Here is a 56,422-nt window from a genome sequence, read left to right as displayed (position 1 = left end):
GAACGTGACGGTCACCTCCGGGTAGAACGTCTCCCGGCCGCGAGCGGCGAAGTAGTCGCCCGTGGCGAAGACCAGCGAATAGGTGGCCGCGGTCAGGCCGTCGGGCGCGAACTCGGCGACGCGGCCGTCCGAATCGGTGGTCGCGCTGGCGAGGACGTCGCCGTCCGGGGACAACAGTCGCACGTGCACCCCGGCGGCGGGTGTGCCGTCGGTGGCGTCGAGTACGTGGGTGCTGAGGATCTTGGACATCAGTGGGCTCCGTCTCCGATCTCGCCGAGAAGGCGGTCCAGGCGCAACCGGTTGATGGCGGCCAGTTCGGTCCGCAGGATCCCGCGTTCCGTCGCGGCGTCGTTGCCGAGGCGCGCGTGCAGCACGTCGAGCAGTTCCTGCGCCGACCGACCCGACGCGCACACCAGGTAGACGTGCCCGAACTTCTGCTCGTACTCCTCGTTACCCGACCGCAGGCGCGCGCGGACGTCGTCGTCGGCGGACGCGACCCCCGACTGTTCGCGCGCGGACGACGGGTTGTCCGCGCGGTCGCCGATTCGCGGATGCCCGGCCAGGGCCGCGTCGACCTCGGACTCGCTCAGGTCGGCCAGCACGGTGTCGGCGGCGGTGTGCAGCGCGTCGGCGGACGGGAACGGCCGGCCGGCGACCATCCGCTGCGCCCACACCGTCGACGCGCAGCACTGCACCAGCAGGTCGACGGCCCGCGCGTTGCTCAGCGCGTTGAACGCGATCAGGCCGGGCGGTTCGGTCATGACGGCTCCTCGCTCGTGCGCCTTTTCGGTACCTCTGGCTACCACAATGGCGCACGGGGCGCAGCGGTTCCGGTCAGCGACCGAAACCCTCGAGCAGTCCGGTGTACTTCTTGGGCAGGGGAGCAGCGAACTCGCCGCGCGCGCCGGTTCGCAGACCGAGCGTCACGAGGGACTGCACCATGAGGGTCGCCGCCGCCACGCCGTCGACCACCGGCACCCCGAGTTCCGCCGAGATGACCGCGCACAGGTCCGCCATGCCCGCGCAGCCCAGCACGATCGCGTCCGAACCGTCCCGGTCGAGGGCGGCGCGGCAGGCCTCGGTGATCACCTTCACCGCGTCGGGGTCGCGGTCGAGGTCGAGGACGGCGATCTCGCACGCGTGCACCCCGAGGCAGAAGCGTTGCATGCCATACCGTTCGGCGAGTTCCCACGCCCGGCCCCGGGTGCGTCCCAGTGTGGTGACGACGCTGAACCCGCGGCCGAGGAAGCTCGCGGTGTGCATGGCCGCCTCGGCGATGCCCAGCACGGGCCCGGATGCCAGTTCCCGGGCCGCGTCGAGGCCCGGATCGCCGAAGCACGCGATCACGTACCCGTCCACGCCGGCCTCCTCGCCGCGCGCGATCTCCTCGAGAAGCCCGGGGACACTGAGTGCTTCGTCGTAGTGACTCTCGATCGAGGCGGGGCCCATCTGCGGGCTCACCGCCTCGACGAGCGTCCCGGGCCCGGCGACGGAGCGGGCGCAGTCGCCGATCTTGTCGGTCATCGCCCGGGTGGTGTTGGGATTGACGATCTTGATGTGCACGTTCCTCGACCTACGCCTCGACCGTTGCGGTGCGGTGCGCGCGACGCGCGCCGGTGGACAGTGCGAAATAGCAGAGGAATCCGATGCCCATGCCCAGGAACCACGAGTACTGGGCGGCACCGGCCATGCCCCACACGTCGAGTCCGAACGGCTGGGCCTTGAGGATCACGGGAACCACCGCGACGAGCGCGCCGACGACGGTGGAGATGATGGCGGCCGGGTTGTAACCCTTTTTGTACCAGTATGTTCCGTCGTGCGACATGGTGAACATGTCGTCGAGGATGATCCGCTGCCTGCGCACCAGGTAGTAGTCCGCGATGAGGATTCCGAACAGCGGCCCGATGAAGGCGCCGAGCGTCTCGAGCGTGTAGTGGATGACCTCCGGGTTGTTGTACAGGTTCCACGGGGTGATCAGGACGGATCCGACGGCGGCGATCATTCCGCCCGTCCGCCAGCTGATGCGCTGCGGGCTGACGTGCGAGAAGTCGAATGCCGGGGACACGAAGTTGGCGACGATGTTGATACCGATGGTGGCGACGATGAAGGTGAGCAGACCGAGAACGACGGCGAACAGGTTGTCCATCTGCGCGACCGTCTCGACCGGATCGGTGATCAGCCGCCCGTACACGGGCAGGGTCGCCGACGCGGTGACGACGGTGAGGATCGAGAAGAACAGGAAGTTCACCGGGAGGCCGAGGAAGTTGCCGCGCTTGACCGCGGCGAACGTCTTTCCGTACCGGGAGAAGTCGCCGAAGTTGAGCATCGGGCCCGAGAAGTACGACACGACAAGGGCGATCGCGCCCAGCACCACGGGGACGGCCGACCAGCCGGTGTAGTTCACCTCGCCGAGGTTCAGGCTGATGTTCGACCACCCGGCCTCGCTGATCAGGTAGATGGCGAGCATCAACATCACGATGTAGACGGCGGGGCCGCAGAAGTCGATGAACTTGCGGATACTTTCCATGCCGCGCCAGAACACCAGCGCCTGCAGCACCCACATCGTCATGAACCCGGCCCAGCCGAGCGCCGACAGTCCGAGGAATCCGTGCTCGTGCACGTCCGCCCAGGGCGCCAGGCCCGGCCAGATCTTCAGTCCGAGGATCACGAACGCGTGCGACGCCAGGTAGGTCTGGATTCCGTACCAGGCCACCGCGATGAGGCCGCGGATGACGGCAGGGACGTTCGCCCCCAGGACGCCGAAGGCGCTGCGGCACATGACCGGGTAGGGGACACCGGTGACCTGGCTGGGCTTGGCCACCAGGTTCGCGAACACGTTGACGATCGCGATGCCGACCACCAGGGCGACGAGGACCTGCCAGCTGGTCAGCCCGAGCGCGAACAGGCTGCCCGCGGTGACGTACCCGCCGACGCTGTGCACGTCGGACATCCAGAACGCGAAGATGTTGTACGACGACCACGACTGGGTCTTCAGCGGCGCGAGATCGTCGTTGGTCAGTCGCGGGTGATAGCCGGGTTTGATCAGCCCGGCGCCGGCCAGGTGTGCACCGGGGACGGTTTCCCCTTCGGAGGAGGAGGGCGCTGTCTGAGTCATCGTTTTGCTCCCTGGTGCAGTCCGGAGACGACTGCTTCGACGTGAGGGTGCCTCGGTGAAAAGCACACCACCGAAGCGCTGGGAGCAAAAGTAGTTTTCGGATATTTCCTGACTGTGACGGCGAAGATATATTCTCGCGGGCGCCGATCGGGCCCAGAATATATCTTGCCGAACGGCCTACCCGGGCGTGTCCCGGAAGATTCCGGTGTCCGTGGGCAGGGCCGCGATCACCGTGTCGAGTTGTTCGTTGTGCCGATCGGTGGCCGCCTTCAGCGCCGCGGCGTCCCGGGCGAGGAATGCCGCGAGCATGTCGCGGTGCCCGAGGTGCAGCCGCAGCCGCTCCGGGGTGTCGACCTGCGACATCGGCTGCACGGGCTCGGTGATGTTCCACGCCGCCTCGAACATGTGCAGCAGCCGCTGCATCCGGCACGGCGACGCCAGGGCGAGGTGGAAGTTGCGACTTTCCCGGTGGTACGCGGTCAGGTCGTCCTCGAGAACGGAGCGGTCGAGCGCCGCGTACGTCTCGCGGGCCCTCGTGTCGTCGGCCTCGTCGGCGAGGGTGATGGCCACCGAGTGCGCCGCCGACTCGAGGACGCCCCGCACCAGGTAGAGCTCTTCGAGTTCGTCGACGGTCAGCCGGGCGACGGTGTACCCGGCGTTGGCCCGGTGATCGACGAGACCCTCACCGATCAGCGTCTTCAGCGACTCCCGGATCGGGATGCGGCTGACACCGAAGTGCTCGGCCACCTCGTCCACCGGGATCGGGGTGCCCGGCGGGGCGCCGCCGCTGAGGATCACCCGGCGCAGTTCCTCCAGGATCACCGTCTGCGAGCTGCCGGGATCCCGGTTGGCCAGGTTCGTGACCAGCAGAGACGGTCTTCGCGGGGGCATCGGACCGTCCTCAGGCGGGGTGGACGGCGCGCCAGTGGCGGGCGATCTCGATGCGCCGGGCGACCCAGACGTCGTCGTGGGACTGCACGTGGTCGAGGAACCGCTCCAGCGCCGCGGTGCGGGCGGGCCTGCCGACGATGCGGCAGTGCAGGCCTACGGACAGCATCTTCGGCGCCCCGGCCGTGCCCTCCGCGTACAGGACGTCGAACGCGTCCCGCAGGTGCGCGAAGAACTGCTCGCCGCTCGGGAAACCGCCGGGGGACGCGAACCGCATGTCGTTGGTGTCGAGGGTGTACGGCACCACCAGGTGATCGACGAGACCCTTGCCGGGGGCGTCGACCTTCACCCAGTACGGCAGGTCGTCGGCGTACGAATCGGAGTCGTACTCGAAGCCGCCGTGCTCGACCACCAGTTGCCGGGTGACCGGGGAGTCGCGGCCGGTATACCAGCCCAGCGGCGCCTCGCCGGTGAGGTCCCGCAGGATGTCCACGGCCTCGGCCAGGTCCCGGCGTTCGGCGTCCTCGTCGGACAGCTGGTACGACTTCCACCACAGACCGTGGCAGGCGATCTCGTGACCGAGTTCGCGAAAGGCACTGACGGCCTCCGGGTTCCGCTGCATGGCCTTGGCCACCGCGAAGATGGTGAGCGGCAGCCCGCGCCGCTCGAACGCCCGGAGCACCCGCCACAGTCCGGCGCGGGAACCGTACTCGTAGATCGATTCCATGCTCATGTGCCGGTTCGGGAACGGCTGCGCACCGACCATCTCGGACAGGAACGTCTCCGACGCCTCATCGCCGTGGAGGACGTTGTTCTCGGCGCCCTCCTCGTAGTTGAGGACGAACTGGACGGCGATCTTCGCCCCGCCCGGCCACTGCGGATCGGGCGGGTGCGGCCCGTATCCGACCAGGTCACGGGGGTAGCTGGAGTCGAAACCGTGAGTCATGCCGTCAACCCTGCCCGACCCGCGCCGGTCAGGGAACCCCACAACCGCAACCGCGCCATGCCGCCGTCCGGGAAGATGTCGAGCCGGGCCTCCGTGACGGGCCGGTCGCTGTCGATGACGAAGCGGTGCCTCGTGTCGGGTTGCAGGCGCGTCCGCGGGAGCAGTTCCGTCCACTCGCCGTCGCCGTCCCGGCCGAGGAGGCTCGCCTCACCGGGGGCATTGCCGAGGAAGTAGGAGGTGTCGAGTTCGGCCAGCGACACCGTGCCCTGGGCGGCGAGCCGGATCTCGACCCAGTCGTTGCCGTCGTCGCGGCGGCGGGACGTCTCCCAGCCGTCGCCCATCACCCGGGCCAGACCGGGAAGCAGCATGTTCTGCGGCGATCCGTAGAACATGTTGGAACAGGACGTGACTCGGGCGCCGTTCTCGAGGGCCGCGAGATCGACGGGGCCCGCGTCGAGGAAACGGGGGTCGGGACGGCCCTCGCCGTGCACCCGGAGCCGGGCGACACCGCCGTCCGGGTGCATCGTGAGCTTCACGTGCGTCCACCGTTCGCCGGAGTCGACCGCGAACGGATTCTCGGTGTCCCCCTGAACGGGGCTGCGCTCGACGATCGTGGTCCAGTCGGCGCCGACCAGTTCCTCGGCGGACGGGTAGCCGTCGACGGACGCAGCCTGCACGGAGATTTCCGGCGGGTAGTTTCCCTTGAACCAGGCGGTGTCGACCACGACGCCGCGCACCACGCCGGGAACTCCGAGCCGGACGATCGCCTCGTCCGTGCCCGTCACGCGTCGCCGCCGGGTCTCCCAGCCGTCGTACACCTGACCCTTGTGCCCGAACGTCGCCGGCTGGTACTCGGCGGCCGTCGGGCGGATGAGATTCTCCCGCTCGGCGAACAGCTCGTCGTTGGCCCACACGACGGCGCCGCCGAGTGTGCGTACGGCCAGGTCCGGCAGACTCCGGAAGCTGGGCGGGGTCAAAGCGTTCGGGGTCACGGGTGCTGCTACCTCCTGATCGGGCGTGGGCCAAGTGTAGGACCTCGGCGGGGGTGGTGCGGGTGGTCCTCGTGGCCGGGGAGGCGGTCAGATCTCCGGAACCACCGCCCGGGTGAGGAGGTCGCGGAGCGTTTCCACCGTGCATCCCGGGGCCTGCGCGCGGACCGCATCCTCGTCGAACGCGCCGCACGCCAGCCCCCGCAGCACCACCGTCGCGAGGGCCTGCGCGGTGGCCGGTTCGTCCATCACCCCGCCGCCCTGGCGGTCGAGGTAGGCCTGCAGGCGGGTGGCCGCGGCGGGCAGCGCGTCGCGGTAGAAGTCGAACGTCGCGAGCCAGCGGGTGATCAGATGCCCGGGATGCATGTCCCATCCCTGGTAGTACCCGCGTTCGAGCGACCGGGTGACGAGCCGGTAGTGCCGGGCCAGCGCCGCGCGGATCTCCTCGTCGCTGCCCTGCGGGACCACCTGGGTGGACCCGTCACACACCCACACCCCGGTCTGGGCCGCCGCCACCAGCATCACGGACTTGGCGTGGTCGGCCACCGGGTGCTCGAGCGACTGGAACCGGGAGGCGATTCCGCAGGCCGCGCTGTAGTCGTAAGTGCCGTAGTGCAATCCGGTGCAGCGTCCCTCGGCGAGCTGGATCGCCTTCGCGACGGTCACGGTGCCGTCCGGCCCGAGGACGGCCTGCGGGCTCTCGATCTGCAACTCGAAGCGCAGCGACCCGTCGGGGAGCCCGTACGCGCTCTCCAGTTCCTCACACAACGCGACGACGGAGGTGACCTGCTGGGCCGCACGCAGTTTCGGCACGGTGAACACGAAGCCGTCGGGAACCCCACCCGCGCCTTCGAGGACGAGTTCGAGCGTGCGGATGCCGCGACGGCGTTCGTGCGGCGCCAGGCCCTTCGCGCGGATCCCCAGCGACCGCGGCCCGGACAGGTCGGACGAGAGCTGTCGCAGCGTGCGACCCGTCTCCAGTGCGGCGGCGTCCTCGACGTCGTCGCTCCGCCAGCCGTAGCCGTCCTCGAAGTCGATCCGCAGATCCTGGATCGGACTGCGCTCCAGCGTCGCGCGCACGTCGGGAAGTGCACCGGTCGTGCCGATTTCGGACAGCGCCTCGGTGAACCTGTCCAGCAGTTCGACAGCCTGATCACCCCACACCCTCGGGGTGTCCGGGCCGGCGTCCGCCGCGCTCACGTAGACGGTGTGGATGGGCTGCGGTTGCTGCCGATCACCCGGATACGCCGCCGCGAGGTCGTCGTCGACGGGCGCGAGGAGTGCGTCGACGCGATCGAAACCGCTGTCGGGGAGACGGCTGAGGTACTGGGGGTTCACGTCACGATCTTCCCAGAAATGCGGGGTTCTCGTCGCCTGGTCTGCCGCGTTCGCGCCGTCGCGTCGCACAGTCTCCCTGCTCACATCCGCTTGTCGCCCGAGACCCTCCGTTCGTAGTGTCTCCTTCCGTGGATGTAGAGGTTCTGCTGGACGACGCGCAGCGCTCGGCGGCGGCCGTCCTGGACGAGACCGCCGACGGCCTGGTGCAGGGGAGACCCGGGGTTCGCGGCGTGTACCTGTGGGGGCCCGTCGGACGTGGCAAGACCTGGCTGATGGACCGCTTCCACGGTGCCGCCGAGGTCCCGAAACGGCGGGTGCACTTTCACTCGTTCTTCCGAAGCCTCCACGCCGACGCGCACACGCTGGGGTCCATCGACCTCGCGATCGACGCGGCGCTGGGCGACGTCCGGTTGCTGTGCTTCGACGAGTTCCACCTCCACGACGTCGGGGACGCGATGCTGGTGGCGCGCCTGCTGAAGGCACTGTTCGCCCGCAGTATCACGCTGGTGGTGACGTCGAATTATCCGCCCGAAGGCCTGCTGCCCAACCCGCTGTTCCACCACCTGTTCGAGCCGGCGATCACCGTGCTGGAGCAGAATCTGACCGTCGTGCGGGTGGCCGGTCCCGTCGACTACCGCACCGTGGGAGCGCCGGACGCCGGATTCGCTGCGGGCCGGTTCGTCCACGCGACCGCAATCGAGGGTCCGTCCGAGCGGGTCGCCCTGACCGTCGGCACGCGCACCGTGACGGCAGCGGCGGTACGCGACCGAACGGTCTGGTTCGAGTTCGCGGCGCTGTGCGGCACCCCGACCGCGCCCGCCGACTACCTCGACCTGTCCGAGCGGTTCGGCTGCTGGGTGATCACCGGTGTGCCCCGACTGCGTGAGGCCGGCACGGACACCGTGCGGCGGTTCGCGAACGTCGTCGACGTGCTGTACGACCGCGGCACCGCGCTGACCGTCGTGGCGGACGCGCCGTGGGAGGACATGTTCACCGGACTCGCGGGCACCCTCGACGTCGACCGCCTGGTGAGCCGGTTGTCAACACTGAGCCGGTGACCGCCGAGGCAGACCCGAAGATCTGCCCCGGCGGTGGATCGATCAGACGTACCGGCTGTACGCGGGCAGGTCCAGCTGGCCGTTGCCGGACAGTCCGATGACCACGACCTCCGGTTCGGTGACCGTGCGGGCGTGCGCGATGGCCGCGGCCACACCGTGCGTGGATTCCGGCGCGGGGATGATGCCCTCGGCGCGGGCGAACAGCAGGCCCGCGGTGAGTGCGTCGTCCTGTTCGATCGCGGTCGCCTCCATCAGTCCGAGCGCGACGGCGTGCGAAACCATCGGCGACATGCCGTGGTACCGCAGACCACCCGCGTGAATTGCAGGCGGAACGAAGTCGTTGCCCAGCGTGTACATCTTCAACAGCGGCGTCAGGCCCGCGACGTCGCCGAAGTCGTAGCGGTACTCGCCCTGCGTGAGCGACGGGCAGGCCGCCGGCTCGCATGCGACGAGGCGGGTGCTGGTGCCCTCGCGCAGGTTGCGGCCGAGGAACGGGAAGGTCAGGCCCGCGAGGTTGGAACCGCCTCCAGCGCAACCGAACACCGTGTGCGCGACCGGCTCGCCCGCCTCCTCCAGTTGGGTCATCGCCTCCTGGCCGATCACGGTCTGGTGGAGCATGACGTGGTTGAGGACACTGCCCAGTGAGTAGTGCGCCCGCGGATCCTTGGCGGCCACCTCGACGGCCTCGCTGATCGCCATCCCCAGCGAACCCGTCGTGTCGGGGTGCTCGGCGAGAATCGCCCGGCCGGCCTCGGTGAGGTCGGACGGCGACGGATGACAGATGCCGCCATAGGCCTCCATCTGGAGTCGGCGGTACGGCTTCGCGTCGTAGGACGCGCGAACCTGCCACACCTCGACGTCGAGACCGAGCAGCGCGCCGGCGAACGACAGCGACGCGCCCCACTGGCCGGCGCCGGTCTCGGTGGTGAGCTTGGTGGTGCCCTCGAGGGCGTTGTAGTAGGCCTGCGCCACAGCCGTATTCGGCTTGTGCGAGCCGACCGGGCTCACACCCTCGTACTTGTAATAGATCCGCGCCGGCGTGCCGAGCACCCGCTCCAGCCGGTGCGCCCGCACCAGCGGCGACGGACGCCACATGCCGTAGATCTCCCGAACCGTCTCGGGGATCTCGATGTAGCGGTCGGTCGCGACCTCCTGCTCGATCAGGCTCGCCGGAAACAGCGGCGCCAGGTCCTCCGGTCCCAGCGGCTCCCGCGTACCCGGATGCAGATGCGGCGGAACGGGTTCCGGAAGATCCGCCGCCAGGTTGTACCAATGCGTGGGGACGGCCGAGGGAACCGCAACCCCCAGAGGTTCCAGTGAACGAGCCAGTTCGGCTCCGGTTACCGGGGACATGGTCAAGTAACTCTCCTTCGTCGATGGATGCGTCCGGAACATGCTGCGCCGTCCGCCGCCGTGAACGAGTGATTTTCACGGTCTCCGCGTGTCACGATGGAGGGGCAACTCGGGAGTGAGGATGCCGGACCGTCGCGTGATGAGCAGGGTCGTCCACACGGTCGCCCTGCTGGCGGCCGTCGTGACGGTCACCCTTGTGGTCAGGGCGGTCCCCGCGCCCGACACCCCGGCCACGACGGCGGAGCCGGGTGCGGGAGCGACTCGCGCGTTGGTCGTCCTCTCGGCGATCGCTGTCGTCGTCGCGGCCGTGGCGCTCGCGTCAGCCGTGCGCGGCGGACGGCCCCGGGTCGCCCCCGACCCGCCGACGGTCGGGCCGACCGGGAACACCGGGTCCTCGGTCTCGCGCCGGCACGTGGTCGGGTGGGCGGTGTTCGCCTGCCTTCTCGTCGCGGCGGCGTTTCTCCTCGGATCCGTCCGCGGCGACGAACCCCTCGACCGTCAGCGGTCGACGACGACCCAGGCCGCCGACGAGAGGGCCGACCGCACCGACGGGGTGGCGCCCGGCGAGACCGTCCCGCCGCCCGACACGGTCGCCGAGGCACGCGAGGACCTCGCGGAATTATGGACCGCGGCAGCGATTGTCGGACCGATCCTGGTGACGGTGCTGATCCTCGGTGGCGTCGCGCGGCGTCCCCTCCGGTCCCGGGTCGGCGCCTGGACCGCGGCGAGTTCCCCCGACGCTCCGGCAGGCGCGCAGTCGTTGGCCCGGGCCGCGGAGGAAGGTCTCGCCGTGGTCGTGGCCCCCAATCTGCCGCCGCGCGAAGCCATCATCGCCAGTTACGCCGCGATGGAGGACGCTTTGCGGACGGCGCCGGGCGCCGAGCCGCGGGATTCGGACACGCCGTCCGAAGTGCTGGCTCGCGCAGTGCAACTCGGGGCGCTGCGCTTCGAGGCGGCGGCACCGCTGGTGCGGCTGTTCTCCGAGGCGCGGTTCAGCCTGCATCCGATGGGCGAACACCACCGTGACGAGGCCGCGGACCTGCTCCGGCGCGTGCTCGACGACCTGGGGAGCGACGCATGCTCGCCGTCGCCGTAATCGGTGTCGCAGCGGTACTGGCCGTGGAGGTCCCGCTGGTGGCCGCGGGCCGGTACGGCACCGCCGTGCTGATCGCCGGAGCGGTGACCGCACTGGTACTCTTCGAGATTCGGCGACGGATGGCACCCGCAGACGTCGACGACGAGACGTCGGGCCTGGAAGCGGAACGGGCCGAGGCGACGGCCCGCTGGATGGCGCGGACGGAATCGTTGATCAGCTGGGCCGACGGTACGCGCGGCGACTGGGACCACCATCTGCGTCCGCTGCTGGCGCGCGAATTCCAGCAGTCCACCGGACAGCGGCAGGGACTCGATCCCGCCGACACCGCCGCGGCGGGTGAAGTGTTTTTCGGCGACCTGTGGCGGTGGGTCGACCCGGACGGCGTCCAACGCGTCGACAGGACGGAGCCCGGTCCGGGCCGGGACGTCCTCGACCGGATCCTGCAACGACTGGAGCAACTGTGACGATGCCCGCCGAGGTCACCACCGCGCGCGCCCACGCCGTGCTGGCAGAGGTCGAACGCGCGGTGGTCGGCAAGCACGACGAACTCACGTCGATCCTGCTCGCCGTGCTCGCGGGCGGGCACGTGCTCATCGAGGATCTGCCCGGACTCGGAAAGACGTTGGTGGCACGCTCTTTCGCCGCGGCTCTCGGGCTCGACTTCACACGCGTCCAGTTCACCCCCGACCTGCTGCCCGCCGACCTGCTCGGCGCCACCATCTACGACATGCCGTCGGGACGGTTCGAGTTCCGTCCGGGCCCGATCTTCACCAACCTGCTCCTCGCCGACGAGATCAACCGCACCCCGCCCAAGACCCAGGCGGCGCTGCTCGAGGCCATGGCCGAGGGGCAGGTCAGCGTCGACGGCACCACCCGGATCCTGCCGCGTCCCTTCGTCGTGCTCGCCACCGACAACCCCATCGAATACGAGGGCACCTACCCGCTGCCCGAGGCGCAGCTGGACCGGTTCACGCTTCGGCTGAGACTGGGGTACCTCACCGAGACCGACGAGCACGAGATGCTGCGCCGACGGCTGGACAGGGGATCCGCCGCCGTCGTCGTCCACCAGGTGGTCGATGCCGCCGACCTCCTGGCGATGCGGGAATCGCTCGAGCAGGTGAGTGTTCATCACGACGTCCTCGGGTACGTCGTCGCACTCGCGAACGCCACCCGGCATCACCCGCAGGTCGAGGTCGGGGCCAGCCCCCGCGCGGAACTCGACCTCGTCCAGCTGGCGCGGGCACGCGCCCTGCTCGCGGGCAGGGACTTCGTCATTCCCGAGGACATCAAGGCGCTGGCCGTACCGGCTGTCGCGCATCGCATCAGCCTGCGGCCGGAGATGTGGGTGCGCCGCATCCGCAGCGACGACGTCCTCGCCGAACTGCTGCGCCGACTCCCCGCGCCGAGGGCACGATGACGCGGGGGCACGATGACGCCGAGGGAACGATGACGGAGCACCCGCTCGCGTGGCGGGCGTCTCCGGCGGCCCTCGCCCTGGCGACCTGCGCGGCCGTGGCACTGACCGCGGGTGTCGTGGGGCGGTGGTGGGAACTGATGGTGTTCGCCGCCCCGATGCTGGGCGCGCTCGGTGCGCTGACGTGGTTGCCGCGACCTGCCACCGGTGTCCGCATCGACAGTTCGGGCGGAACGCTGCGGTGTTTCGAATCCGAGTCCGTGCGGTTCGCGACGGACGTGACGACGTGCGGCGGTGCGGCGGAACTGGCGGTGACACCGGCGTCGTCCGACAGCTACCGGGTCGAGCAGACCGGCGACGGCGAGTACCTGGTTTCGGCGGACCGGTGGGGTCGATATGAACCCGCGCTGATCGTCACGGCGCGCGCGGGCGGCGGCCTGCTGACCGCGACGGCGCGGGTTCCCGTCGCGGAACTGCGGATATTTCCACTCGCACCGCCGATGCCGACGCCACTCCCGCACGCCCCGCTTCCGGACCGCATCGGCGCGCACCGCACCCGCCGTTTCGGTTCGGGTGTCGAGTTCGGCGACATCCGGCCGCACGCCCCGGGAGATCCGCTGCGCAGCGTCAACTGGCCCGTCAGTGCCCGCCGCGGCAGGCTGCACGTGACCGAACGGATCATGGACCGCGCCGCCGACGTCGTCGCCGTCCTCGACACCACCCCGCAGGCGCCCGGACCGGCGTCGGAGAGTCTGGACCGCACCGTCCGCGGGGCGACGCAGGTGGTGCAGACGGCCCTGCAGCGCGGCGATCGGGCCGGGGTCGTCGCCCACGGTCTCCGGCTGCGGTGGCTGGGCGCCGACATCGGGCGCAGGCAGTTCTACCGGATCCTCGACACGGTCCTCGACGCCGGCGGTGCCGCCATCAAGACGGTCGGCGGCGCGGCTGAGGGCACGCTGGTTCCGCGGGTCGCGTTGCCGCCGCGGGCGGTGGTCATCGCGTTCTCCACCATGCTGGACACCGGGTTCGCGCTGTCTTTGCTGGAGTTACGGCGGCGCGGTCACGTGGTCGTGGCCGTCGACGTCCTCCGCGGTCCGCCGTTCGAACACGAACTCGATCCGATGACCGGCCGGATGTGGCGGCTCGAGCGGCGGAACATGTACCGGAACATGGGTGTACTCGGCGTTCCGGTGGTGGCGTGGGAAGACGATTCGGCACTGGATCTGGCGCTGGCCCTCGCCGATCGGGCCCGCAGGCCGTCGGGAGCGCACCGATGAGATGGGTTGCGGTGCTCGCGGTACAGGGGGCGCTGGTCGCGCTCGTCCTGGGCGACGCGTCCGCGCCCGCGGCGGCCGCTGCCGGGGTCGCGGCGACGGCACTGCTGCTCGTCGCCTACGTCGGCCCCGCCCGGGGAATCCCGACGCTACTGCTGGGGGCGGTCGCCGCCGGCGCCGTGGCCGTTCTCGCGGCGGCTCTGCCGGACGTGCCCACGTGGGCGGCCCTGCTCGGACCGGTCGCGGTGGTGGTGCTGTTCGTCGTCGCGGTGTGGCCGTACTTCGCCGGCCATACCGTCACGGGCGACCGTCAGAACCGGCGGATGCCGTAGATATGGAACTGCGACAGCGGCGCCAGACCCACCGGAACGCCGCGTCCGTACGCATTGAAGACCTGACCGAAGCCCGCGTAGATCCCGATGTGCGACGCGTCGTCGTTGAGCACCACGATGTCGCCGGGAGCCAGCGCCCACAGCGGAATGGGCGCACCGACCTCGGCCTGCTCCCAGGTGGTGCGCGGCAGGTTCACCCCCGCCTGCCGGAATGCCCATTGCACCAGGCCCGAGCAGTCCCACGCGTCCGGACCCGTCCCGCCCCACAGATACGGCTTGCCGGTCTGGGTCGTCGCGGCCGCGAGCGCGGCCAGCCCCGTCGGAGTGGGGATGGGCGTCGGGAGAACGGAAGAACCCATCGAACTGCCGCCGGTGCTGCCGCTGTCGGAACTGCCCGCCACCGGTGCGGCGTTCGCGGGAAGAGCGACGAGAGCGGTCGCACAGAACGCGAGAGCACCGGCAACGGCGGCACGGCGCACAGGACGGAGAGGACTGCGCTGGGACACGAGGTCCCCCCTTTGTTCGCTACTGCTCGTGAAGAGCCGTGGAACCGCCCCGACCATCGGTTGACACGTCTCGATGAGGTCACGGAAAGCGTACAAAGTGTTGCGGCGTCGTGCCTGACAATTGCGAATATCCGCCCGAACTGGGCGAATTCGGTCAAATTTCGGTAACTGTCACCCCGCCGGACAGGGTCAGGACCACGTCGGCCAGGGCCGGGGCGTGATCGCGCTCGGGGACCGTCGCCGAGATGAGGAGCCGGCCCTGTTCCTTCCAGATCCGCGTGTGCAGTGTCTCGCCGGGGAACACGACGCCGGCGAAGCGGACCCGGAACCCCGCGACCCGCGCTGCGTCCGAGTCGAGGACCGCGTCCACGGCCGCCTTGCACACCATCCCGTACGTGCACAGGCCGTGCAGGATGGGGGCGGGAAACCCTGCGGCGGCAGCGAACTTCGGGTCGGAGTGCAGGGGGTTGCGGTCACCGCACATCCGGTACAGCAGTGCCTGCTGCGGAAGGACGGGGGTGTCGACCTCGACGTCGGCGGGCCGGTCGGGCAGCGCGACGGACTGGGACGGTCCGCGCTCACCACCGAAACCGCCTTCGCCGCGGGCGAAGATGGACGACCGCCCGGTCCACAGGGGGGTGCCGTCGAGGTCGGTGGTCGCCGATTCCTGCACGATGACGGCGGCCTTGCCCTTGTCCCACACCTCGGCGATGCGGGTGGTGGTGCGGGCCTTGCCCTCCGGGGGAATCGGCCGGTGCACCGTCACTTCCTGGGTGCCGTGGACCACCTTGGCGAGGTCGATCTCGACTCCCGGGAACGACACGCTCGGCGCCTCGGTGGCGTGGAAATTCGCCGCGACCGTGGCGAACGTCGGAAGTACCTGCGGTGTTCCGTCGGTCAGGTAGCGCAACTCCCTCTCGTCGAGCGGGTGCGACCCGGCGCCGAGAGCGAGGTGGTAGTGCTGGACGTCGGAACTGGTCCAGGAGAACTCCTGGGTGGGCAGTTCGGCCCCGATGGCGATGTTCGGATCAATGGGCATTGGTGGCGTCTCCGGTCAGTGACGTCGGCGAGTCGGACTGGGTGGACTTCTCGAGGATATCGAGAACCGCGAGATAGCCGAACGTCATCGCCGGACCGATGGTCGCGCCGGGGCCGGCGTACGTGTGGCCCATCACCGGACCGCTGGCATTGCCCACCGCGTAGAGGTTCTCGATGGTGCTGCCGTCCGCCCGGAGCACGCGGGCGTTGCGGTCGGTGCGGAGTCCGCCCTTGGTGCCGAGGTCACCCGGAACCATCTTGACGGCGAAGAACGGCGCCTTCTGGAGTGCGCCGAGGCTCGGGTTCGGCTTGTTGCGGGGATCGCCGTAGTAGTGGTCGTATCCGCTCTCTCCGCGGCCGAAGTCCTCGTCCTTGCCGTTCCGGGCGAAAGTGTTGAAACGCGAGACCGTTTCGGTGAGTGCGTCGACGGGCACGCCGATCTTCCCGGCCAGTTCGGCGACGGTGCCCGCCTTGACGATGACACCGGCCTTCAGCCAGCGACCGGGGAACGGCGACCGCGGGGTGACGCCGGCGAACGCGTACCGGTCGCGGTACCGCTGGTCGAGGACGAGCCAGCACGGGACGTTCTCGCCGGGCCCGTCGCCCTGGCCGTGCGTGCCGCCGTACATCGCGTGCGTCGCCTCGACGTACGGTGCCGATTCGTTGACGAAGCGTTTGCCGGATTCGTTGATCATGATGCAGCCGGGCAGGCTCCGCTCGGACAGCGCGAACCACGGTCCGCCGGTGAGGGGGATGGACGGCCCCCACCACGCGTCCTCCATCAGATCGAGCGCGGCACCGAGCTTTTCGCCCGCCCAGATGCCGTCGCCCGTGTTGGCCTTCGCACCGACGGTCCACTCGGTGCCGATCGGCGCCCGCTGGTACTTCTTGCGGGCCTCGTCGTTGTGCTCGAAGCCGCCCGACGCGATCACCACGCCGCGGCGCGCCCGGAACACCTGCGGCTGTCCGTCGACCGTGGCGTTGACGCCCCGGACCACGCCGTCCTCCACGTACAGGTCGGTGAGCGGGGTGTCGAGCAGGATCGGGACGCCTGCGGCCTTCAGCCCGGCCTGCAGCCCGGCGACGAGGGCCTGACCGCGGACGAGCAGGCGTTTGCCGGTGAGTTTGGCGCCCAGGAACCGGAGCCCGACCCGGGCGGCCCGCAGTGGACCGCGCGGGTTGCGCATCAGGAGGTTCAGCCAGCGGTAATCGGCCTGGGTGATCACGAAATTCGACGGGGCCTTGACGTAATCGGGTTCGAGCTTCGCGAGGTCGGCGCCGAGTTTGCGGCCGTCGAACGGGGTCGGCTCGACGGACCGTCCGCCGAGCCGACCGCCGGGGGCCTCGGGGTAGTAGTCGGAGTATTCGGGCACCCACTGCAGTTTCAGCGGGCTGTTCTTCAGCACGAACGACAGCATCTCGGGGCCGCGGTCGATGTAGGCGTCGATCCGGTCCTTCGGGACGACGTCGCCGATGATGCTGTGGAGGTAGGTCCGCGCGGCGTCGGTGGTGTCCTCGACGCCTGCGGCGATCAGCGCCTCGTTGTTCGGGATCCAGACGCCACCGCCGGAGCGTGCGGTGGAGCCACCGAAGTGCGCTGCCTTTTCGAGGATGACGACGCTGAGTCCCCTGTGGGCCGCGGTCAGGGCCGCGGTCATTCCACCGGCACCGCTACCGACGACCACGATGTCGTATTCGTGCTTGCTCATGTAGAACACGTTATAGAATGATGGGGTTGTCAGTCCATCCTTTCTGCCAGGAAGTATTACTGACGCCAACGAAGAAGAACGAAACACGTTGCAGTGAAAACCGGTGGGCGTGCGCACGCAAACGAACTTCAGGGAAGGGCTCAAACCATGCTCTCGACGCAACTACGCACCGAGTTGGCGGATCAGCTCGACACCGCGGAACGCGGCCGCGCTCCCATCGGCCCCCTGACCGCGGACCATCCCGACATCGACGTCGTCGACGCCTACGAGATCCAGCTCCTCAACATCCGCCGCCGGCTGCAGGACGGGGCGAAGGTCGTCGGGCACAAGGTGGGCCTGTCGTCCCTCGCCATGCAGCAGATGATGGGCGTCGACGAACCCGACTACGGGCACCTGCTCGCCGACATGGAAGTGTTCGAGGACCAGCCCGTCGACACCGCCCGGTTCTGCTTCCCGCGCGTCGAGGTGGAAGTTGCGTTCGTGCTGGGCGCCGACCTCCCCGGCGCGGGCTGCACCGAACAGGACGTCCTCGACGCCACCGTGGCGTTCGCGCCGTCCATCGAACTGATCGACAGCCGGATCACCGACTGGAAGATCACGCTGCCGGACACGATCGCGGACAACGCGTCGTCCGCCGGTTTCGTGCTCGGCAAGAACCGGGTGCGGCCGGCGGACATCGACATCAAGGCCATCGACGCCGTCCTGACGAGCAACGGCGAGATCAAGGCCGAGGGCCGCAGCGACGCGGTGCTCGGCAACCCGGTGACCGCCGTCGCGTGGCTCGCGCAGAAGGTCGAGAGCTTCGGCGTCCGGTTGAAGGCCGGCGACATCGTGCTGCCCGGCTCCTGCACCCGCGCCATCGACGCGCACCCGGGCGATCACTTCCGCGCCGAGTTCAGTGGGCTCGGATCCGTATCCCTGCAGTTCAAGTAGGAGTCTGTTCATGACCAAGGCAAGTGTGGCGATCGTCGGCTCGGGCAACATCAGCACCGACCTGCTCTACAAGCTGCAGCGATCCGAGTGGCTCGAGCCGCGCTGGATGATCGGGATCGACCCCGACAGCGAGGGCCTGGCACGGGCCCGCAAGATGGGGCTGGAGACGTCCGCGGAGGGCGTCGACTGGTTGCTGAACCAGGCGGAGAAACCCGACCTCGTCTTCGAGGCCACGTCGGCGTACGTGCACCGTGAGGCCGCACCACGGTACGAGGCCGCGGGCATCCGCGCTGTCGACCTCACCCCCGCCGCCGTCGGACCGGCCGTGGTCCCGCCCGCCAACCTGCGCGAACACCTCGGCGCCCCCAACGTCAACATGATCACGTGCGGCGGTCAGGCCACGATCCCCATCGTGTACGCCGTCTCCCGCGTCGTCGACGTGCCCTACGCCGAGATCGTCGCGTCGGTGGCGTCTGTCTCCGCGGGCCCGGGCACCCGCGCCAACATCGACGAGTTCACCAAGACCACCAGCCGCGGCATCGAGACCATCGGCGGAGCGCAACGCGGCAAGGCCATCATCATCCTCAACCCCGCCGACCCGCCGATGATCATGCGCGACACGATTTTCTGCGCGATCCCCGAGGGCGCCGACCGCGCCGCCATCACCGAGTCCATCCACCGCGTCGTCGCGGACATCCAGCAGTACGTCCCCGGCTACCGGCTCCTGAACGAACCCCAGTTCGACGACCCGAGCGTCGTGTCGGGCGGGCAGGCGACGGTCACGACGTTCGTCGAAGTGGAGGGTGCAGGCGACTTCCTGCCGCCGTACGCGGGCAACCTCGACATCATGACCGCGGCGGCAACCAAGGTGGGCGAGGAGATCGCCCAGAAGCTCCTGAGTGTGGAGGCATGAGCACAATGGTCCATTTCGAAGGGGCGAGCGGAGCGACGGGAAATATGCGCAGCAGCTGGGACATCCGCGTCACCGACACCTCGCTGCGGGACGGTTCGCACCACAAGCGGCACCAGTTCACCGGTGACGAGGTCCGGGCCATCGTCGGTGCCCTCGACCACGCCGGGGTCCCCGTCATCGAGGTGACGCACGGCGACGGACTCGGAGGGTCGTCGTTCAACTACGGATTCTCCAAGGTGCCCGAGCAGGAACTCATCTCGATCGCCGTCGACACGGCGAAGAACGCGAAGATCGCGTTCCTGATGCTGCCGGGGCTCGGCATCAAGGACGACATCATCGTCGCCCAGGACAACGGCGCGTCCATCTGCCGCATCGCCACCCACTGCACCGAGGCGGACGTGTCCATCCAGCACTTCGGGCTGGCCCGCGACCGCGGCCTCGAGACCGTCGGCTTCCTGATGATGGCGCACTCCATCCCACCGGAGAAGCTCGCCCGGCAGGCCCGCATAATGGCCGACGCCGGCTGCCAGTGCGTGTACGTCGTCGACTCCGCGGGCGCGCTCGTGCTCGAGCAGGTCTCCGACCGCGTCGAAGCGCTGGTGCAGGAACTCGGCTCCGACGCGCAGGTCGGCTTCCACGGTCACGAGAATCTCGGCCTCGGTGTCGCCAACTCGATCGCCGCGGTCCGGGCGGGCGCCAAGCAGATCGACGGCAGTACACGACGATTCGGTGCCGGCGCCGGAAACGCACCGGTCGAGGCGTTCGTCGGGGTATGCGACAAGATCGGCGTCAAGACCGGCATCGACTTCTTCGCCATCGCCGACGCCGCCGAGGACGTCGTGCGTCCCGCGATGCCCGCCGAATGCCTCCTCGACCGGCAGGCCCTGATGATGGGGTACGCCGGCGTCTATTCCAGCTTCCTCAAGCATGCCGAACGCCAGGCCGAACGGTACGGCGTCTCGTCCGCCGAACTCCTCGTCCGCGCCGGCAAACGCAAACTCGTCGGCGGCCAGGAGGATCAGCTCATCGACATCGCGCTGGAACTGCAGCGCGAGCGCCCGTGAGTACTTCTTAACCGCCGGACGTTAACAAGTACTCACGGGTCAGCGGGCGGTCTCCCACAGCCCGACGACGTTTCCCTCGGAATCGGTGAAGTACGCGGCGAAGCCCATGTTCCCGACGGCGGTCCTGCCGGTGACGGTCTTCCCGCCGAGGGATTCGATCCGTTCGAGGGCGGATTCGATGCTCTCGACGTCGACGGTGACCAGGGGAGAGGTCACCTCGCCGCGCGCCATCATGCCGCCGTTGATGTACCCGGGCTCGTCGGGCATGCCACTCTCGCCGACGGGCCCGGTGGTGACCATGCTGTATTCCATGTCGGGGATCTCGGCGATGGCCCACCCGAATGCGTCCCGGTAGAACGCTCGTGCGCGGTCACCGTCGTCGAAGGGGATTTCGAAGTGCACGATTCGGCCTGTCATGGCACGCCTCCGGTGGTTCGGCTGACGCCGCCGCGTCCGACGGCACATTCCAGCCTAAGCGCCCGATGTGACATTCGTGCAGGTCCTGACTGCACGAATGTGACATCGGGCGATCTACCCGGGCGCGTAGGCGCCGGCGACTATTCGACTCGATCTCGCACGTCGATGAACCCCTCCATCACCGCGTGATCGATGCTGTCCCACAGTCGCGGGCACCCTTCCCGGAGCGCGGTGGACTTTCCCTCGCCGACGGCGTCCCGGAATGTCGGGCACGTCTTCGCGGGGTCGTCCGTCCACTGGACGCTCGTGTGCTTGAGGCTGTTCTTGCGCACCAGCACACAGGTTCCGCACGTACGGCACTCGACTTCGTTCATTCCGTCGTCGAGGTAGGTGGCCTTGTCGGCCACCGTCTGCGCATGAATGGCCTCGAGCCGAGCAGGCTGCCCGGCGAAGTCGGGAGCTTTGGCCCATTCGGTCGAGGCACTCATGGTCAGACCTGCGCTTCCCTGCTGTCGGACCGCGAGGCGGTCGCATTCTCGGACCCCTCGGCGGCCTCACGTTCGGCCTTCTGCCGGGCCAGGTTCTCCTCGACCTCGTGCTGCCAGGCCTCGTTGGCCTTGGTGGTGTCGACCTCGAACTCGAAGCGCTGCGTCATCTTGTCGGTGACGTCGGCGACGTCGACGTAGAACTGGTCGTACCAGCGTCGCAGCTGGTAGACCGGACCGTCTTCGTCGCAGAGCAGGGGGTTGTCGATCTTGGTCTTGTTCTTCCAGATCTCGACGTCCTGCAGGAATCCCTCGGCGATGCCCTCGGTGAATTTCGCGGCCAGCTTGTCGGCCGTCACGTCGTCGATGCCGGTCGGCTTCTTGACGGTGACGCCGTACTGGAGCATGAACGAATTGTTCGTCACCGGATAGTGGCAGTTGATGAGGACGCTCTCGACCTCGTACCCGCCGTAGCTGTTCCACAGCGGATTGATCATGTAGGACGGGCCGTAGTACGCGGCCTCGGAGCGCAGCAGCGACTCCATGCCGTACTGCGTCGCCATCCCGACGTCGGGGCGGCCCTTCGTGTTGAGGTACTGCGTCGCGACGTGGCCTTCGAAGACGTTCTTGAAGTACGTCGGGAACGCGTAGTGGATGTAGAAGAAGTGCGCCATGTCGACCACGTTGTCGATGATCTCGCGGCAGTTGGAGCCCTCGATCAGCATCGAGTTCCAGGTCCAGTCGGTCCACTCGTCGCTGTAGGCGCCCTCGATGCGGGGGATGGTGACGTTCTCCGGCGGGGGATTGCCCTCGGGGTCGTTCCAGACGAACAGCTGACCGTTCTGCTCGAGCGTGATCCAGGCCCGGGTGCGGGCGATCGGGGGAACCCGGCGTGCGTAGGGAATGCTGGTGCACTTGCCGTTGCCGCCCCAGCGCCAGTCGTGGAACGGGCAGGCCACGGAATCGCCCTTCACGGTGCCCTGCGACAGGTCTCCGCCCATGTGCCGGCAGTACGCGTCCAGAACCTTCAGTTCGCCCTTGCTGTCGGCGAAGACGACGAGTTTGGTGCCGAATGCCTCGATCGAATGCGGTTTGCCGTCCTTGAACGTCTTGGTCAAACCGAGGCAGTGCCAACCACGCGCGAAGCGCGTCTGGACCGTGCCCACATCGATCTCGCGAATCTGCGCCATTGTGCCCTCACATCCCTTCATGCTGTTAGTAGAACACGTTATAGAACTTCGACACGATCCGCCAGATTTTCGGGGGCTTTCTTCCAGACCCGGGCCGTCAAACAGCACCTTTGCCGGTATCTCGACATAAATGGGAACGTGTTCTAGTCTCAGAAGACAAGTGAACCATCGAACGAGACAGGAGCGTCCTGTGGGTGACCATGACAGTCACGAGGTGATGCAGCGGCTCGACGCACTACTGCCGACGCTGCGAGAGCGTGCGCAGGAGACCGAGGATCTCCGTCGTATCCCCGACGATTCCATGAAGGCGCTCCAGGAGACCGGATTCTTCCGGTTGCTCCAGCCCGAACAATGGGGTGGATACCAGGCGGATCCGGTGCTGTTCTACTCCGCGGTGCGGAAGATCGCGAGCGCCTGCGGTTCCACCGGATGGGTCTCGTCGATCATCGGCGTCCACAACTGGCATCTCGCGCTGTTCTCCCAGCAGGCGCAGGAAGACGTGTGGGGCAACGACACCGACGTCCGCATCTCGTCGTCGTACGCGCCGATGGGCGCAGGCCAGGTCGTCGACGGCGGATACACGGTCAACGGCGCGTGGGCGTGGTCGTCCGGCTGTGATCACGCCACCTGGGCGGTACTCGGCGGGCCAGTCATCAAGGACGGCCGCCCCGTCGACTTCGTCAGCTTCCTGATCCCCCGTGAGGACTACCGGATCGACGACGTGTGGAACGTGGTCGGGCTCCGCGGAACCGGCAGCAACACCGTCGTGGTCGAGGACGTGTTCGTCCCGACGCACCGCGTCCTCAGCTTCAAGGCGATGAGCACCCTCACCGCACCCGGGCTCGAGCGCAACACCGCGCCCGTATACAAGATGCCCTGGGGAACAATCCATCCCACCACCATCTCCGCACCGATCGTCGGAATGGCCTACGGCGCGTACGACGCCCACGTCGAGCACCAGGGCAAGCGGGTCCGCGCGGCGTTCGCCGGCGAGAAGGCGAAGGACGACCCGTTCGCGAAGGTCCGCATCGCCGAGGCCTCGAGCGACATCGACGCCGCGTGGCGGCAGTTGTCCGGCAACGTCGCCGACGAATACGCGCTGCTCGTCGACGGCCGGGAGGTCCCGTTCAAGTTGCGACTGCGGGCGCGTCGCGACCAGGTGCGCGCCACCGGCCGCGCCATTTCGTCCATCGACAAACTGTTCGAGAGTTCGGGGGCCACCGCGCTGGCCAACGGCACGCCGCTGCAGCGGTTCTGGCGGGATGCGCATGCCGGACGCGTCCACGCCGCCAACGATCCCGAGCGCGCCTACGTCATGTACGGGGCAGGCGAATTCGGGCTGCCCATCACCGACACGATGGTCTAGGAGCACACGTGACGACGACCGAAGAAGCCCTCACGTTCGAGTCCACCTCGAAGTTCGCCCAGGTCCGGCCCGACCTGAAGTTGCACTATCACGAGGCCGGCGTCGGCAACGACACCACGATCGTGCTGTTGCACGGTGGCGGTCCGGGTGCGTCGTCGTGGTCGAACTTCGCCAGGAACATTCCGGTTCTCGCCGAGAAGTTCCACGTGCTCGCCGTCGATCAGCCGGGGTACGGGTTGTCGGACAAGCCGACCGAGCACCCGCAGTACTTCGTGCACAGTGCGTCCGCGCTGAAGGATCTGCTCGACACCCTCGACATCGGCGGACGCGTCCACCTGCTCGGCAACTCCCTCGGTGGCGGTGCCGCAGTGCGTTTCGCGCTGGACTACCCGGACCGCGCCGGCCGGCTGGTGCTGATGGGGCCGGGCGGGCTGAGCGTCAACCTGTTCGCCCCCGACCCGACCGAGGGTGTGAAGAACCTCGGCAGGTTCGGCTACCAGCCCACCCGCGAGAACCTCGAGGCGTTCCTGCGGATCATGGTGTTCGACCAGAAGCTGATCACCGACGAACTGATCGACGAACGGTTCGCGGCGGCGAGCACCCCGGAGTCGCTCGCCGCGGCGAAAGCGATGGGAAAGTCGTTCTCCTCGGCCGATTTCGAACTGGGCATGCTGTGGCGTGACGCCTACAAGCTGCGGCAGCGGGTGCTGCTGATCTGGGGTCGCGAAGACCGGGTCAACCCGCTCGACGGGGCGCTGGTGGCGCTGAAGTTGATCCCGCGGGCACAGTTGCACGTCTTCGGTGGCTGCGGGCACTGGGCGCAGCTGGAGAAGTTCGACGAGTTCAACCGTCTGGCAACCGATTTCCTCCTGGACGGGGGCAAGTGATGAGTATTCGTTCACTGGCGTACATGCGCATCGAGGCCACCGACATGGCCGCGTGGCGCGAATACGGCCTCAAGGTGCTCGGCATGGTCGAGGGCAAGGGCTCCGACCCGGACGCCCTGTACCTGCGGATGGACGACTTCCCGGCGCGCCTCGTGATCGTCCCCGGGGAACACGACCGGCTGTCGGTGTCGGGCTGGGAAACAGCGAATGCGGCCGAGCTGCAAGAGGTTCGCGACAACCTGTCGGCGGCCGGTGTCGCGTTCAAGGAGGGCACGGCCGAGCAACTTCAGGACCGCCGGGTCGACGAGTTGATCACGTTCGAGGACCCGTCCGGCAACACGCTCGAGGCGTTCCACGGCGCCGCCCTCGAGCACCGGCGGGTGGTCAGCCCGTACGGGCACAAGTTCGTCACCGGCGAGCAGGGTCTCGGGCACGTCGTCCTCTCGACCACGGACGACGACGCGTCGCTGCGCTTCTACCGCGACGTGCTCGGCTTCCGACTGCGGGACTCGATGCGGCTGCCCCCGCAGATGGTCGGGCGGCCGGCGGACGGCAAACCGGCGTGGTTGCGGTTTTTCGGCTGCAATCCGCGTCACCACAGCCTCGCGTTCCTGCCGATGCCCACGCCCAGCGGCATCGTGCATCTCATGATCGAGGTGGAGAACTCCGACGACGTCGGGCTGTGCCTCGACCGGGCGCTCCGCAAGAAGGTCAAGATGTCGGCCACGCTCGGCCGTCACGTCAACGACCTGATGCTGTCCTTCTACATGAAGACGCCCGGCGGGTTCGACGTCGAATTCGGTTGCGAGGGACGTCAGGTGGAGGACGAGAGCTGGATTGCGAGGGAGAGCACGGCCGTCAGCCTGTGGGGTCACGACTTCAGCGTCGGGATGCAGCCGTGAGCGAGTCGACCGGGGACGGGGCCGTCGCGGCCGAGGCGATCGATCCGCGACGGTTCCGCACCGTGCTCGGCCAGTTCTGCACCGGTGTCACCATCATCACGACCGTCGACGACGGCGAACCGGTGGGGTTCGCCTGCCAGTCGTTCGCCGCGCTGTCGCTGGAACCGCCGCTGGTTTTGTTCTGCCCGACCAAGACGTCGCGGTCGTGGGCGGCTATCGAGCGCAGCGGCGTGTTCTGCGTCAACGTGCTCGCCGAAGAGCAGCAGTCGACGTGCGCCCGATTCGGGTCGCGTGAACCGGACAAGTTCGCCGGCATCGACTGGACGGCGTCGCCGCTGGGTTCGCCGATCCTCACCGGTTCGCTCGCCCACGTCGACTGCTCGCTCGAGAGCGTGCACGACGGCGGGGACCACTGGGTGGTGTTCGGCCGGGTCTCCTCCCTGAGCGAGATCAGGGAGGAGCGGCCGTTGCTGTTCTACCGCGGTCAGTACACCGGCATCGAACCGGACAAGACCGTGCCCGCGCCGTGGCGCGACGACCTCGAGGCGTTCCTCACGACGTCGTCGGAAGACACCTGGCTCTGAGGCGATTTCACATTGCGACGCCGATGTATTTGGTTTCGAGGAACTCGTCGATGCCGGTGGTCCCGCCCTCGCGTCCGAGCCCCGATTCCTTCACGCCGCCGAACGGTGCGGCCGGGTTCGACACCACACCCTGGTTGAGCCCGACCATGCCCGACTCCAGCGCCTCGCACACGCGGATGCCGCGCTTGAGGCTCTCGGTGTACACGTAGGCCACCAGCCCGTACGGGGTGTCGTTGGCCCGCTCGACGGCCTCGGCCTCGGTCTCGAACGTGCTGATCGCGGCCACGGGGCCGAAGATCTCGTTGTGGCACATCTCGGCGTCGTCGGGGACGCCCGTCAGCACCGTAGCCGGGTAGAAGTTGCCCGGGCGGTCGAGAGCCGCGCCGCCGGTGAGCACCGTGGCGCCGCGGTCGATCGCGTCCGCGACGAGGCTGCTCACCTTCGCGACGGCGGCCTCGTCGATCAGCGGTCCGACGACGACGCCGTCCTCGGTGCCACGCCCGACGGGCAGGGCCTCCATCCGCTGCGTGAGTTTGCGGGTGAATTCCTCGGCGACCGAACTGTGCACGAGGATGCGGTTAGCGGCCGTGCAGGCCTGGCCGATGTTGCGCATCTTCGCGGCCATGGCGCCGTCGACCGCGTCGTCGAGATTCGCGTCGTCGAACACGAGAAACGGTGCGTTGCCGCCGAGTTCCATGGACGTGCGCATGACGGTGCGGGCGCACAGTTCGAGCAGATGCTTCCCGACCTTCGTCGAACCGGTGAACGACAGCTTGCGGGCCCGGCCGTCGAGGATGAGGGGAGTGATGACCTCGTCCGGGCTGGACGTGGTGACGACGTTGACGACGCCGTCCGGCAACCCGGCCTCGGTGAGGATGTCGGCGAGCGCCAGGATCGACAGTGGCGTCTGGGCCGCGGGCTTGATGACGGACGTGCACCCGGCGGCGATCGCGGGCCCGATCTTGCGGGTGCCCATCGCCATCGGGAAGTTCCACGGGGTGATGAGCAGGCTCGGCCCGACGGGCTGTTTGGTGACGAGGAATCGTGATCCGCCGCCCGGCGCCGTCGTGTAGCCGCCGTCGATGCGGACGGCCTCCTCGGCGAACCAGCGGAAGAACTCTGCGGCGTAGGCGATTTCGCCTCGTGCCTCGGTGAGTGGTTTGCCCATCTCGAGTGTCATGACGAGCGCGAGCCGGTCGACGTTCTCGAGCAGCAGTCGGTGTGCGTTCATGAGGATGGTGCTGCGTTCGCGGGGCGTCGTGGCCGCCCACGACGGTTGCGCGGCCACCGCGGCGTCGAGCGCCTCGCGGGCCTCCGCGGCGTCGGCGTCGGCGACCGTGCAGAGGAGTTGTCCGGTGGACGGGTCGTGGACCGGCATGGTGCGCGCGCTGTCGCGCCACTTGCCGCCGATGAACAGGCCGGTCTGCACCGATCCGATTGCTGCGTCCTCGAGCATGATTTTTCCCCGTTCTCCGTTGCCGTAGGGACGGTCCCCATGTTATACAGATTGTCAACAATCTGACAATGCACTTGCCGACATCGAAGGCATCTACGCGTGGGAGGGTTACCCGTGACTCGGCTATCTCCACTGCTCGCTCAGGCCACACCCGTGACGGTCGATCACGGCGAAGGTTGTTACCTCTACGGCACCGACGGCCGGCGCTATCTCGACTTCACCGCGGGCATCGGCGTCACCAGTACCGGGCACTGCCACCCGCACGTCGTGGAGGCCGCCCGCAGGCAGGTCGGCTCCCTGATCCACGGCCAATACACCACGGTCATGCACCAGCCGATGCTCGAACTGGTCGACCGCCTGGGGTCGGTGCTGCCCGAAGGGCTCGACTCGCTGTTCTTCGCGAACTCGGGAAGCGAGGCCGTGGAGGCGTCGCTGCGACTGTCGCGGCAGGCGACCGGCAGGCCCAACGTGATCGTCTTCCACGGCGGATTCCACGGACGCACCGTCGCGACGGCGACGATGACCACGTCCGGCACCCGGTTCTCGGCCGGTTTCAGCCCGCTGATGGGCGGCGTGCACGTGGCACCGTTCCCCAACGCGTACCGGTACGGCTGGTCCGAGGAGGAGGCCACCGCGTTTGCGCTCAAGGAACTCGACTACATCTTCGCGACGCTCACCGCGCCGAACGAGACGGCCGCGTTCGTCGTCGAACCGGTGCTCGGAGAGGGCGGGTACGTGCCCGGCAACACCGCGTTCTTCCAGGGGCTCCGTGAGCGCGCCGACCGGTACGGCATCCTGCTCGTCATCGACGAGATCCAGACCGGATTCGGTCGCACCGGCAAGTTCTTCGGGCACCAGCACTTCGACGTCCGCCCCGACATCATCACCATCGCCAAGGGTCTGGCCAGCGGCTTCCCGCTGTCGGGCATCGCAGCGTCCGAGGAACTGATGTCCAAGGGCTGGCCGGGATCGCAGGGCGGAACGTACGGCGGCAACGCCGTCTCCTGCGCGGCCGCGATCGCGACGCTCGAAGTCATCGAGAAGGAAGACCTCGTCGCCAACGCCGCCGCCCGGGGCGCGCAGTTGCTCGACGGTGCCCGCCGGAACGCCATCGACGGGATCGGCGACGTCCGCGGCCTCGGACTGCTCGTGGGCAGCGAGTTCACCGCCGCCGACGGCAGCGCGGACCGTGCGAAAGCGGCTGCGGCGCAGCAACTGGCAGCGAAGAAGGGGTTGCTGCTGCTGACCTGCGGCGCCCACATGAACGTGGTCCGGATGATCCCACCGCTCATCGTCACGGCCGACCAGATCGAGGACGCCCTGAAGATCTGGTCCGAGGTGCTCGACGAAGTGTGACCAGCACCTGTGAGTACTTGTTAACCGCGGGCGGTTAACAAGTACTCACAGGCGACGAAGGAGGCATACATGGCTCGCTACATCACCATCACCCTGGACAAGCGCGGCGTGACGTGCCGTGCCCGGCTTCTCGACGAGGACGCGCCGCTCACGTGCGACGCGGTGTGGAACGTGCTTCCGCAGAGCGGCGACGCGTACCACGCCAAGTACGCGCGCAACGAGGTGTACACGCTGATCCCGCGCATCACGGCGGCACCGCGACGGGAAAACCCCACCGTCACACCGATTCCCGGCGACGTGTGCCTGTTCGACTTCGAGCCCTGGGAGATCGGCAACTCCGCCTACGGGTACGAACCGGGCTCCGAGGCGCACGCCGCGCAGGGCGCCACCGACCTCGCGATCTTCTACGGCCGCAACAACCTGCTGCTCAACGGCGACGTCGGCTGGGTGCCCGGCAACGTGTTCGCCGCCATCGAGGAAGGTCTGCCGGAACTGGCGGCCGCGTGCAACGACCTGTGGATGCGCGGCGTCGAAGGCGAGACGATGAGCTTCGCACGGGCCTGACGCATGAGGCTGGACATCCATCAGATCGACGCATTCGCCGCCGGACCGTTCGAGGGCAACCCGGCGGCGGTGATGCCGCTGACCGGGTGGCTGGACGACGCGGTTCTCCAGCAACTGGCCGAAGAGAACAATCTGTCCGAGACGGCGTTCTACACCGCGCGCCTTCCCGCCGGCGCGACACCTCACGACCCGGCGCATCCGGCGTATCACCTGCGGTGGTTCACACCGGCGATCGAGGTGGACCTGTGCGGTCATGCGACGCTCGCCGCCGCCGCGGAGATCCTCGAGGACGTGCACCCGGATGCCGACCGGATCCAGTTCTGGACGCGCAGCGGCTGGCTGACCGTCGATCGGGGACCGGACGCCACGCTGGTGATGGATTTTCCGGCCGAGGCGCCGGTGCCGACCGCCGCCGATCCCCGGGTCGTCGCAGCACTCGGCATCCCGGTGCGGGAGTGCCTGAAGGCCACCGACCTCGTGTTCGTCGCGGAATCCGAACACGACATCGCGTCGATGACCCCCGACTTCACCGTGATCAGCCCGCTGAAGGTGCGCGGCGTCGTCGTCACCGCGGCGTCGGACGCGGCCGGGGTCGACTTCGTGTCGCGCTGGTTCGGTGCCGCCGCCGGCGTGAAGGAAGACCCGGTGACGGGTTCCGCGCACTCGCAGATCGCGCCGTACTGGGCTGCCACGCTGGGGCGTGGCAGCCTCGTCGGACGGCAACTGTCGGCGCGCGGAGGAACCGTTCACTGCGACGTGCGCGGCGATCGCGTCCACCTGTCCGGAACCTATCGGCGGTACCTCCGGGGAACCGTCGAGTTCTAGCTCCGGACGGCGGCGCTGCCTAGGCGAAGACCTCCGCGTACAGCGTCTCGATCTGCTCGGCGGTGGGCGCGACCGGGTTGTTGCCGGGTGACCCGGACGCCAGCGCCTGCTGCGCCATCAGCGGGACGAGGCCGTCCCAGGCGTCGCGATCGATCCCGTATTCGAGCGGGGTCGGTACCTTCAGATCGTGACACAGCGTGCTCAGTGTGTCGACGAGGAACTGTGCGGCGACGGAATCGCCCGCCGACTCCGATGCGGCGCCGAACGCCCGCGCGCAGTCGGCGTACCGGCTCTCCGCCCCCTGCACGGAGAACGCAGTGATCGCGGGAAGCAGCATCGCATTCGACAGTCCGTGCGCGACATGGAAATGCGCACCGATCGGCCTGCTCATCCCGTGGACCAGCGCCACACTCGAGTTGGAGAACGCCATGCCGGCCTGGGTGGACGCGACCATCATCGCTTCTCGCGCGGTGCGGTTCTCACCGTCCGCGTAGGCCGTGCGGATGTGCTTGCCGATGGTGCGGATCGCGGCGAGAGCGAGTCCGTCGGTGAACGGCTGAGCCTTCTTGCTGACGTACGCCTCGATGGCGTGGGTGAGGGCATCGATTCCGGTGTCGGCGGTCAGCCGCGGCGGCATCGACATCGTGAGTTCGAAATCCACGATTGCGGCGATCGGCAGGAACGACAGCCCCGGACACAGCATCTTCTCGTCGGACGCACTGTCGCTGATGACCGTGAACTGCGTCGCTTCCGAGCCGCTGCCGGCGGTGGTCGGGATCGCGATGATCGGCAGCGCCTTCCCGGTGTACACGTGCGGTGCCTTGTACGAGCGCATCTCGCCGCCGTTCGCGGACAGCACGGCCAGCGCCTTCGCGGTGTCCATCGGACTGCCGCCGCCGAATCCGATCACCGAATCCGCCCGGTGTTCGGCGACGATCCTCAGCCCGTCCGCCAGGGAATCGGTGGTGGGGTCGGGCACCGTGCCGTCGAACAGGGCCGGGTCCTTGCCCGCCGACCTGAGGAGGGCCATCACCCGGTCGGCCGCGCCGGTGCCGACGAGGTAGGAGTCGGTGACGAGGACCGGTCTCTGCAGACCCAATTGGTCGACGACCGAGCCGATCTCGTCGACTGCTCCGGCCCCGATGCTGGCGAAACGGGGGAGTGAAAGGTGTGCGCTCATGGGAGAGGTTCCTTACGCGTTCTGGGGGAATCCGAGGTTGAGGCCGCCGTGGCTGGGGTCGAGCCAGCGGGTGGTGACGACTTTGCCTCGGGTGAAGAAGTGCACGCCTTCGGCTCCGTGGGCGTGGGTGTCACCGAACAGGGAGTTCTTCCAGCCCCCGAAGGAGTAGTAGGCCATCGGGACGGGGATGGGCACGTTGATGCCGACCATGCCGACCTCGACCTCGTTCTGGAACCGGCGTGCGGCGCCGCCGTCGTTGGTGAAGATGGCGGTGCCGTTGCCGAACGGGCTGGAGTTCACCAGTTCGAGGGCTTCGTCGTAGGAGTCGACGCGGATGACGGACAGGACGGGTCCGAAGATCTCGTCGGTGTACACGCTCATGTCGGTGGTGACGTGGTCGATGAGGGTGGGTCCGAGCCAGAATCCGTCCGCGCCGCCGTCGGCCTGCACGGTGCGGCCGTCGACGACGATGGTGGCGCCGTCGTTCTCGCCGGCGTCGATGTAGGACGCGACCTTGTCGCGGTGCACCTTGGTCACCAGCGGTCCCATGTCGGAGTCCTTGGTGCCGTCGCCGATCTTGAGCGTGTTGGTGCGTTCGGTGATCTTGGCGACCAACTCGTCGGCGATGTCGCCGACGGCGACGAGGGCGGAGATGGCCATGCAGCGTTCACCGGCGGAGCCGAAGCCGGCGTTGACCATGGCGTCGGCGGCGAGGTCGAGGTCGGCGTCGGGGAGGACGATGGCGTGGTTCTTCGCGCCGCCGAGTGCCTGGACGCGTTTGCCGTGGGCGGTGCCGGTGGCGTAGACGTACTGGGCGATGGGGGTGGACCCCACGAAGCTGATGGCCTTGATGGCGGGGTTGGTGAGGAGTTCGTCGACGGAGGTCTTGTCACCCTGCAGCACGTTGAACACCCCCGCGGGGAGTCCTGCTTCGGCCCACAGTTCGGCCATCCAGATGGCGGCGGTGGGGTCCTTCTCCGACGGCTTGAGAACGACGGTGTTGCCGGTGGCGATGGCGATGGGGAAGAACCACATCGGGACCATGGCGGGGAAGTTGAAGGGGGAGATGATGCCGACGGGGCCGACGGGTTGGCGGAGGGAGGAGACGTCGACGTTGGTGGAGGCGTTTTCGGTCATGCCGCCCTTGAGGAGGTGGGCGATGCCGCAGGCGAATTCGACGACTTCCTGGCCGCGGGAGACTTCACCCAGTGCGTCGGAGACGACCTTGCCGTGTTCGGCGGTGATGATCTCGGCGAGTTCGCCCTTGCGTTCGTTGAGCAGTTCGCGGAATTTGAAGATGATCTGGGTGCGCTTGGCGAGGGAGGTGTCGCGCCAGGTGGGGAAGGCTGCGGCTGCGGCGTCGATGACGGCGCGGGCGTCCTCGACGCTGGCGAGGGCGACCTGTCCGGTGACGGCGCCGGTGGCCGGGTTGGTGACGGGGGCGGTGTTGCCGCTGGTGCCGGGGAAGGTCTTGTTGTCGAACCAATGGGAGATGACGGCCATGGGATGTACTCCTGGAAAGGTGGGGTGACCACGAGTCTGCTGGGCAACAATGCCTGCGTCAACGAGTAAAATGGCACTTCGGACTGCACATTTGCACGAGGGTGAGGGCGATGTTTACCGCAGACAACATGCGTTACCTCCTGGAGCTGTCGAGAACCGGTCGCCTCGCCGACGCAGCGAAGCGACTCGGTGTCGATCACACAACCGTCTCGCGGAGAATTACCCGACTCGAGAAAGACACGGGCACCAGGCTTTTCGATCGCGGGGTGTCGGGATGGCAGCTCACCGAAGCGGGCAGACGGCTGGTTCCCCACGCGGAAGCGGTGGAGACCGCGGTCCTCGCCGCGCTCGACGAAACGTCGTCGAGGGGCGGGCTGACCGGCACCGTCCGGATCATCACGCCCGACGGTTTCGGGTCGTTCGTGCTGGTGCCGGGTCTCGCGGAGGTGCGGTCCGAGCACCCCGATCTGTTCACCGAACTCGTCACGTCGACTACCCACGACCTGCTGACCGGGCGCGACTTCGACATCGCCGTCACCCTCGAACGACCGTCGCCGCGGTCCGTGGTGGTCCGCAAACTGGCGGAGTACGACCTCCGCCTGTACGCGTCGCGGCACTACCTGAGCGAGCACGGCCCCATCACGGCACTGGAGGATCTGCGCCATCACACGCTCATCTGGTACGTGGACGCGTTCCTGGACGTCGAACCGCTGCGCATCCTCGACGCGCTGATTCCGGATTTCCAGGCGCAGATCCAGACCAACAACATCGCCGGCCACTACCAGGCCGTGAAACACGGCGTCGGGATCGCGCCACTGCCGAGTTACATCGGGGCGCTCGACGACGATCTCGTGCCGATCCTCACCGACGACTTCATCGCCCACCGCACCTACTGGCTGGTCGTGCCGCGGGAACTGACCCGACTCGCGCGGGTCAAGGCGATCACCGAGGCGCTCTACTCCATCGTCGACGGCAATCCCGAACTACGCGGCGCAGCAAGGTGACTCACTGATCGGCGGGCGCGGGACCGGTGCTCTCGCGGACGACGAGTTCGGTGGGCAGCGTGATCTCGCGTCCGGGTCCGCCGCCGATGATGTCAAGCAGCAGTTGTGCGGCCTCGCGGCCCTTGTCGACGAGGGGTTGCCGGACCGTCGTGAGTCCGGCGGCGCGGGCCGCGGGAATGTCGTCGAAACCGACCACCGACAGATCCTCCGGCACCCGGAGGCCGCGTTCCCGGGCGACGTCGATCGCGGCGAGGGCCAGCAGGTCGGAGGCGGCGACGACGGCGGTCACGGGTCCGGCGTCGAGCAGAGTCTCGACGGCGGTGCGGGACAACTCGTAGTCGAATCCGCCTGCTTCGACGACGACGGCGGACGACCACGGCACCTTGTGTTTCCGGCAGGCGGACGCGTATCCGGCGAGTCGTTCCTTCATCACGTGGTCGCGGGCGGCCCGGGTGCGGGCGGCGTCGACGCGCCCGCCCTTGCCGTCGGGCACGAGGCGGTCGACGAGAAACCCGACGTGCCGGTGTCCGAGGGAGAGCACGTGCTCCGCGATCTCCTTGGCGGCCTGCCGATCCTGGATTCCGACCCGCGGCAGCCCGCCCGGATTATGGCCGTCGATCACCACGATCGGCAGCCGCCGGCTCATCGCCGTCTGCATCCCGGGATGGCCGTCCGGCATCGCGTACGCAAGGAAGCCGTCCACGGCGCCGCGCACCAGCACACCGGAACCCTCGGCCACCCGGGTGGACTCGAGTGGGCAGGGAAGCAGTGTCAGTGCGACCTCGGCGAGTTCGCCGACCTCCGAGATGCCCTTGAGCAACTGTGAGGTGGCGGGATCATCGAAGGCGTACCGCAATGAGTCGGTGATCATCAGCCCCAGCGCACCGACCTGCCCGGTGCGGAGATTGCGGCCTGCGGGGTTGGGGCCGGCATAGCCGAGTTCCGCGGCCACCTGGAAGATGTGGGCGCGCCGCGCTGCGGACAGCTTGTGGGGCTGGTTGTACGCGTACGAGACCGCCGCCTGGGACACGCCTGCCGCTCGGGCGACGTCGTGCATCGTGGTCACGAATGCCGATCCTCTCCGTCGCACGGTTGTCGAGCCCAGCCTATCGGCCGGACCGTGCTGTTCTTGCGGGTGTCAGCTCGCCCTGGCGACAACGACGTCATCGTCGTCCTCACACCGGTCGAGGAGAACGAGTTTGCCCAGGACGTTGCGCGACCACCTGGTAGGGGTGAAGCGTGCCGCCCGGCACACGGGGTGTCGGGCGGCACGCTGTGGAGACGACGCACCGGAGACTCGAATGTCGGTTCAGGATCCAGCGTGTCGTGGGACCACCTGCGGGACCGGTGACGCCGTTGTCAGCCGGCCTGGATGCGGGTGATCAGATCTGTGAGATAGGTGTAGCTCTTCTTCGCGGCGTCGAGGCCACCGCATTCGACGGACAGGACGACGTCGTGGTCCGCCTGGTGGAGGGTTTTCACGATCCGCTCCCAATCGATGACGCCGTCGCCGCAGGCGCAGCCGAGCATGCCGCGGACCTTGCCGCGCAGCCGTTTCGCGTCGTCGACGCCGATGTCCTTGGCGTGCAGGTGGGTGACGTCCCCGATGATCTGCTCGAGCCACTCGTGCGGGTCGTTCTCGCTGAGGTAGCTGTTGCCGGTGTCGAGGTTGATCGTCAGCGCGGGGCTGTCGATCAGGTTCATGATCTTCTCGAGCCGCTCCGGAGTGGCGGTGTATTCGCCGTGCGTCTCGATCGCGATCTTGATGCCGCGCGGTTCGGCCACCTTCGCGGCCTCCTGCAGGGTGTACCGCATCAGCGTGTAATTCTCCGCCTCGGTGGTCCACGTCGGCAGCGGGCCGTCGTCGATCATGATCATTGGGGACCCGACCTCGGCGGCGTAGCGGATCGACTGCTTGAGGTAGTCGACCGACACGTCCGGTTTGGCCAGCGGGGCGTGGCTGGACAGCGACGAGATGGACAGCCCCCGGGATTCGGCGGCGTCCCGGATGATCAGCGGGTCGTCGAGCATCGATCGGGTGTGGAAGTACCCGGCGGTGCTCAGCAGTTCGCGGCCCCAGTAGACCATCGGTTCGACGTACTTGTAGCCGATCTCGGCGGCCTGGTCCATGGCCCAGTCGAAGGAGCCGTTCTCGAAGCGGGCGAACTCCAGGTTCAGGCCGAGTTTGATCTCTCCCATGCCGGTCCCCGATCAGAATCCGCGCTGGGCGACGTAGTCGTCGCGGACCTCGCCGTGGTAGGCGGGGACGGTGATGTCCCACCAGCCGGTGGGGTGCATCTCGGTCCAGGGCAGTTCGTGTGCGCTCATCGCCTCGATGATCACCGGGCCCGGTGTCGCGAACGCCCGCTCGATCGCGTCGGCCAGCTTCTCCGGGTCCTCGACGCGTTCGGCGCTGCAGCCGAGCGACTGGGCGAACCGGGTGATGTCGGCGAAATACGGTGTCCCGTCGAGGTTCTTCCATCCGGAGATGATTTCGCGTTCCTCACCGAACAGGCTGATCTGGAGGTCTTTGATCGCTTCCCAGCCGCCGTTGTTGAGGACGACGATCACCAGCGGCACGCCGAGCATGGCGGCGGTCGCGATTTCGGTGCCGGTCTGCAGGAAGCTGCCGTCGCCGACCATCGCCAGGACGGGGGTGTCGGGGGCGCCGATCTGCGCGCCGATCGCGGCGGGCACACCGAATCCGATGCCGGAGAACCCGCCGGCGACGATGTTGGTCTTCGGGCCGTAGATCGGGAACTCGTTGAACGCCTGGTTGGCGGGGTTGGACGAGTCGGTGACGAGGATGCCCTCGCGGGGCAGGGCCTTGCGGATCTCGACCATGGCCCGCGAGTTGGTCATGGGCAGGTAGTCGGTGGTCCGCATCGGCCGCAGGTGCTCGTCCCACTGCGCCTTGAGGTTCTGTAGTTCGGCGAAGTAGTCGGTGCTGCGGTAGTCGCGGCCGGGCCCGAGGTCGGTGAGGGCGTTCTGCAGGGACTGCAGGGACGTTTTCGCGTCGCCGACGACACCCACCTCGACGGGGTAGTTGCGGCCGATCTCGAATCCGTCGATGTCGATCTGCACCAGTTTGGTGTTCGGGATGTCGAACGTGACGCCGGGGCGGTACGAGGAGGTGATGCGGTCGCTGAACCGGCAGCCGACGGCGAGGATCACGTCGGCGGTGCGGGTGACGCCGTTGCCCGGGATCGAACCCATGTCGCCGCACGGCCAGGCGTAGAGGTCGTGGTCGGCGGGGAAGGCGCCCTTGCCCTGGAACGAGTGCGTGACCGGTGCCCCGAGGTACTCGGCGACGGCCATCAACTCCGCGGCGGCCTCGGCGTGGATGACGCCGCCGCCGGCGACGATGACCGGACGCTTCGCGCCGGCGAGCAGGCGGGCGGCCTCGGCGATCACGGCCGGGTCACCGGTTGCGCGGGTGGCGGGCCTGCGGGTGCCGGTGTCGGGGGTGTAGTCGCCGTATTCGGCCTGCAGGTCCTGCGGAATGTCGACGAGCACCGGTCCGCGCCGGCCCTCGTGCATGGTGTTGAACGCCTGGGCGAGCGCCACCGGAAGCTGTTCGAGGCGGCTGGGCTGCCACCAGCGCTTGACGACCGGTTCGACCATGCGGGGGAAGTTGTTGCCGTGCGGGCGGTCGATCTCCTGCAGCACACCCCGGTTCTCCATGTAGGTGTGCACGGCGCCGGTGATCAGGAGCATCGGCATCGAGTCGGCGAACGCGGTCGCCAACCCGGTGAGGGTGTTGGTGGCGCCCGGGCCGATGGAGGTACAGATCGCGGCGATCTTGCCCGAGGCCCGGTAGTAGCCGTCGGCCATGTGGGCGGCGCCCTGCTCGTGCATGGCGGGGACCAGTTCGATCTCGTCGGCGCGGTCGACGAACGCGTCGAGGAGTGCGGTGTTGCCGTGGCCGGGGATCGCGAAGACCTTCTCGACTCCCTCGCGGATCAGGAAGTCGACGACCATCTGTCCGCCGGTGAGTTGCTGTGTTGTCATGTCGGTGGTTCCTAGCTTTCGGTGACGGTGTCAGACGGACGTGGGCTCGGCCGGGGAGGTCCGGCCTGCGGTCGTGCGGTGCTGTGCGGTGATCGCCTCGGCGACGCGGAAGGCGTTGGCCGCGATGGACAGGGCGGGGTTCATCACGGGCAGGGACGGGAAGAAAGACGAGTCGACGACGTAGAGGTTGTGCACGTCGTGGGCGCGGCAATCGGCGTCGAGCACGGAGGTCGTGGGATCGGTTCCGGCGCGGACGGTGCCGGCCTGGTGGGAGTTGACCTCGATGCCGGTGCCCTCGCTGAAGACGAACGGGTACCCGATCTTGCGGAGGATCTTGCGCATCTCCCGGACCAGGACCTCGTGGGCGCGCGTGTTGTTGGGGGTCCACGCGATCTGGATGTTGCCGTCGGCGGTGAGGGTGACGCGGTTGTCCGGATCGGGAAGGTCCTCGGTGAACAGCCACCAGTCGATGCTGCGGGCCGTCGCCTGGCTCAGCGCCCACTTGGGGATCAGCGGCCGTTGGCCCTTGATCATCTCGCCCTGCAGTTTCCCGATCAGCTGCACGTGCCCGAGCGGATAGGGGTGGTCCGCGGTGCCGTGAGTGTAGAAATCGTTGAGGTACAGCGTCTTCTGGAACTCGGCGGTGTTCTTCTTCAGCGGGTTGATGCCGACCATGATGGAGTTGTTGTGCACCATGTAGTTTCGTCCGACCACGCCGGAGGAGTTGGCGAGACCGTCCGGGTGCGCAGGGTTCGCCGACCGCAGTAGCAGCGCCGCGGAGTTGACGGCGCCGCACGAGACCACCACCGTGGCTGCCTCGACGACGAGTTCGGTCCTGCGGTGCCGCAGCCGAACTCCGGTGGCCTGCTTGCCGGTGTCGTCGGTCAGGACCTGTTCGACGTAGGCGTTGGTCAGCAATTCCACCGTGCCGGAGGCCACGGCGGGACGCACGCAGCGCACGTCCGCATCGGACTTGGCAAGCACGCGACAGGGGAACCCGTCGCAGGTCCGACATCGAATGCAGCCGCCGCCCTCGCGGAGGTCGATGCCCAGCGGAATGTTCGACGGGGTGTAGCCGAGGCGGCGCAGGGCGTCGGCGGCCTCCTGCACCGGCGGTTCGTGTCCGATCGCCGGGTAGGGGAACGGTTCGTCGCGGGGCAGGGTCGGGTCGTCGTTATGGTCGCCGTGGACCCGGTACACCTGTTCTGCGCGTGCGTAATACGGGGCGAAGTCGTCGTACGAGAAGGGCCACTCGGGTGATTCGCCGGCCTCGTGCTGCGTCGACTGGAAGTCTTCCCGGCGGAACCGCACCAGTGAGGAGCCGTAGAGTTTGGTGTTCCCGCCGACGTAGTAGTACGTGCCGGGGCTGAACGGTCTGCCCTCGGTGTCGTACCACTGCTCGGCGTTCGCGTACCGGTGTCCCTCGAAGACCTCCTGCGGGCTCCAGTTCTGCTTTTCCTGCGGCAGGAAGTCGCCGCGCTCGATCAGAAGCACATCGACTCCCGAGTCCGCGAGCGCGTAGGCGAGTGTGCCACCGCCCATTCCGCTGCCGACGATGACGACGTCGTAGCTGTGCTTGCTCGGGCCTGTGGGCTCCCCCACGGATGCGTCTCTCATGGGTCCTGCTCCTCGGTCGTAGAGAGTGGTGTCAATGTTCGGTCGTGCGGTCGACACGAACAGACAGTCGATAAGTTGGTTATACGTATAACTCAAGGGTAGCGGCAGTGTGGCGGATGTCAACCGAAAACGGGCAACTCATCCCGGTGGGGGACGAGTTGCCCGCCGCGGTCAGGGCACGAGCGGGCGGGTGAGGTTCTCCGGCCGCAGCACGTCGTCGAGCTGTTCCCGGCTGAGCAGACCCCGTTCGAGCACGAGCGCTGCGACAGTGCGGCCCGTCGCCAGTGCGTCCGCCGCGATCGCGGTGGCGGCGGTGTACCCGATGTGCGGGTTGAGGGCCGTGACCACGCCGATGGACGCGTCGACGGTGTTCTTCAGGTGCTCGACGTTCGCACCGATCCCCACGACACACCGCTCGCGGAGTACCGCGCATCCACGGGTGAGCAGTTCGATCGTCTCGAACAGGCTGTGCGCGATGATCGGCTCGAACGCGTTGAGCTGCAGCTGGCCGCCCTCGGCGGCCATCGTGACGGTCAGGTCGTTCCCGATCACCCGAAAGGCGATCTGGTTCACGACCTCCGGGATCACCGGATTCACCTTGCCCGGCATGATCGACGAGCCGGCCTGCACGGGCGGCAGTGTGATCTCACCGAAGCCGGCGCGCGGCCCCGACGACAGCAGCCGGAGGTCGTTGCAGATCTTGGACAGCTTCACCGCGGTGCGCTTGAGTACCCCGGACAGCTGGACGAATGCCCCGACGTCCTGGGTGGCTTCGATCAGGTCGGACGCCGTCGTCACCTCGATCCCGGTGATCGCGGCGAGATGCTCGCGTACCCGCCACGCGTACTCGTGGTGCGCGTTGAGTCCGGTCCCGATCGCGGTTCCGCCGAGGTTGATCTCGGAGATGAGGGTCGCTGCCTCGCCGAGCCGCTGCGAATCCTCGTCGATCATCAGCGCGAACGTCGCGATCTCCTGCCCCAGGGTCATCGGGACCGCATCCTGCAGTTGGGTGCGCCCGACCTTGAGGACGTCGGCGAACTCGGTCGACTTCACCGCGAACGCGCCCGCCAGGTCCTGCATCGACGCCCGTAGCCTGGTCAGGGCGGCTTGCAGGCCGGCCTTGATCGCGGTGGGGTAGACGTCGTTGGTGCTCTGACTCAGGTTCACGTGCTCGAGCGGATGGAGGTGCTGGTAGCTGCCGCGGGCGTGGCCGAGCAGTTCCAGGGCCCGGTTGGCCACCACCTCGTTGGCGTTCATGTTGCTGGAGGTGCCGGCACCGCCCTGGATGACGTCCACGACGAACTGGTCCCGCAGGGCGCCGGCCCGAATCTCTTCACAGGCCCGGGCAATCGCCCCGGCCTCGCGCAATGGGAGCAGGCCGAGGTTCGCATTGGCTTGTGCTGCTGCTTGTTTCACTGCGGCCAGCGCCGACACGAGGTCGGGATGGCTGGACAGTGGAATGCCGGTGATCGGGAAGTTCTCGGTCGCCCGCAGCGTGTGGATGCCGTAGTAGGCGTCGGAAGGAACTTCCCGGTCGCCGAGAAGGTCGTGCTCGAGTCGGGTCATCGGTCCGACGTCACCCGGGTCGGGATGTCGCCCCACGCCAGCGGGGCGTTGCCGAACTTGGCTGCCCGCAGGTCGCCGGACCGGGCGTGGCCCTCGAACTTCTCGAGCCGCGAGACCCGTCCGCAGATCTCACCCAACTGGGCGCTGGTGTCGAGATTGCGGACCTCCTGGTAGGTGAGGGTCTTGAGGAACTTGCCCACCCACAGACCGCCGGTGTAGTTGGCGGCACCCAGGGTCGGGAGGACGTGGTTGGTGCCGATCAGCTTGTCGCCGTATGGAACACACGTGCCTTCGCCGAGGAACAGGGCGCCATAGTTCCGCATGGAGGTCAGGGCCTGACGGGGGTCCTCGGTGAGGATCTGGACGTGCTCGGACGCGAACTTGTCGGCGAGGGTGTAGGCCTCGGCGAGGGTGTCGACGATGTGGACCTGGCCGTGATCGCGCCACGCCGGGCCGGCGATGGCGTTGGTCACCAGGCCCGGAAGCAGGGCCTCGATGTGGTCGAGGGTGGCCCGGCCGACCGCCTCGGACGTGGTGATCAGTACGCACGGGGAATCGGGGCCGTGCTCGGCCTGCGACAGCAGGTCGACGGCGATGGTGAACGGGTCGGCGTGGTCGTCGGCGACGATGAGCGTCTCGGTCGGTCCGGCGAACAGGTCGATCCCGACCTCACCGAACAGTTGCCGCTTGGCCTCGGCCACGAAGGCGTTGCCGGGGCCGGTCAGGATCGAGACCGGGTCGATGGTGTCGGTGCCCAGTGCCAGCGCGGCGATCGCCTGCACGCCGCCGAGGACGAAGATCTCGTCGGCGCCGGCCAGGTGCATGGCGGCGACGCTGATCGGCGGCGCCTCGCCCGCGTTCGGCGGGGTCGTCGCGGCGACGCGTTCGACGCCGGCGACCTTCGCGGTGAGCACGGTCATGTGCGCGGACGCGGTGAGTGGGTAGCGTCCGCCGGGCACGTAGGCGGCCGCGGCGTCGATCGGGACGTTGCGGTGGCCGAGGAAGACGCCAGGCAGGGTCTCGACCTCGATGTCCTGGATCGAGTCGCGCTGCGCCTGGGCGAAGTTACGGATCTGGCGCTGCGCGAACCGCAGGTCATCGAGGACGGTCTCCGGTACGGACTTCACGATCTCCGCAACCTGGTCCTCGCTCAGCCGGAACGACTCGGGGGACCAGCCGTCGAACTTTTCCGAGTACTTCCGGACGGCATCGTCGCCGTTCGCGCGGACGTCGGCGATGACGGCGGCGACGGTGTCGACCACGGCGGGGTTGCTCGCCCGCTGCGCTGGTTCACCGACGGCGGCCTTGAGAACGAATGACATGGGTGCTTCCTTCGGATGAGCGAGGGGGGCTGGATCTGTTGTCATTCAGCATCGCGGTGCCACACCGTTTCCGACAGTTGCATTGTGGGAACTGTTTGCGTCTCTTCGTGCACATTCTGTGTACCATTGTTCATGGTCTTCACCGTCGCCGATGCCCTCGAAATCGATCTCCTCAGGGACGCGGGAGCCCGTGTCCTGACCGGATCGGGCAGCCTCGACCGTGAGGTCCGCTGGGTGCATTCCTCCGAGATCTCGGATATCGCCCGCTTCCTCCGGGGTGGAGAATTACTCCTGACCGCCGGGCTCGGAATGGGCAACACGGGCGCCCTTCAGCAGGTGTTCGTGCGCGCAGCCGCTCATGCCGGGGCCGCCGCTCTCGTCATCGAGGAGTCGGGACGGATGTTCGACCGCGTACCGGATGCCGTAGTCGCTGAAGGGCAGGCCTGCGACCTGCCGATCATCGCCCTCGCCCGCGAGGTGCCGTTCGCCGGTGTCTCGGCGCAGGTGCACGAGATCCTGACCGACAAGCGCCTGCAGGCGCTCACCTACGAGCGGGAAGTCGAGTCCACGTTCTCGAACCTGCTGCTCGACGGCGCCGACTACCTGTCGATCGTGCAGACGCTGGCCGAACTCACCGACAGCACGGTGGTGCTCGAGAACATCGCGCACCGCGTGATGGCGTACGTCGGCGAGTTCGACGAGGAGGCCGGCATCGAGGACTGGGACAAGCACGCGCGGGGCCTCCACAGCGACGACGACGGATGCGTTCGCAGGCCGGTTCTGATGCGAGGTCAGCCGTGGGGCTGGATCCACGTCTTCACCGACCGGCCCGCGACCGCACGCTCCACCGCTGCGTTCGCGGCGGAGCGCGCCGCCGCGTCCGTCGCGATCTCCCTGCTGACCGACCGGAGCCGGGAAGCGCGGGACGACCAGCGGAGCACGGCCCTGATCACGCGACTGCTGATCGGCGACCTCTCCGGAGCCGAATTCGTCGACCAGGCAGGCAGACTCGGGTATCAGCTGGGGTCGGGACACATTGTCGTCGTCATCGCGAACAAGGACGGCCGCGACGAGTCGTCCGCTCCGCGCGGGGGCCGCCAGATCGACACCGGGGCGATCAACGCCGACATGGGCGACTACGTCGTGGCGGTGGCGGCGGAATCCGGGCGAACCCGCGCCGAACTCGCGGGTCTGCTCGGGAAGATGGAGCACGGGGGCGGCATGAGCCGCGCGGTGCCCGCCTCGATGCTGCAGGTCGCGGTCACGCAGGCGAAGAGTGCCGCCGCGGTGTCGCGCTCCCTGCCCGCCTCACCGATGCTGCACTTCGACGATCTCGGCGTCGAACGTCTGCTCGTCACGTTGGCGCAGGGTCCCGAACTAGCCAGCTTCGTCGAGGACGAACTCGGCCCACTGCTCACGAAGGACGCACGGTCCACGACGCCGCTGCTCCCCACGTTGCGGGCCTTCCTCGCCGTCGACGGCCGTAAGACCGAAGCGGCGGACAAACTCTTCATCCAGCGCCGGACGCTGTACAACCGGCTCGACCGCATCGCCACGATCCTGGGTAAATCCCTGGACGACGCCGCCACCCGGCAGAGCCTGCTGCTCGCGGTGAAGGGGCTGGACCTGCTCGAGGGGTCGTCGGTCGCGGCGCGCCGGAGCGGGCGACCATGAGTGCGGCGAGGATCGCGCTGCCTTCTCACTCTGTGCAGTCTGCGCGCGGGAGGTACACGGTCTGTACCTGTTGTGCGGCGCGTCACCTTCGTAGTGTTTTCACCAAGATTCCGGCCATCCAGTCGGTGTTGATCGAAAGTTCACGCACTCGCTACTCGCTGAACGGATGCCTACCCCCGTAGGCGCCTGCGGCGGTCCGAGACCTACGGCAAGGACGAAATCATGGCAACACATGGAGCAGGCACCGCTCCCGTGCTCGACCATACACGCGTGCGAAAGGCGCGAATCGCAACATTTTTCGGCTTCTTCCAGTTGGGCGCCGTGATGTTGATGTGGTCGACGAGCACCACTTCGTTGCGTGGTCACCTCGGATGGGAAGGCGACGGCGGCGACTCGCAGTTCGGCCTCCTCGCGCTGTCGATCGGCATCGGCGCTGCCGTCGGTTGCTTCGCCATCGGCCCGTTCATCGATCGGTACGGCCCGCGAAACACGGCCATGCCCACGATGGTGATCTACCCGCTCTGTTACATCCCCCTCGCGTTCCTCGACGGACTGATCGGAGCGATGGCGATCGGCGTGCTCATCGGACTGCTCCGCGGCGCGTTCGACACGGCGTTCAACACCCACGGTGTGCAGGTCGAGCGGTACTACGGGCGACCCATCATGTCCGCGTTCCACGCCGCCTACCCGGCGGGTGGCTTCGTTCTCGGTCTCGTCGGCAGCGCGCTGGCCCGGCACTTCACCGACAGCCCGGCCGTCTCCTACATCTCGATCGGCGTGGTGTTGTCGGTCCTCGGTTTCGTCTTCGGCAAGTGGCTCCTCTCCCTCGACGAGTTGCTGCCCCCTGAGCAGGACGAGATTCCGGGCGCAGCCGACCCCGCCCACCCGGGGAAGCGGTCGGCCACCACCGCGACGCTGCTCGTGATGATCGGATTCGGCGTGCTCCTGCTCGGGTCGATGTTGAGCGAGGGCGCGGTCCTGGACTGGGGCCAGGAGTTCGTTCGCCGTGCGGTCGGCACCACGGCGGGGCTGGCGGCGACGGCAGTGACGCTCTACTCGGGTGCGCAGTTCGTCGGCCGGTTGTTCGGCGACAGGCTGGCCGAGTACTTCGGCGCCCGCCTCATCGTCGGCGCGAGCGGTGTCATCGGTGCCGCCGGTGCTCTTCTCGCGATGCTGGGCGGCTCGGCGCCGCTCGCACTCACCGGCTTCGTGCTGCTGGGTCTCGGCCTGGCCTGCATGGCGCCGCTCATGCTGTCGGCGGCCGGGCGACGCGATCCGGAGAATGCGGGACGGAACATCGGTCTCGTCAACGCGATCGGCTACGTGGGCATGCTCGTCGGGCCTGCGGCGATCACCGTCGTCGTCGACAACCTCGGTATCGAATGGATGCCACTGCTGCCGGCCATCCTCCTCGCGCTGATCGCAATCGGCGGTCCCGCCTTGATGCGCCTGGTGCCGCGCTACCACAAGCCGGTCGACGAGGCACACAACGAGCAACGACCCATCGCGGCCGGCTGACCCGGCCCGACCGAACCACTGATGCGGTTCAGCACTCGACAGGGTGCTGAACCGCATCAGCGTCGTGAAGAAGAGCAGATGCATTCGAGAACGACATCTCCGCTGCGAGACTCGGTGCGCATGGCGGACATCGCACGAGAAGCCGGAGTATCGATCGCGACAGTGTCCCGTGCGCTCAGCGGCCGGAGCGGAGTTTCCACCGCGACTCGGCGGCGCATTCGCCGGATCGCGGAGGACAACCGGTACCAGGTGTCCGGAGACGCGTCCGCTCTCGCACGCGGCAGAAACGACCGTGTCGCCGTTGTCGTGCCCCGCGTCGATTCAAGCGTCGAGGTCGTCGCCGTTCTCGATACTTTGCCGCTGCGGCGAAAGGTGGACGCGCTCGGAACCGAAGCTGCGCGTGCGCTCCTCGACATCATGGAGGAGGATCCCCGCAATGACGAGTGACAACGAAGCCACGGTCCTCGATTGGGTCGAGACGACTCCTGACGAACTGCTCGCCCGCCTCTGCGAAACACGACAGATGAATACGAACCGCCCGATCGTCATCGGAATCGATGGCCGGAGTGGGTCGGAAGGTCCACCGTTGCCGCTCGACTCGCTGCAGCGACCGGTGACAGCGTCATCGTCCATACCGATGACATAGCCTGCCACCACTCCTTTTTCGGTTGGCACCATCTTCTTGCCGACGGATTTCGGATACCGCGAACGTGGTCTTCGTCGAAGGAATGGGGCAACCCACTGCGACGTAGCCGGATGGTTCGACGCCACGATCTGGGTATCCACCAACCCGGTGGTCGCCTACCGCAGATGTGTCGAGCGCGGGATCGATCCGCCCGCGTTTATTGAGGAGTGGATGGCGCAGGAGAATCCGTTCCTCAATGACGACCGCCCGTGGGCGCGGGCATCGGTCATCATCTCCGGCGAGCGCGTCCCGGCCGGGACGTCAAACGGCTGCTCGATGCGTGACCGTCAAATCCGAATGTGAGATGGAAAGCGTGTCCCGGCACGCTTTCCCACTCACCTGGTCACTGTCCGGTCGGCCAGTTGTCGGACAGTGGGTAGCCGGTGGGGAAGGGGTCGGCAGGGTCGAGGCCGACCTGGCTGAGTTCGGTGATGTACGCCTGCCCGGTGACGCGGGGTACGACCGCCTCGTAGTGCCCCACACTGGTGAGCCGGTCGATGCGGCTGGTGAATCGGCTGCCGATCACGGATTCGTGGACGAAGGTCTCATCCACCTCGATCAGGCCTTTCGCCTTCAGGACCGCAAGACGGGCGGACGTGCCGGTGTCGCAAGGAGAACGATCCAGGCGCCCCGGCGAGACCACGACGGCGTTTCGGGCGGTCAGGACGCCCTCGTGGCGGGACAGTGGACCGACGAATTCGGTCTGGGTGATGCCCCGTATGGACATTCACGCCCGTGGTACCTGTTTTCCATGGATGGCGCGCGAGCCGTCAGTTGGGATTCTCTCGCCAGTGAGAGTCTGGATGACGGTCTTCAGATCGTCATTCGTGATGGAAGTCGCTCCTTCGTTTCGACTTCCGTTCGACGGGTATTGACTGTATGTCAAGGGGTTTCAACTCCTTCGAGATCATGTATCCGCGGAAGCTTACGTCGCGCGAATGGACCTGGTATACGGTTGCTGCGGGCAGCATGCCCGGAGGGCTCGATTCAGTAGCGACCGTTGCCACTCGATTTGTCAGAACGAGTTTTGTCGTGAGTGACCCAAGAGGTTTGTCTGTAGCCGCAGCCGCCCGTGCGGGACCGGTGCCCGCGATGACGGCGCACCGTTACCGGCGGGTTGGAATTGAGAGCTCAGATATGTTGGTTAATAAGGTCGTTGCAGTGACGTACTAGGTCCCGATCTTGGTCAAACTCGGCTTCGAAATCATCCTTCTGAAGTGTTGCCTTGTTCGGACTGGCTGGGTCGTGCCGGTCGTGGTCTCTGTCATCCTTGGAGCCACGACCGGTACGGGAGTTAGACAGCGCGTCTTGCGGATCCTCCGCCGGCGGCAAGCGAGTAGTCGCTCAGCAGGCCGCGGCTGATGATCATCTTCTGGATGTCGCTGGTTCCCTCGCCGATGAGAAGGAACGGGGCCTCGCGCATCAGGCGCTCGATCTCGTACTCCTTGGAGTAGCCGTAGCCGCCGTGGATACGAAACGCGTCTTGGGTGACCTCCGCGCAGTACTCGGAGGCGATCAGCTTCGCCATCCCCGCAACGACATCATTTCGCTCACCGGTGTCCTTCAATCGGGCGGCGGTGACCATCATCTGGTGCGCGGCCTCGACCTTCGTGGCCATTTCCGCAAGTCGGAACGCGATTGCCTGATGCTCGGCGATCGGCTTGCCGAACGTCCTGCGCTGCTGTGCGTATGCGATGGCCAACTCGAACGCGCGGTTCGCCACGCCGCACGCGCGGGCGGCAACGTTGACCCGCCCTACTTCGATGCCGTCCATCATGAAAGCGAAGCCCTTGCCCGGCGACGCGCCGAGCACCTGCGCAGCTGGGATGCGGAACCCGTCGAACACCGCTTCTGTGGTGTCGACGCCCTTGTAACCCATCTTGTCGATCTTGCTCGAGATCGTCAGGCCCGGTACGACTTCGCCGAACCCCTCGGGCTTCTCGACCAGGAAGGTCGTCAGGTTCTGGTGCGCCTTCTCCGCGCCTTCGTCGGTCTTGACGAGCAACGCGATCAGGTTGGACGAACCGCCGTTGGTAAGCCACATCTTGGCGCCGTCGATCACGTAGTCGTCGCCGTCGCGCCTGGCACGCGTCTTGATCGCCGCCACGTCTGAACCCAGGTCAGGCTCGGACATCGAGAAAGAGCCGCGGACCTCGCCTGTCGCCATCCTCGGCAAGTAGTTCTGCTTCTGCTCCGGGGTGCCGTGCCGGGAGATCATGTGCGCCACGATGAAGTGCGTGTTGATCACTCCCGACACGCTCATCCACCCGCGAGCGATCTCCTCCACGACCAACGCGTACATCAGCAACGATTCGCCCAGCCCACCGAACTCTTCGGGAACGGTGAGCCCGAACAGACCCATCTCCTTCATACCCTCGACGATGTCTGTGGGGTAAGCGTCTGCATGCTCCAACTCCTGCGCATGCGGGATGATTTCCTTGTCGACAAATGATCGTACGGTGGACAGAATCTCCATCTGCACGTCAGTTAGTCCGGCGGTTAGTCCGAGCCTGGTCACGTGAACTCCAATCGATACATCATGGGGGCTTCGCCTGTACTGCCGAACCTGGCCGTGGAGAGAGCCTTTACGTACGTCATTCGCCCCGCCAGACTGGGGAACGTTTCTCCGCGAAAGCCAACGCGCCTTCCCGGGCGTCGGCGGATTTCATCGCCGGCCTGGCGATAGCGCGCTGAGATTCGAACGCGTCGGCGTCGGTCCAACCGGCAGCCTCGCTGACGATCTGCTTGGTCGCCCGCACTGCGAGAGGCCCATTGGCAGCGATCGTCGCCGCGAGGTCTTTGGCGGCCGACAAGGCTTCCCCCTCCTCGCACAGGATGGAGACGAGCCCGAAGCGCTCAGCCTCCTCCGCACTGATCGGTTCACCCGTTAGCGCGATCCGCATCGCGACCGGGTAGGGCAGTGCCTTCGGCAGCCGCAAAAGCCCCCCTGCGGTAGCGACGAGCCCGCGCTTGACTTCGGGGAGCCCAAACCGGGCGGTACGCGCGGCCACCACGAGGTCGGCGCTGAGCGCAAGTTCGCATCCGCCGGCCAGAGCCCAGCCCTCGATCGCGGCGATCAGGGGTTTGGTCGGGGGCGATTCGGTGAGCCCGCCGAAACCACGGCCCGCGATGCTCGGCGACTCGCCACGAGTGAAGGCCTTCAGATCCATTCCCGCGCAGAACACGCCGCCCGCGCCGGTGATGATGCCGACGGTGAGGTCGGCTCGCTGCTCCAGCGTGTCGATCGCGTCCGCGATCGCGGCCGCCGCCGCGGCGGTCATCGCATTCTTCGCCTTCGGCCGATTGATCGTGATCAGCGCGATGCCGTCCGCGAACTCGGTCAGGACCTCGTCGGCAAGTTCAGTCATTGTTCAGTCCTCATTCGATCCGCTCCAAGGTGGTGACTTTCGTGGCAACGCCGCCCGCATGGGGACGTCTAGGCCTTGTGTCTCAGTTCGATGGGAGCCTCGGCAGGCCTACTCGGGGCCGCGTGTCCCTGCACTGCTTTCGCGCTCTCGAAGGGACGACCGGCTCCCTTCTGGTGGACGGTGCGCCATAGCCTCGATCAACCAATACACTCGAACGTTCGATAAGTTATCCGACTCGCGTCTGCTCCGTCAAGACTGGGCCTGCTCAATCGAGTCGGTTCGATTTCGAGGCCGGCCTGGAGTGCTCGCAAATGAAACGAGAGCGGCCACGAAAACCTTCGGGATGTGCGTTGTTCTCGCTCAGCCGATCTCGGTGCGTAGCGATGGCGCGTTGTTGCGGTACCCACCGCCTGTGAAGGTCGGAGTTCGTTTGGTGCGGAACGCGTCGAATGCCTCGGCCGAGTCCTCGCCCTGCAGATTGGTACTCTGCGAGCGGAGTTCGCTTTCCAGCGCCTGTTCGAAAGTCGCCGAGTAACCTTCGTTGAGCAGACGCTTCGTCTGCTGCAACGCGACCGGCGGTGCAGCAGCGAGGCGAGCCGCCAACTCGGCCACCGCCTCGTCCAGCTCCGCCGCCGGCACCACGTTCGCGTACAAGCCCAGTTCTCGAGCGCGCTCAGCGGAAATCATGTCACCTAGGAAGCAGAGTTCCTTTGCTCGGTGTAACCCGATGAGCCGCGGAAGGATCCACGAGCCACCTGAATCGACCGACAAGGCTCGATGCGTAAAGATTTGCGACAAACGAGCCCGATTCGAGGCGATCACCAGATCGCACCCCAACGCGAGATTGGCGCCGGCTCCGACTGCGACCCCGTCGAGACGAGCGATGGTCGGAACCCGAAGGTTGTGCAGCGCGAGAACGGCCCGGTTGGTCACCTGAAGACGGCGCATCGGATGCGCTTCGACAGCACTACCCACCACATCCATGCCGGAACAGAAATTCTCACCGGCACCGGTGAGGACCAGCGCGCGGATCTCACTGCTGTCGGCGACCTCTTCGAGCAGGCCACGGAAGGCTTGCCACATCGGCAGTGTCATGGCATTGAGGCGAGCAGGCTGGTCCAGCGTGATGGTGGCAACGGCATCATCGACCTGAAGGGTGACCTGCGGCATTGCGGAATCCTTTCGTGGCGAAGCGCCAAGTCTCATGCGCGCGATCTCGGGTGCGTAGGAATGGCTTTGACCGTCGCGCGAAAGGTCACATGGTCGTCTCCGACCACTCGGGGCGCATATCGTATGCTAATCGAACGATCGTACAGCATGCGCTCGCGCCTGTCTGCACGGAGTCCGGATCCTCGATGCTGTCAGTTCTATGCGGTTTGGACGTAGTCGATGGCGTGCCATCCCAGCGACTCCAGTCGGCGCGTCCACGTTAGGCTCGGTGGATCGCCTGGGCGGCACGTGAACTCCTGGTAGGTCAGTGAGCTGATGCTTACTGACCTACCAGGAGTCGCTCACCCAATTTCCGACGCCACCTGCCATGTTCTCCGGGACGTGCCCTTGCCGGCGCAAACAATTACAGTAGCGCCGTCAACGAGCAGAATGAGGGCGCGAGCGACCGCCGTTCTCACGTCGGGATGCGACTGCGGATCAATGGTGTGGGGCACGACGTAAATGTTCGACTTGGCGTCGTGTCACTCAGCGTGAATCTTCCGGCCTCCAGCGGCATCACGCGACAACTTGCCATCGCCGGCGAAACGCGAGGAGGAGCGCGGCGGCGACGAGTACTCCTGCTCCGAGGTAGATCACGCCGGCATTAGTGTTGCCGGTGCTCTTGGTGAAGAGTCCGAAAATGTACGGCGAGAGGAGGCCGCTGAGTTGGCCGATCGTGGTAACGCTGGCTATCAGTGTCGCGGCGCGGGGTCCGTTGAAGATTTTCTGCGGGATCGCCCAGAAGGACGGGGCGAATGCGTAGATGGCGGCTGTAGCCAAAATCAACAGCAAGAATGCCAGAGAGTAGCTATGAGCCGCAGCCAATGGCAGAAGCAGTAGTGATGACGCGGCAACGATCTGGCAGAAAGTGGTGTGGAAGAGTCGTTCTCCCGTGCGGTCAGAATGCCATCCATTTACATACATCATCACGGCCCCACACGCTGCGGGTACGAAAACGAGAAGGCCAAGTGTCGTCGCGGAGACATTGCCCGCCAGTCCCTTCATGATCTGAGGCGTCCAGTACACCAGACCGTAAGTCGCACTGGCAGTAAGGAACTGGACCAGGCCGAGCAATAGGACGGTGCGATTGCGCAGCGCTGCGACGATCGGGTTTCCCTTGTGTGCCGATGTCGTGGGGTCGGCTTCGACTGCCGCGACCAGCCAGGAGCGCTGCTCGTCGGTCAACCAAGGCATCTCGCTCGGCCTGTCGGTCAGCCACTTGTAGGTGACGATGCCCAGTAGCAGGGGGGGAATACCGGTCAGGATGAAGATCCAGCGCCAGCTGGAGATGCCGAACCAATCGGCATGGTCGAGGATGACGCCGGAGATGGGCCCGGTGAGGGCACCTGCGATCGGGGCACCGAGGAGGATGAGTGCAGTCGCCTTCGCCCGGTGTCGCATTGGGTAGAGCTTCATCGTGAAGAGGTAGATGCCAGCCGCGAGGCCGGCTTCTGCTACACCCAGCAGAACCCGTGCCACGATGAGCTGGGTGTGATTCTGAACGAAGCCGGTCAGGATCGTGACTATTCCCCAGGAGACACCGATTCGGGTCATCCAGATTCGGGCGCCGAACTTGTCGAGCAATACGCTGCTGGGTATCTCGAGCAGGATGTATCCGACAAAGAAGGCGCTGGCGGCCAGACCGAAGATGGCTGGGTCGATCGACAGTTCCGTGCCCATGTGCAGCTGTGCAAAGCCTAGCGAGGCGCGGTCGACGAAAGCGAAGAAGTACAACAAGAACATGATCGGGAGGACGCGAATCGACACCGCACGGATTGTCGACTTCTCGAGTGCCTCGGATCTCACTTCTGGATCGGTGTAACTCTTGGAGTCGGGTGTCACGCTGCTCATGGCGCACCTTCCTAAGGGGGTCATGGGTGGGGCGAAGGGGGTTATGGACTCGAACTTCGGCAAGATCTGGATAAGTGCTGTTGCTCGTGTCAGCGATGGCTCGATTCGAGCCTGCGCGCCGTCAACGGTTACGGTGAAGTAGGGGGTGATTGGGCTGGAGGAACGTGCAGTTCCTTGCCACCGACGGGTATGGCGGCCATCGCCTGACTCGAAGTAATCAGCTCGACCTGAAGCCGTAAGATTCAGCGGTGCGGTGAGAGCCTGTGATGTGGATTCTTGTAGAACAACTCGATTCGGTTCGACCCATTCCGAGCCGCTCGGCTGCCGTCGACGAGCTAGCGTCGGCGACGACCGGTATCACGACGGGCTGTTCAGCGACCGAACAGCGCCGAGGTGTGGCCCTGATCGGCGACGACACTGGTGGCATGAATGGCTCGGGCGTCGTCGGAAGACAGGAAGACGATGACGCGAGCCATATCTTCGGCATCCAGGAAGAAGTCGCCATAGGGCCCGCTGCTCGTCTCTTCGAGATGCGCTAGTGCGGCTGCCGTTTCCGCATTTTCCGGGAAAGCGAGGGCGGCGGTCATCGGTGTTCTCGTTGCGCCTGGCGCGAACGCGACAACGCGAATGCCGCTGCGGCGCAGTTCAGGTGCTAATGATGCGGTGAAGTGGGCGAGCCCAGCCTTGGTCGCCGCATAGACGGGGGAGTCCGGCTCGGCGAGCACCGCCTGAGTGGAGGTCACGTTGACGAGGACTCCGCCGGTCGGCCGCATCGCGGCAGCTGCTGCGAAACTGACGGTGAACGCTCCGACGAGGTTCACCGCAACCAACCTGTCGATAACCGCTGCATCGGGCGCGAACACGGGCGTCGGGGCATAAGTGCCCGCCGAATTGACGACGACATCGAGGCGCCCATACTGCGCGATGATTCCATCGAACAGGGAGGCGACACTCGCGCGGTCCGTGATGTCGCAGGTGATTGCCTCTGCCCGGCCACCGCCCTTCTCGATCTTCTCGATCAGGTCCTGCATCTCCGAGGCAGGGAGAGGGGCAGCCACTACAATCGTGGCCCCGGCCGCCGCGAGCTGCCTGGCGGTGGCGGCACCGATACCGCTCGAGCCCCCTACTATGAGGGCGATCTTGCCGTCGAACGTCATGCCCGCTACTCCCTAGTTGTCGTCGTGTCGAGATGGGTTGAGGGTGAGGAATTTTCAGAACTCGCTGGGAGGCATCGAGACCGTGATCTCTTGGAGGGCGCCGCCGAGCAGGACCTGGCAGCCGAGCCGAGATCGAGGGCAGCGCGAGTCGAGGCTGTCGAGCATGTCCTCCTCATCTTCCGACGACGGCGGGAGCGCGTCGGAATCGGCGTCGTCTACCCATACATGGCAGGACGCGCACGAGAGGCATCCGCCGCAGGTCCCGAGCTCATCGTCGATCTCGGCGTCCCGAAGGACCTCCATCAACGAGTCTCCCTCGCGGCACTCGAGCCGCAAGACGTTGCCCTCTCGGGTTGTGACGTTTACGACGGGGGACATGGACGCTCCTATGGTCAAGAAATTGTGTGTTTCGCCGAGTCACGCGGCGCTGAAGGGGGCACGACCGCCGCCCTTGGCGAAAGTCTGCAGGGTGAACTCGGGGTTCTCGGCGTCTGCCGGGGTCGGGCGCAGGGGGCTTGCGAGGATCTTGCGAGCGGCCATGTGGTCTGCCGGGCGGTTGACGGATTCGACGCACACCACGCGATCCCCATCGAACCGTAGCACCGAGAATCGTCCGGAGTCGATGTCGCCGTGGATGATTCGTTGGTCATCCGGCGTAGGCAGGCCCGCCATCTGGACCTTACGATCGAACTGGTGCGACCAGAACCAGGGGACACTGTCGTATCGATCACCTGGAGTGCCATTGATCCCGGCTGCAACGAACTTCGCCTGGTCCACTGCGTTCTGGACCGACTCAAGTCGGACGAGTCGATCCTCCGCGTGCACGGCCGGGAACACGGCACAGTCGCCGAGCGCGGTGATGGATGGATCCGAGGTCCGGAGCTGTTCGTCGACGACGATGCCGTTGTCGATTGTCAAGCCGGCTCTCGCAGCGAGTTCTACGTTTGGGACCACGCCGATGCCGATGACCACGATGTCAGCTCGAACACGGGTCCCGTCGTCGAGTTCGACCTCGGTGACCGATCCGTTTCGGCCGTGGAGGGCACTGACGGTTCGGCCCAGCAGCAAACGTGTGCCACGTTCGGTGTGGATGCTCGCGAGGTGGGCGGACATCTCTGGCGACAGCGCCCGCGCCAATGGCCGATCGAGGCCCTCGACGATGGTGACCGAGCGGCCTGCCGCTCGCTCGACCGCGGCGAACTCGAGGCCGATGAACCCGCCACCGATGACCACGACGTGTGCGCTCTCGGCGCGGAGCTCGCGGAGTGTGTCCGCATCATCGATGCCACGTAGGTAACCGACCCCTTGGAGGTCGGACCCGGGTACCGGCAGGGCTCGCGGCCGGGCGCCGGTGGCGAACACCAGGTTCGAGTAGGGAAGGCGGGTCCCGGATTCGAGGAGTACACGCTGCGTTGATCTGTCCACGTCAACGGCGCGATCATTGCGGTGCAAGCGGATTCGCTTGTCAGCGAAGAAGGACTCGTCCGCGAGCCGGAGCTTTTCGGTCGTCGTCGAACCGCGCAGATAGTCCTTGGACAGAGGGGGACGTTGGTACGGCAGGTGCGTCTCGTCGCCGACGAGGTCGATGGTCCCGGTGAATCCGCCCGATCGAAGTGAGTGTGCGGCTTGGAAGCCGCCCTGCCCCGCGCCGATGACCACGACGGCGTCGTCGTTGCTCATGTTTCTTTCCATGCACTTTCACAGTCGTTCTTGTCGAACATTCGAGGGGAACTGCTGAGAGCCGTGAGGCCGCTCGGCGAGTGAGATGTGGTTGGCTTGCAGTCGAGTCGGCTTCGATTGCTGGGCCGCATGTGGATCATTCCTTGGTAGGCCAGCGCACGGCCAATTCGCTGACGCCATGCATCTGGCTCGCACGAAGGGCGATCGGGGTGTCAGGGTCGATCTCGAAGTCCGGGATCCGCGTCAGCCATTCCTGTAGGAAGATCTTGACCTCCAGGCGGGTGAGGGCGGCACCCGGGCAGGCGTGCGGGCCGGCCCCGAACGAGAGGTTGAGCTTTGCCGGCCGTTCGAAGTCGATCTCCTCCGGGTGGGGGAAGAGTGTTTCGTCGAAGTTGTAGAGGCCGGCGTTCACGGCGATCAGCTCGCCCGCCTTCAGTTGGACTCCGTGGAACTCGCGGTCCTCGCTGACGGTACGAAACATGTTGTTGAGGAAGTAGCGACGGCCGTACTCGGTGATGACGCGGTCGAGCGAGTCGAGATTGTTTCGTACGTACTCGCGCTTGTCAGGGTTCTGTGCGAGGTGGATCACGATGAAACTCAGGTGCATGGCGACGGTGTCGATCCCGCCCATGGTGAGCATCTGAGCGAGATTGTAGATCTCCTGACGAGTCAGTGGGCGATCACCAACCTGTCCTTGGGTGATGTTGGTAAGCCCGTCATTGCGCGGGTTCTCGATCCGATCGTCGACCTGAGCGTGTACGTATGCTGCGATCTTTCCGCCGACGCCGATCTTTTCTTCGACGTTGTTGGTGCGCACGTACGCGTCCAGCCAGTTGTTAATCATGACGCCGTCCTCCGCAGGGAGGCCCATGATGTTCAGGAAGACGGTGAGCGGGAACTTCAATGCGAAGTCGCTGATGAAGTCGCAGCGGCCCCCGTCCTGCAGGCCCTCGATCAGGTCGACCGCCAGCGTGCGAGCGGGCGGTTCGATCTCACGGAGGGCCTTGTTCGACAGCAGCCCGAGAATCGCTTTTCGGTAGGCGGTGTGATCTGGGGCGTCAGACTCGAGGGGGAGGAAA

General features: G+C 67.0%; 53 protein-coding genes and 1 pseudogene (2 of these 54 cut by a window edge). 21 read left to right on the top strand and 33 right to left on the bottom strand.

Annotation, left to right across the window (positions count from 1 at the left end; all coding sequences use genetic code 11):
• The 8 genes from uraH to JWS13_RS20515 form a co-directional block, all read right to left on the bottom strand.
• Positions 1-249: the 5' portion of a hydroxyisourate hydrolase gene (gene uraH / locus JWS13_RS20550; protein WP_206007267.1), read on the bottom strand. Its footprint begins 81 nt before the window's first position; only the first 249 of its 330 coding nucleotides appear in the window; its start codon is at positions 247-249; its stop codon lies off the left edge, out of view.
• Entirely contained in the window at positions 249-761 is a 513-nt protein-coding gene (gene uraD / locus JWS13_RS20545) for a 2-oxo-4-hydroxy-4-carboxy-5-ureidoimidazoline decarboxylase (protein ID WP_206007266.1), read from the bottom strand. Before uraD ends, uraH begins: the two co-directional genes overlap by 1 nt.
• A gap of 73 nt (positions 762-834) precedes the next feature.
• Positions 835-1,563: an aspartate/glutamate racemase family protein gene (locus tag JWS13_RS20540; RefSeq protein WP_206007265.1), complete on the bottom strand. Its 729-nt coding sequence runs from the start codon at positions 1,561-1,563 to the stop codon at positions 835-837.
• Positions 1,564-1,573: 10 nt separating this feature from the next.
• The gene (locus JWS13_RS20535) at positions 1,574-3,115 is read right to left on the bottom strand and encodes an NCS1 family nucleobase:cation symporter-1 (protein ID WP_206007264.1); all 1,542 of its coding nucleotides are present in this window, start codon (positions 3,113-3,115) and stop codon (positions 1,574-1,576) included.
• A 177-nt stretch (positions 3,116-3,292) separates the two neighbouring features.
• Positions 3,293-4,006, bottom strand: coding sequence for a GntR family transcriptional regulator (locus JWS13_RS20530; RefSeq protein ID WP_072939418.1), 714 nt, complete (start codon positions 4,004-4,006; stop codon positions 3,293-3,295).
• A 10-nt stretch (positions 4,007-4,016) separates the two neighbouring features.
• Positions 4,017-4,949, bottom strand: a complete 933-nt coding sequence (puuE, locus tag JWS13_RS20525) for an allantoinase PuuE (protein WP_206007263.1) — start codon at positions 4,947-4,949, stop codon at positions 4,017-4,019.
• On the bottom strand, positions 4,946-5,941 hold the full coding sequence (gene alc / locus JWS13_RS20520) for an allantoicase (RefSeq protein ID WP_206007262.1): 996 nt from the start codon (positions 5,939-5,941) through the stop codon (positions 4,946-4,948). Before alc ends, puuE begins: the two co-directional genes overlap by 4 nt.
• A gap of 87 nt (positions 5,942-6,028) precedes the next feature.
• A complete protein-coding gene (locus tag JWS13_RS20515) occupies positions 6,029-7,276 on the bottom strand; it encodes a DUF6986 family protein (RefSeq protein ID WP_206007261.1) in 1,248 nt (415 codons plus the stop codon).
• A gap of 146 nt (positions 7,277-7,422) precedes the next feature.
• Between JWS13_RS20515 and zapE the strand changes: the two genes are divergently transcribed.
• On the top strand, positions 7,423-8,334 hold the full coding sequence (zapE, locus tag JWS13_RS20510; RefSeq protein WP_206011672.1) for a cell division protein ZapE: 912 nt from the start codon (positions 7,423-7,425) through the stop codon (positions 8,332-8,334).
• A 42-nt stretch (positions 8,335-8,376) separates the two neighbouring features.
• Here the strand turns inward: zapE and JWS13_RS20505 are convergent, their stop codons facing one another.
• Positions 8,377-9,687 carry a TrpB-like pyridoxal phosphate-dependent enzyme gene (locus JWS13_RS20505; protein WP_420855052.1) on the bottom strand — a complete coding sequence of 437 codons (1,311 nt, stop codon included), beginning with the start codon at positions 9,685-9,687 and terminating at the stop codon, positions 8,377-8,379.
• A gap of 121 nt (positions 9,688-9,808) precedes the next feature.
• Here JWS13_RS20505 and JWS13_RS20500 point away from each other — a divergent pair, with 121 nt between their 5' ends.
• Genes JWS13_RS20500 through JWS13_RS20480 form a run of 5 tightly spaced genes read left to right on the top strand, consistent with a single transcriptional unit; the run spans position 9,809 to position 13,803 of the window.
• Complete coding sequence (locus tag JWS13_RS20500) at positions 9,809-10,783, top strand: DUF4129 domain-containing protein (protein WP_206007259.1); 975 nt, start codon at positions 9,809-9,811, stop codon at positions 10,781-10,783.
• Positions 10,765-11,247 carry a hypothetical protein gene (locus JWS13_RS20495; RefSeq protein WP_206007258.1) on the top strand — a complete coding sequence of 161 codons (483 nt, stop codon included), beginning with the start codon at positions 10,765-10,767 and terminating at the stop codon, positions 11,245-11,247. Before JWS13_RS20500 ends, JWS13_RS20495 begins: the two co-directional genes overlap by 19 nt.
• Positions 11,244-12,200, top strand: a complete 957-nt coding sequence (locus tag JWS13_RS20490) for an AAA family ATPase (RefSeq protein ID WP_206007257.1) — start codon at positions 11,244-11,246, stop codon at positions 12,198-12,200. Before JWS13_RS20495 ends, JWS13_RS20490 begins: the two co-directional genes overlap by 4 nt.
• Before the next feature lie 29 nt (positions 12,201-12,229).
• Positions 12,230-13,474, top strand: coding sequence for a DUF58 domain-containing protein (locus JWS13_RS20485; protein WP_206007256.1), 1,245 nt, complete (start codon positions 12,230-12,232; stop codon positions 13,472-13,474).
• Positions 13,471-13,803 (top strand): hypothetical protein, encoded by a 333-nt coding sequence (locus tag JWS13_RS20480; RefSeq protein WP_206007255.1) that lies wholly within the window; start codon positions 13,471-13,473, stop codon positions 13,801-13,803. Before JWS13_RS20485 ends, JWS13_RS20480 begins: the two co-directional genes overlap by 4 nt.
• Here JWS13_RS20480 and JWS13_RS20475 read toward each other — a convergent pair.
• The 3 genes from JWS13_RS20475 to kstD form a co-directional block, all read right to left on the bottom strand.
• Positions 13,782-14,282, bottom strand: a complete 501-nt coding sequence (locus tag JWS13_RS20475; RefSeq protein WP_012691616.1) for a C40 family peptidase — start codon at positions 14,280-14,282, stop codon at positions 13,782-13,784. The two genes, JWS13_RS20480 and JWS13_RS20475, sit on opposite strands and share 22 nt — an antisense overlap.
• A 181-nt stretch (positions 14,283-14,463) precedes the next feature.
• Entirely contained in the window at positions 14,464-15,348 is an 885-nt protein-coding gene (locus JWS13_RS20470) for a MaoC/PaaZ C-terminal domain-containing protein (protein WP_206007254.1), read from the bottom strand.
• Positions 15,338-17,056, bottom strand: coding sequence for a 3-oxosteroid 1-dehydrogenase (gene kstD, locus JWS13_RS20465; protein ID WP_206007253.1), 1,719 nt, complete (start codon positions 17,054-17,056; stop codon positions 15,338-15,340). The genes JWS13_RS20470 and kstD overlap by 11 nt, the downstream gene beginning before the upstream one ends.
• Positions 17,057-17,203: 147 nt before the next feature.
• Between kstD and JWS13_RS20460 the strand changes: the two genes are divergently transcribed.
• From JWS13_RS20460 to dmpG, 3 genes are read left to right on the top strand one after another with little or no spacing between them, the layout of a single operon-like run.
• Positions 17,204-17,989 (top strand): 2-keto-4-pentenoate hydratase, encoded by a 786-nt coding sequence (locus tag JWS13_RS20460; protein ID WP_206007252.1) that lies wholly within the window; start codon positions 17,204-17,206, stop codon positions 17,987-17,989.
• A gap of 10 nt (positions 17,990-17,999) precedes the next feature.
• The gene (locus JWS13_RS20455) at positions 18,000-18,902 is read left to right on the top strand and encodes an acetaldehyde dehydrogenase (acetylating) (protein ID WP_206007251.1); all 903 of its coding nucleotides are present in this window, start codon (positions 18,000-18,002) and stop codon (positions 18,900-18,902) included.
• A gap of 44 nt (positions 18,903-18,946) precedes the next feature.
• Positions 18,947-19,966: a 4-hydroxy-2-oxovalerate aldolase gene (gene dmpG / locus JWS13_RS20450; RefSeq protein WP_206011671.1), complete on the top strand. Its 1,020-nt coding sequence runs from the start codon at positions 18,947-18,949 to the stop codon at positions 19,964-19,966.
• 39 nt (positions 19,967-20,005) lie between these two features.
• Here dmpG and JWS13_RS20445 read toward each other — a convergent pair whose 3' ends face one another.
• From JWS13_RS20445 to JWS13_RS20435, 3 genes are all read right to left on the bottom strand, one after another.
• The gene (locus JWS13_RS20445) at positions 20,006-20,383 is read right to left on the bottom strand and encodes a VOC family protein (protein WP_206007250.1); all 378 of its coding nucleotides are present in this window, start codon (positions 20,381-20,383) and stop codon (positions 20,006-20,008) included.
• 140 nt (positions 20,384-20,523) lie between these two features.
• Positions 20,524-20,871: a hypothetical protein gene (locus tag JWS13_RS20440; protein ID WP_160102913.1), complete on the bottom strand. Its 348-nt coding sequence runs from the start codon at positions 20,869-20,871 to the stop codon at positions 20,524-20,526.
• A gap of 2 nt (positions 20,872-20,873) precedes the next feature.
• The gene (locus JWS13_RS20435) at positions 20,874-22,058 is read right to left on the bottom strand and encodes a 3-ketosteroid-9-alpha-monooxygenase, oxygenase component (RefSeq protein WP_206007249.1); all 1,185 of its coding nucleotides are present in this window, start codon (positions 22,056-22,058) and stop codon (positions 20,874-20,876) included.
• Between the two features lie 190 nt (positions 22,059-22,248).
• Here JWS13_RS20435 and hsaA point away from each other — a divergent pair, with 190 nt between their 5' ends.
• The 4 genes from hsaA to hsaB are packed head-to-tail and all read left to right on the top strand — an operon-like array spanning position 22,249 to position 25,797.
• The gene (gene hsaA / locus JWS13_RS20430; protein WP_275957304.1) at positions 22,249-23,424 is read left to right on the top strand and encodes a 3-hydroxy-9,10-secoandrosta-1,3,5(10)-triene-9,17-dione monooxygenase oxygenase subunit; all 1,176 of its coding nucleotides are present in this window, start codon (positions 22,249-22,251) and stop codon (positions 23,422-23,424) included.
• Between the two features lie 8 nt (positions 23,425-23,432).
• Entirely contained in the window at positions 23,433-24,311 is an 879-nt protein-coding gene (gene hsaD, locus JWS13_RS20425; RefSeq protein WP_206007248.1) for a 4,5:9,10-diseco-3-hydroxy-5,9,17-trioxoandrosta-1(10),2-diene-4-oate hydrolase, read from the top strand.
• The gene (gene hsaC, locus JWS13_RS20420) at positions 24,311-25,213 is read left to right on the top strand and encodes an iron-dependent extradiol dioxygenase HsaC (protein WP_206007247.1); all 903 of its coding nucleotides are present in this window, start codon (positions 24,311-24,313) and stop codon (positions 25,211-25,213) included. Before hsaD ends, hsaC begins: the two co-directional genes overlap by 1 nt.
• Positions 25,210-25,797, top strand: a complete 588-nt coding sequence (gene hsaB / locus JWS13_RS20415) for a 3-hydroxy-9,10-secoandrosta-1,3,5(10)-triene-9,17-dione monooxygenase reductase subunit (protein WP_206007246.1) — start codon at positions 25,210-25,212, stop codon at positions 25,795-25,797. The genes hsaC and hsaB overlap by 4 nt, the downstream gene beginning before the upstream one ends.
• Before the next feature lie 7 nt (positions 25,798-25,804).
• On the opposite strand, the gene JWS13_RS20410 is transcribed toward hsaB, so the two are convergent.
• The gene (locus JWS13_RS20410) at positions 25,805-27,253 is read right to left on the bottom strand and encodes an NAD-dependent succinate-semialdehyde dehydrogenase (protein WP_206007245.1); all 1,449 of its coding nucleotides are present in this window, start codon (positions 27,251-27,253) and stop codon (positions 25,805-25,807) included.
• A 114-nt stretch (positions 27,254-27,367) separates the two neighbouring features.
• Here JWS13_RS20410 and JWS13_RS20405 point away from each other — a divergent pair, with 114 nt between their 5' ends.
• From JWS13_RS20405 to JWS13_RS20395, 3 genes are all read left to right on the top strand, one after another.
• Positions 27,368-28,609 (top strand): aspartate aminotransferase family protein, encoded by a 1,242-nt coding sequence (locus JWS13_RS20405; protein WP_206007244.1) that lies wholly within the window; start codon positions 27,368-27,370, stop codon positions 28,607-28,609.
• A 69-nt stretch (positions 28,610-28,678) separates the two neighbouring features.
• On the top strand, positions 28,679-29,173 hold the full coding sequence (locus JWS13_RS20400) for a DUF3830 family protein (RefSeq protein ID WP_087559473.1): 495 nt from the start codon (positions 28,679-28,681) through the stop codon (positions 29,171-29,173).
• 3 nt (positions 29,174-29,176) lie between these two features.
• Entirely contained in the window at positions 29,177-29,998 is an 822-nt protein-coding gene (locus tag JWS13_RS20395) for a PhzF family phenazine biosynthesis protein (RefSeq protein WP_206007243.1), read from the top strand.
• Positions 29,999-30,017: 19 nt separating this feature from the next.
• Here the strand turns inward: JWS13_RS20395 and JWS13_RS20390 are convergent, their stop codons facing one another.
• Positions 30,018-31,178, bottom strand: coding sequence for an iron-containing alcohol dehydrogenase (locus JWS13_RS20390; RefSeq protein WP_206007242.1), 1,161 nt, complete (start codon positions 31,176-31,178; stop codon positions 30,018-30,020).
• Between the two features lie 12 nt (positions 31,179-31,190).
• The gene (locus tag JWS13_RS20385) at positions 31,191-32,681 is read right to left on the bottom strand and encodes a CoA-acylating methylmalonate-semialdehyde dehydrogenase (protein WP_206007241.1); all 1,491 of its coding nucleotides are present in this window, start codon (positions 32,679-32,681) and stop codon (positions 31,191-31,193) included.
• A gap of 110 nt (positions 32,682-32,791) precedes the next feature.
• Between JWS13_RS20385 and JWS13_RS20380 the strand changes: the two genes are divergently transcribed.
• Entirely contained in the window at positions 32,792-33,685 is an 894-nt protein-coding gene (locus JWS13_RS20380; RefSeq protein ID WP_206007240.1) for a LysR family transcriptional regulator, read from the top strand.
• Between the two features lies 1 nt (position 33,686).
• Here JWS13_RS20380 and JWS13_RS20375 read toward each other — a convergent pair whose 3' ends face one another.
• The 6 genes from JWS13_RS20375 to hisD form a co-directional block, all read right to left on the bottom strand.
• Entirely contained in the window at positions 33,687-34,751 is a 1,065-nt protein-coding gene (locus JWS13_RS20375; protein WP_206007239.1) for a LacI family DNA-binding transcriptional regulator, read from the bottom strand.
• Between the two features lie 293 nt (positions 34,752-35,044).
• Complete coding sequence (locus JWS13_RS20370; protein WP_206007238.1) at positions 35,045-35,884, bottom strand: sugar phosphate isomerase/epimerase family protein; 840 nt, start codon at positions 35,882-35,884, stop codon at positions 35,045-35,047.
• 12 nt (positions 35,885-35,896) lie between these two features.
• Positions 35,897-37,696, bottom strand: coding sequence for a thiamine pyrophosphate-binding protein (locus tag JWS13_RS20365; protein WP_206007237.1), 1,800 nt, complete (start codon positions 37,694-37,696; stop codon positions 35,897-35,899).
• A 30-nt stretch (positions 37,697-37,726) separates the two neighbouring features.
• Positions 37,727-39,313, bottom strand: coding sequence for a GMC family oxidoreductase (locus tag JWS13_RS20360; protein WP_206007236.1), 1,587 nt, complete (start codon positions 39,311-39,313; stop codon positions 37,727-37,729).
• Positions 39,314-39,484: 171 nt separating this feature from the next.
• Positions 39,485-40,879, bottom strand: a complete 1,395-nt coding sequence (locus JWS13_RS20355) for an aspartate ammonia-lyase (RefSeq protein WP_206007235.1) — start codon at positions 40,877-40,879, stop codon at positions 39,485-39,487.
• A complete protein-coding gene (gene hisD, locus JWS13_RS20350) occupies positions 40,876-42,201 on the bottom strand; it encodes a histidinol dehydrogenase (RefSeq protein WP_206007234.1) in 1,326 nt (441 codons plus the stop codon). Before hisD ends, JWS13_RS20355 begins: the two co-directional genes overlap by 4 nt.
• Before the next feature lie 132 nt (positions 42,202-42,333).
• Between hisD and JWS13_RS20345 the strand changes: the two genes are divergently transcribed.
• The 4 genes from JWS13_RS20345 (at position 42,334) to JWS13_RS20330 (ending at position 46,381) form a co-directional block, all read left to right on the top strand.
• Positions 42,334-43,875: a PucR family transcriptional regulator gene (locus JWS13_RS20345; RefSeq protein ID WP_206007233.1), complete on the top strand. Its 1,542-nt coding sequence runs from the start codon at positions 42,334-42,336 to the stop codon at positions 43,873-43,875.
• Positions 43,876-44,097: 222 nt separating this feature from the next.
• Positions 44,098-45,393: an MFS transporter gene (locus tag JWS13_RS20340; protein ID WP_206007232.1), complete on the top strand. Its 1,296-nt coding sequence runs from the start codon at positions 44,098-44,100 to the stop codon at positions 45,391-45,393.
• Between the two features lie 120 nt (positions 45,394-45,513).
• Positions 45,514-45,840, top strand: coding sequence for a LacI family DNA-binding transcriptional regulator (locus JWS13_RS20335; protein ID WP_241032254.1), 327 nt, complete (start codon positions 45,514-45,516; stop codon positions 45,838-45,840).
• A 235-nt stretch (positions 45,841-46,075) separates the two neighbouring features.
• A complete protein-coding gene (locus JWS13_RS20330) occupies positions 46,076-46,381 on the top strand; it encodes a hypothetical protein (RefSeq protein WP_206007230.1) in 306 nt (101 codons plus the stop codon).
• A gap of 40 nt (positions 46,382-46,421) precedes the next feature.
• Here the strand turns inward: JWS13_RS20330 and JWS13_RS20325 are convergent.
• The 9 genes and pseudogenes from JWS13_RS20325 to JWS13_RS20285 all read right to left on the bottom strand — a co-directional run.
• Positions 46,422-46,793: pseudogene (locus JWS13_RS20325) on the bottom strand (proline racemase family protein); the annotation flags it as partial.
• A gap of 579 nt (positions 46,794-47,372) precedes the next feature.
• On the bottom strand, positions 47,373-48,596 hold the full coding sequence (locus JWS13_RS20320; RefSeq protein WP_206007229.1) for an acyl-CoA dehydrogenase family protein: 1,224 nt from the start codon (positions 48,594-48,596) through the stop codon (positions 47,373-47,375).
• Between the two features lie 76 nt (positions 48,597-48,672).
• Entirely contained in the window at positions 48,673-49,446 is a 774-nt protein-coding gene (locus JWS13_RS20315) for a crotonase/enoyl-CoA hydratase family protein (RefSeq protein ID WP_206007228.1), read from the bottom strand.
• A 360-nt stretch (positions 49,447-49,806) separates the two neighbouring features.
• On the bottom strand, positions 49,807-50,616 hold the full coding sequence (locus tag JWS13_RS20310) for an enoyl-CoA hydratase/isomerase family protein (RefSeq protein WP_206007227.1): 810 nt from the start codon (positions 50,614-50,616) through the stop codon (positions 49,807-49,809).
• Positions 50,617-51,171: 555 nt separating this feature from the next.
• The gene (locus JWS13_RS20305; RefSeq protein ID WP_206007226.1) at positions 51,172-52,506 is read right to left on the bottom strand and encodes an MFS transporter; all 1,335 of its coding nucleotides are present in this window, start codon (positions 52,504-52,506) and stop codon (positions 51,172-51,174) included.
• Between the two features lie 371 nt (positions 52,507-52,877).
• On the bottom strand, positions 52,878-53,663 hold the full coding sequence (locus tag JWS13_RS20300; protein ID WP_206007225.1) for an SDR family NAD(P)-dependent oxidoreductase: 786 nt from the start codon (positions 53,661-53,663) through the stop codon (positions 52,878-52,880).
• Between the two features lie 54 nt (positions 53,664-53,717).
• A complete protein-coding gene (locus JWS13_RS20295; RefSeq protein WP_206007224.1) occupies positions 53,718-54,041 on the bottom strand; it encodes a 2Fe-2S iron-sulfur cluster-binding family protein in 324 nt (107 codons plus the stop codon).
• 39 nt (positions 54,042-54,080) lie between these two features.
• Positions 54,081-55,343 carry an NAD(P)/FAD-dependent oxidoreductase gene (locus JWS13_RS20290; RefSeq protein ID WP_206007223.1) on the bottom strand — a complete coding sequence of 421 codons (1,263 nt, stop codon included), beginning with the start codon at positions 55,341-55,343 and terminating at the stop codon, positions 54,081-54,083.
• Between the two features lie 136 nt (positions 55,344-55,479).
• Positions 55,480-56,422 carry the 3' portion of a cytochrome P450 gene (locus JWS13_RS20285; protein WP_206007222.1) on the bottom strand. Its footprint extends 95 nt past the window's final position, so 943 of the gene's 1,038 nt are visible here — the last part of the coding sequence; the start codon falls outside the window, past its right edge — the gene reads right to left on this strand; it ends in the stop codon at positions 55,480-55,482.

The organism is Rhodococcus pseudokoreensis, from assembly GCF_017068395.1.
In the GTDB taxonomy this organism is placed as follows: Bacteria; Actinomycetota; Actinomycetes; order Mycobacteriales; family Mycobacteriaceae; genus Rhodococcus_F; species Rhodococcus_F pseudokoreensis.
Note: the sequence above shows the minus strand (reverse complement) of the source record. Positions and strands in the feature narration are given on the sequence as shown.

Excerpts from the sequence above, each read along its gene's own strand:
- uraD (WP_206007266.1), bottom strand. The coding sequence starts at position 761 with ATGACCGAACCGCCCGGCCTGATCGCGTTCAACGCGCTGAGCAACGCG.
- JWS13_RS20535 (WP_206007264.1), bottom strand. The coding sequence starts at position 3,115 with ATGACTCAGACAGCGCCCTCCTCCTCCGAAGGGGAAACCGTCCCCGGT.
- JWS13_RS20530 (WP_072939418.1), bottom strand. The coding sequence starts at position 4,006 with ATGCCCCCGCGAAGACCGTCTCTGCTGGTCACGAACCTGGCCAACCGG.
- puuE (WP_206007263.1), bottom strand. The coding sequence starts at position 4,949 with ATGACTCACGGTTTCGACTCCAGCTACCCCCGTGACCTGGTCGGATAC.
- JWS13_RS20505 (WP_420855052.1), bottom strand. The coding sequence starts at position 9,687 with ATGTCCCCGGTAACCGGAGCCGAACTGGCTCGTTCACTGGAACCTCTG.
- JWS13_RS20500 (WP_206007259.1), top strand. The coding sequence starts at position 9,809 with ATGCCGGACCGTCGCGTGATGAGCAGGGTCGTCCACACGGTCGCCCTG.
- JWS13_RS20495 (WP_206007258.1), top strand. The coding sequence starts at position 10,765 with ATGCTCGCCGTCGCCGTAATCGGTGTCGCAGCGGTACTGGCCGTGGAG.
- JWS13_RS20485 (WP_206007256.1), top strand. The coding sequence starts at position 12,230 with ATGACGGAGCACCCGCTCGCGTGGCGGGCGTCTCCGGCGGCCCTCGCC.
- JWS13_RS20480 (WP_206007255.1), top strand. The coding sequence starts at position 13,471 with ATGAGATGGGTTGCGGTGCTCGCGGTACAGGGGGCGCTGGTCGCGCTC.
- JWS13_RS20470 (WP_206007254.1), bottom strand. The coding sequence starts at position 15,348 with ATGCCCATTGATCCGAACATCGCCATCGGGGCCGAACTGCCCACCCAG.
- kstD (WP_206007253.1), bottom strand. The coding sequence starts at position 17,056 with ATGAGCAAGCACGAATACGACATCGTGGTCGTCGGTAGCGGTGCCGGT.
- JWS13_RS20460 (WP_206007252.1), top strand. The coding sequence starts at position 17,204 with ATGCTCTCGACGCAACTACGCACCGAGTTGGCGGATCAGCTCGACACC.
- JWS13_RS20455 (WP_206007251.1), top strand. The coding sequence starts at position 18,000 with ATGACCAAGGCAAGTGTGGCGATCGTCGGCTCGGGCAACATCAGCACC.
- dmpG (WP_206011671.1), top strand. The coding sequence starts at position 18,947 with ATGCGCAGCAGCTGGGACATCCGCGTCACCGACACCTCGCTGCGGGAC.
- JWS13_RS20445 (WP_206007250.1), bottom strand. The coding sequence starts at position 20,383 with ATGACAGGCCGAATCGTGCACTTCGAAATCCCCTTCGACGACGGTGAC.
- JWS13_RS20440 (WP_160102913.1), bottom strand. The coding sequence starts at position 20,871 with ATGAGTGCCTCGACCGAATGGGCCAAAGCTCCCGACTTCGCCGGGCAG.
- JWS13_RS20435 (WP_206007249.1), bottom strand. The coding sequence starts at position 22,058 with ATGGCGCAGATTCGCGAGATCGATGTGGGCACGGTCCAGACGCGCTTC.
- hsaC (WP_206007247.1), top strand. The coding sequence starts at position 24,311 with ATGAGTATTCGTTCACTGGCGTACATGCGCATCGAGGCCACCGACATG.
- JWS13_RS20410 (WP_206007245.1), bottom strand. The coding sequence starts at position 27,253 with ATGCTCGAGGACGCAGCAATCGGATCGGTGCAGACCGGCCTGTTCATC.
- JWS13_RS20400 (WP_087559473.1), top strand. The coding sequence starts at position 28,679 with ATGGCTCGCTACATCACCATCACCCTGGACAAGCGCGGCGTGACGTGC.
- JWS13_RS20395 (WP_206007243.1), top strand. The coding sequence starts at position 29,177 with ATGAGGCTGGACATCCATCAGATCGACGCATTCGCCGCCGGACCGTTC.
- JWS13_RS20390 (WP_206007242.1), bottom strand. The coding sequence starts at position 31,178 with ATGAGCGCACACCTTTCACTCCCCCGTTTCGCCAGCATCGGGGCCGGA.
- JWS13_RS20385 (WP_206007241.1), bottom strand. The coding sequence starts at position 32,681 with ATGGCCGTCATCTCCCATTGGTTCGACAACAAGACCTTCCCCGGCACC.
- JWS13_RS20380 (WP_206007240.1), top strand. The coding sequence starts at position 32,792 with ATGTTTACCGCAGACAACATGCGTTACCTCCTGGAGCTGTCGAGAACC.
- JWS13_RS20370 (WP_206007238.1), bottom strand. The coding sequence starts at position 35,884 with ATGGGAGAGATCAAACTCGGCCTGAACCTGGAGTTCGCCCGCTTCGAG.
- JWS13_RS20365 (WP_206007237.1), bottom strand. The coding sequence starts at position 37,696 with ATGACAACACAGCAACTCACCGGCGGACAGATGGTCGTCGACTTCCTG.
- JWS13_RS20360 (WP_206007236.1), bottom strand. The coding sequence starts at position 39,313 with ATGAGAGACGCATCCGTGGGGGAGCCCACAGGCCCGAGCAAGCACAGC.
- JWS13_RS20355 (WP_206007235.1), bottom strand. The coding sequence starts at position 40,879 with ATGACCCGACTCGAGCACGACCTTCTCGGCGACCGGGAAGTTCCTTCC.
- hisD (WP_206007234.1), bottom strand. The coding sequence starts at position 42,201 with ATGTCATTCGTTCTCAAGGCCGCCGTCGGTGAACCAGCGCAGCGGGCG.
- JWS13_RS20345 (WP_206007233.1), top strand. The coding sequence starts at position 42,334 with ATGGTCTTCACCGTCGCCGATGCCCTCGAAATCGATCTCCTCAGGGAC.
- JWS13_RS20340 (WP_206007232.1), top strand. The coding sequence starts at position 44,098 with ATGGCAACACATGGAGCAGGCACCGCTCCCGTGCTCGACCATACACGC.
- JWS13_RS20335 (WP_241032254.1), top strand. The coding sequence starts at position 45,514 with ATGGCGGACATCGCACGAGAAGCCGGAGTATCGATCGCGACAGTGTCC.
- JWS13_RS20315 (WP_206007228.1), bottom strand. The coding sequence starts at position 49,446 with ATGACTGAACTTGCCGACGAGGTCCTGACCGAGTTCGCGGACGGCATC.
- JWS13_RS20310 (WP_206007227.1), bottom strand. The coding sequence starts at position 50,616 with ATGCCGCAGGTCACCCTTCAGGTCGATGATGCCGTTGCCACCATCACG.
- JWS13_RS20305 (WP_206007226.1), bottom strand. The coding sequence starts at position 52,506 with ATGAGCAGCGTGACACCCGACTCCAAGAGTTACACCGATCCAGAAGTG.
- JWS13_RS20300 (WP_206007225.1), bottom strand. The coding sequence starts at position 53,663 with ATGACGTTCGACGGCAAGATCGCCCTCATAGTAGGGGGCTCGAGCGGT.
- JWS13_RS20295 (WP_206007224.1), bottom strand. The coding sequence starts at position 54,041 with ATGTCCCCCGTCGTAAACGTCACAACCCGAGAGGGCAACGTCTTGCGG.
- JWS13_RS20290 (WP_206007223.1), bottom strand. The coding sequence starts at position 55,343 with ATGAGCAACGACGACGCCGTCGTGGTCATCGGCGCGGGGCAGGGCGGC.